Genomic DNA, 44,923 nt, shown 5'->3' with positions numbered 1-44,923 from the left:
ATTGGTATTGTTCGCGTTGTAGTCGAATATGATGTTGCCCTTCAGGGTGTCGGTGTTGCCCAGAATGGTGCCGCCGCTGTTGGTGATGCCGGCGTAGGTGCTGGTGCCGTTGAGGACGAGCGTGCCGGTGCCCAGAAGGCTGAGCATGGTGCCGCTGATCGCGCCCGTGAGGGTGAGAGTGGTGCCGCTGTCGAGCTGGAAACCGCCGCCCGGAACACCGCCAAGGGTGACGGCGCGTGCGGTGGTCATGCTCTGGGTCACCCAGAGGTGTCCGTTCTCGGAGAGCTCCAGCCGCGCACCCGCGGCACCCAGCTTGTCGTCGGATGCAATCTGCAGCGTGCCGGCGCGCACCGCCGTTCCGCCCGTGGCGGTGTTGGTCCCGGTGAGGTTCACGATCCCGCCGCCGGACTTGATGAAAGTGCCGTTGCCGCTGATGGTGCCGTTATACACCAGCGGATGAAGCGCGGCGGAGAGCCCGCCCGAGCCGACGATGTTGAGGTTCCGGGTCATCGTGAGATTGGGAGCGGCATCGGCCGTCGTGCCGACGATGCCGCCGTTCTGCAGCGTGATGGCCTGTCCGGCCGCTCCAAGATTGGCGTCGGTGGTGAAGAGCGCCTGTGCGTTGCTGCCGATGACGCGCAGACCGCCGGTGAAGGTGTTGTTCGCCGCCAGAATGACGGTGTTGCTGTTGATGTCCAACTGGCCGGAGCCGCTGATGACGCCGCTGACGGTCGCGATGCTGTTGTTCGGCGTGGTGCCGCCGGTCGAAGCGATGCCGCCGAAGCCGGTGACCGTGATCGCCTTGTTGAACGCGGTTGCTCCGGTTCCAAGCATCAGCGTGCCGCCGTTGAGACCGAGCGTCGACGACGCGCCGAAATTGTTGGCGGTGGTAACGACGAGGGTCCCCCCGCCCGTGACCGAGGTGGCGCCCGCAATCGTGCTGGTTGCGCTCAGAGCGAGCTTGCCTGTGCCGCTGACGGTCACCGAGCCGGCGCCGGTGATCGCACTGGCATAGGTGCCATCGAAATACTGATCGAAGATCAGCGCCGCATTATTCTGTATGTTCCCGGCGAGGCTCTTGCTGTTGCCCTGCAATGTCCCTGCCTGCACCTCGAATTCCGCGGCGCCCGCAACCTGTGACTTGAAGTTGCTTTCTCCCATCAGGGTCAGCTTGCCGGCGCCGGTTTTGACGACGTTACCAAGCCCCGGAGTTGTTCCGGTGCCCCCGATGTTGCCGGTGAACGTGCCGTCCGTGGCTTGAGCGAAGACCACCTTGCGGGAATTGGTATTGGAGGCGTCGCTGTCGAACCGGATGGCACGCCCGAGCGTGGCGGCATCGCCCTGAAGGGTGCCGCCATAGTTCGCGAAGCCCTGGTGCGCGTTCGAGCCGGTTACGACGAGCGTGCCCTGACCGGTCTGGTTGACCACACCGCCGGTGATCGCGCCGCTTAGGCCGAGGGTTGTTCCCGCCCCCAGTTCGAACCCGCCTCCGCCCGTCCCGACATTGATTGCCCGTCCGGTCGTGAAGGACTGGGCAGCCAGGAGGCGTCCGTTGTTGGAGAAGTCCAGCGTGCCACCGAGATCTCCGAGCCGTGCGTCGGAGTCGATCTTCAGTGCACCGCCCTGGATCAGGGTTCCGCCGGAATAGGTGTTGGTGCCGCTGAGTTCGACGACATTTGCACCGCTGACGATAAGCGCCCCGGTGCCACCGATGGCGCCCCTCCAGTCCACGGCGTGTTGCGCGCCGGTAATGCCGCCGGTTCCGGAGACGGTCAGGTTGCGATTTGTCACGAAATTCGCCGCAGCATTCGCCGCAGCGCCTACCAAGCCGCCGCTGGTCAGAGTGACCGCCCCACCGGCGGCTCCGAGATTGGCATCGGCGGTGAACAGCGCCGTGCCGCCGGTGACGTTCAGGCCGCCGGTGAAGGTGTTGTTGGCCGCCAGAGCGACGGTGCCGGTATTGATGTCCAGCGCCCCGGCGCCGCTGATGACGCCGCTCACGGTCGCAATGCCGCCGCTCGAGCCGAGGCTGCCCCGGTTCGTGAGCGAGATGGCGTTGTTGAGAGCTACCCCGCCGCCAATCAGCAGCGCGCCGTTGTCGAGAGCGACGGTGCTCGCCGCTGCGATCGTGTTGGCGGCGGTGACTTCGAGCGTTCCGTTGCCGGTCACCGACGTGAGGCCCGTATAGGTGTTGGCGCCGGTGAGGGAGAGCTTGCCCCCGGTGACCGTCAGCGCGCCGTTACCGGACATGATCCCCGCATAGGTCCCGGCAGCGGTCTGATCGAACACCACGCTGGCAGTGTTGACGATGCCCCCCTTGAGGCTGGTCGAATTGCCGCGCAGCACGCCGCCGCTCACCGTGGTGCCGCCGGTATAGCTGTTGGCGCCGGTGAGGGTGAGGGTGCCCGCGCCGGCCTTCACCAGCCCCCAGCTGCCGGCATTGGCGCCGGTGCCGCCGAGACCAGTCTGATCGGTGATGGCGTCGGAAATGGTCTGCGTTTCGCCCGCAGCGGAGGAGAGATTGAGCGTGCCGTTTCCGGCGAGGAACAGACCGGCGCCGGCGGCACCGCCATTCCCGCCAGCGGCACCGCTGATCCCGCCGGCTCCCGCCCTGCTGCTGCCGCCCGTTCCGCCCGCAACAGTATTGTCCGAAACTGTCAGCGTGCCGGTGACGGAGAGCGTGCCGCCATTCTGAACGAAGATGGCACCGCCCATTCCCGCGCCGCCGCCACCACCACCATTATACCATGTATAGCCGCTGGTAGGAGGCCTGCCCGCGCCGCCGTTACCCCCAAGAAATCCGCCGGTGCCAATGTTCGCATCCAGGGAGCCGCCGCCGCCGCCGCCGAACCCGCCATTGCCACCTTTTGCCCGACTTCCACTGCCCCCGCCGCCAGCGCCCCACTGGCCATTGCCGCCATTCCCGTCGCCGCCCCCGATGGGGCCGCCCTGCCCAACGCTGCCGCCTGTGGAGGCCTGCCCGTTGCCTGCATTGGGGCCGCTGCCGCCACCTCCACCGCCCTGGGAGGTGGTGTCTCTACCATCAATGACACCAACGCCGCCGTTGCCGCCGACGGCACTGTTGTTCTTCAGGATCACGTTGCTGAGGGTCACGTTTGCGGCCGCGCCGACAAACAGTCCGGCGCCCGTGCCAGCCCCGCCACCGCCGCCCCCGCCGCCGTTTCCGCCACTTGTTCCCTTGGTGGTCAGGTTGGACAGATCGAGATTCTGAATCGTCACCGTGCCGGACTGGACATAGAGGCCGTTGGCGTTCGTCCCCTCCTTGCCGAGGAGCTTGTGGCCGTTGCCGTTGATGGTGATGTTGGTGGTGATGGCGCCGGCCTTGCCCTTCGCGCTGAGCTCGATATCCGCCTTGAAGGTGATCGTGTCGCCGTTGGCCGCCTTTGCGACGGCGTCGGCAAGCTGGGCCTCGTTGGCGACATCGAAATTCGCCGCCCCCGCAGGCGTCGCGGCAACGCCGAGCCCCAGAGCCAGCAGCAGCGCGGGCAGCGTGCGGACAAGGCCGGAGGAGAGGCACGTCTGGCCGAGCCAAGCCTGCGTGCGCAGGCGGTGGCGATGGTCGGGAGCAACAGAAACGGACATCAGCATATTCCCATGAACCTGTGAAAGACGAGGCGCAGCCTTCCTCTGTCCGAAGCGGGCAGGGCGCGGGCCTGCGATCGCGGCGACGGCCTGCGCCCCGCGGTTGAATGAACGGAGAGGATGAGGGCCAGCGCCGCCGATCCGGCCTGGCGTCTCAGACTGATCTAGCGATCAGCGCCGGCTCGCGAGCGCGAGCGGTCGGCGACACCGGATGCGCCGCGTTCAGAGCAGGACATGCACGAGGCGTCTTCGCCCTGGCCCTTGCGTGATGCGGCCCGCTTGTGGCGGCCGCCACGGCCAAGCCCGGCCACATCCAAAGTTTATGATCATCCCCCACCTCATTCCCGCCAACAGTGGCCGCCTCAAGTTGAAAACCGACAATCCACATTCACAATCGCAAGCGGCAATGCACAGCCGACGTGCAATGGATTGACACAACTTGAGCCGCGCCGATCTCTCCGCATCCTCCAGAGCAGAGCCAGGCACAGGCCATGCCGGAATTCTCCGGTTGCTGAACGCTTATTCTGGCAAGCCGGTGCTAATTCCGTGAGGTCACCGATAGCAGGCGATTGTTTGCGGATTATTTGAAAACGGGCAATTGCTGTGTCCCGGATGGGAGCGCACGTGTGTAAAGGTATTATATGCCCATCGGGGCCATCCGGAGCCCGACACGTCCGGCCTCCCGCCCGAGAGCCGATTGGACAAGCAGGCTTCCTGCACGGCCAGATCGTTTGGTTGTTCCGATGCCTCATCGTAGCCTTTGGCTGGCACTGGGAATGACCGAGCAGACGACTGGAAGAGGCCACCGGACGCAGTTTATTTGCCGGCAATTTCCGGATGATCGCGGCTATGTGTCGGGCAATTGTTTGTCTGTTATTTGAAAGTGGCCATAATTACGTATGGTTACTTCGCGGTGTCACACGCGACCGTCGAGCGATGTGAGGAAGGCGCCCCGCACGTCTTCCTCCTGCTGGGGAGCGCCGCGTTGACCGGGCAGGTGGGGACGAGTTCAGATGGAACACGCAATGGCGCAACCAGAAGGCCTGGTGTTCGGCGATGTCATATTGGATCGCAGCTGCCTGTTTGCTCATCGCGACGGCAAGCAGGTACGGTTCACCCGGAGTGAGCGATCGCTCCTTCTGGCCTTGTCCCGGAACCCGCATCGCCTGATGCGGCGCAGCCAATTGCTCGACGTGGTCGCGTCTGCGGACTCCGATACCTCGGATCGCAACGTCGATTTTCTCATCAACCGGTTGCGGTCAAAGCTGGGCGACAGTGCGAGAGCCCCCAAATATATCGCCACGCAGTATGGCGAAGGCTATGTCTGGATCGCCACCCAATTGCCGCCAGCGACCCCGAAGCTTGGTCTCGCATCGGCGCTCAAGCTTCTGGCAATTGTCGCTGTCGTTCCGCGACGCGATCAGGGGCTGGCCAAGCACGCGGACGTCATCGCCGGACAGATGCGCGACGCGATCGCAGGCAAGGTTGGAGCGGGCCAGACGGTGATCGTCGCGGGGAGTGAAGAGGGCGCAGGAACGCGATACGTCCTGCAGGTCAGCCTTCAGGACAGCGGCGCGCGCCTGGATTGCACGGCCACCCTTCGGGAGATGTCGTCACGGCGCATCATCCGGGCTTCTCGTCTTGAATGCGCCGGCGCGGCCTTGCTCCCGCCGGAGATCGAACGCGCTTCGAAAGGCGTCATCGAGGCGTTGCAGGGAAGTCTGGCGGAGGCCTCGGAAGGGTTGGGTACGCCCACCGACCAGCCGCTCGAAATCCGCTTTCGCAAGGCAACGACACTGTTGTCGGCCTCCAATCCGAAATGGCTGGAGAAGGGCCTGCAACTGCGCGACGCGCGGGAGCAGAACCCGGCCAGTGCCGACATCGCCCTGCAGTGGGGCTTGCATCTGTTCGCGCGCCTCGTCCTCACCAATCCCTTCACCGGCATCAGCCGTGGCGAGCGCGACGAGCTGGAGAGCGAGATCGAGGCGACAGCCCTGGAGTGCCTGCCGCTCATCGAGAGCAATCCCCTGCTGATGCTGGCCGCCGCCAAGCTTCTCTATTTCGTGGATCGCGGCCATCTGGAACTGGCCGAGGATCTCGCCGATCGCGCTTTTGCCCGCACGGCGGACTTTGCCGCCGCCTTGCCGCTGCTCGGGCAACTCCGGCAGGCGCGCGGCGAGTATGCCGCTGCAGTGGCATTCTTCGATCGCGGCATCGAGATGGCCGATCCCGAATCCGAGTTCGAGCTGCACATGCGTGTGCTGAAGTGCATCGCATTGCTGGCAGCCGGCGACCGCGAGGCGCTCAAGGCGGCGGCGTTCGCCTATGACAGCCCGCATTCGCCGCCGGATCTCAGTGTGATGGTCGCCGCGCTGGTCACGCCAGCCAGCCAACACCTGCCGAAGGCCGTCACCGATGTGCTGATCGCGGCCGGTCGCGAAGGGGCCCGCAACGCGATCGAATACACCTACATGACTTCGGTGCGCCATCTCACCTCGCTGCAGGCGCGCGCCAACATCATGCGCGGGCTCGTCGGCCGTATGACCGGGCTGCACGGTGCGGATGTCATTCCACCGTTTGTCCTGATGGCAACGGGCCTGATCGCGGCGACCTGAGGCCGCCGTCGCCGCGACATTTTTCCGTGCGCGTTTCGGGGGAAGGGCGCAATTGTGCGGCTTTCAAATATTGCGCAAACAATTGCCCGCTAGTGGTGACTTGACCGTCCGGCTCGCCCCGGCGTGACAAGGAGCGCTCGGCCCGTGGCCGCGTGGTCCGTCGACCTTTTTCAGAATCGGGGGACCTCGATGCCTGAGCCTCCCGGCTCCGCAATTCCCATCTTCCGCGCGAGCTTTTGGCCGGCCGGCGGGGACAGGGAGCGGCGATCGCTACGCGATGCCGGTGAACCGCGGCTGGCCTGCTTTATCTTCCCGGCACCTCTCGTCAAAGCGCACCGCCCGAGCCCCTCACCCCCCGCAAGCGGGCGACCTCTCCCCGGCGGGGAGAGGGGGGACCGGCGGGGGCGGGAAATGGAACCTGAGAGAGGGACCGCCCTCACGGCGGCGAGAGCGCTCCCCCTCTCCCCACCGGGGAGAGGGCCGGGGTGAGGGGGCACCCGCCCCACACCGCCCGCCTCTCGTCACAGCGCGGCGCCAGACCTGCATGCGCCGGATAAAAGCCCGCCGCAATCTTGACCGGTGGTGACCGTACCTCGATTGTTTTCTGGCCTGACCGCCCGCCCCACCCCCTGACGTGACCGCCACGTGTGCAGGCGATCACATTCCCGGAGACCGATGTCATGGCCATGTTCACCTCGTTCGTCGGCCGGGGGGCCCTGAGGCTCGCCGCCGCCCTTTTGTTGAGCGCCGCGGTGCTGCCGCTGCAGGCGCAGACCGTTCCCCTGACGCTTGGGGCGTTCCCGCCGGAAGACGTCATCCCGCTCGCCCCGGGCGGGACGGAGCGGGCGCTGGAGGATCTGCCGGCGGCGATTGAAAGCGTCCTGAAGCGTAGCGGCGTCCCGGGGGCGGCCGTTGCCGTGGTGCACGGCGGCAAGACGGTGTTCGCGCGCGGCTTCGGCGTTCGTGAACTTGGCAAGCCGGCCTTGATCGACACGGACACCGTCTTCCAACTGGCCTCCCTGTCCAAGCCGATCGCCGCCACCGTCGTCGCCACGCAGGTGACGGCAGGTGTGGTGAAATGGGACGACAAGGTGGCACAGCTCATGCCAGGCTTCGCGCTCAAGGACGCCTATGTCAGCGCCAATGTAACGGTGGGTGACGTCTTTGCGCATCGCTCCGGCCTGCCGTACGCTGCCGGTGACACGCTCGAGGACATCGGCTTCGACCGCACCGCGATCCTGGAGCGGTTGCGCCTGCTGCCGCTGGCACCGTTCCGTATCTCCTATGCCTATTCCAACTTCGGTCTCACCACCGGCGCCGAGGCGGTGGCGCGGGCCTCGGGCCAGTCGTGGGAGGACTTATCCCAGAAGGCGCTCTACGGACCGCTGGGCATGACGTCCACGAGCTCGCGGTATCAGGACCTGCTCCAGCGCGAGAACCGGGCGGTGCTGCACGCACTGGAAGCCGGACGTTTCGTGCCACTCTACCAGCGAGATCCCGACGCGCAGTCGCCGGCCGGCGGCGTGTCTTCCAACGTGACCGACATGGCCGAATGGATGAAGCTGGTGCTCGCCAACGGCCGCTACAATGGGCGGGACCTGATCGCGCCCGCAGCCCTGCTGCCGGCCTTGCGGGCGCAGGCCTTTAGTGCGCCTGCCCCCACCATCGGCGCGCGATCCAGCTTCTACGGTTTCGGCTTCAACGTTTCGGTGGACGCCAACGGGCGGCCGAACATGTCCCATTCCGGCGCCTTCGGGACTGGTGCGGGTACGCATGTCCGCTTCCTGCCGTCCGCCGACATCGCCATCGTGGTGTTGACCAACGGCGGCCCCGTGGGGGCGGCGGAGGCGATCGCCAGCCACTTCATGGACATCGTCCAGTATGGCGCGCCCACCCGCGACTGGTATGCGCTCTTCCATCCGCGGCTGTTGGCCTATTATGACCCGGCCGGGGATCTCGCGGGCAAGACGGCGCCGGCCAATCCGGCCAAGGCCCACCCGGCGGCCGATTATGTGGGCACTTATGACAATGCCTATTTCGGCCCGGCGCGGATTACGCAGGGCGCGAGCGGCCTGGTGCTGGCGCTCGGCCCCGGCAAGCTGTCCATGCCGCTGACCCATTGGGACGGAGACACGTTTGCGGTCGCCCCGCGCAGCGAGAATGCGCCGTATGGCTCGCTGTCGTCCGTGCGCTTCGTGGTGAAGGCCGGCAAGGCCGTCGCGCTCAGGATTGACTATCTCGACACCGAGGGCCTCGCCACATGGACGCGTGAGCGCGCCATGAACCGATGACGGGATAACCACGCACTGTTTCAGTGCTTCTATCCCGCCTACCTTACGAGCAACCACAGAAACTGCCGGGCCGACGCTCTGAGCTTGGTGATGGCTGCAGACGCCGTGTCGCCTGCACATCTAGTGGTGCCGCTTGGTGCCGAAGGCGGCCGAACATTTCGCTTACAGGCTCTCGCGGCTGCAAATGGCGTCGCTCATTCGCGCGCTCACGATGCAATGTCGGATGCGCTGGCGACTCTGGAGCTCAGTCGACTCGTTTTCCAACGTTCCCCCGAGTTGTGGCAGCGCTTCGTGCGGTTCGCCAACAAGGCAACCGTTGCGGACTTTGTCGACGCAGAGGATGGGTTCGTGCTCACCGAGTTCTTCGGTGGTCAAGCTTATCACACGGCGGTTGTCTGTGTTGGCCGCGATCCAGATCAAGCCAATGGGCGGCTTTGCTTGAACTTGGGCGAGGATATCGAGCGACTCGCTGCGATGAGCGGCTTCGCGCGACTCCAGCCTTGCCAGATATTCCGCTGCTATCGCGCCGAACGTATTCTCCGCCGCTACGGATGCCGCGACCTTATCGAGCTTGCGAACGGTTGAGGGATCCTCTCCGTTATGCAGCTTTTTTTTTGCTTCATCGCGCTTGAGGCGCGCATCGGCCAGCGATGTGGTGGGACAGGGGCCGAAGGAAAGCTGCTTCGGCTTGCCGGAGAACCTGTAGACCAGGCGCCAGATGCGGCTGCCGTTCGGGCTGACGAGCACATGCAAGCCGCCGCCGTCGAATAATTTGTAAGACTTGTCCTTCGGCTTGGCGTTGCGAAGCGCGAGGTCGGTGAGCGACATGTGTAGGCATCTCTTTTGTAGGCACGAGGCAGATGCCTACGAACATGCCTACAAATCGATGAGATGCAACGGCACGGAGAGATACGTCATGACCCCTTGAAAGGGGCTCAAGCCGTTGAATTTAAATGAATTTGAAGCTTTGTCAGACGCTCTGAGAAGAGCGAATGGTGCCCAGGAGAGGACTCGAACCTCCACGACCGTTAAGCCACTGGCACCTGAAGCCAGCGCGTCTACCAATTCCGCCACCTGGGCTCGAAGGCCTTGGCCGTCGAGAGGAGGCGAGACATAAGGGGGGAGGTCCCGCCTTGTCAACGCCTGCCAAGCCACCTTTCCAAGAAAGATTGCCGGATCACGGTCCGCCCGGTGGATAACTTCCGCCGGGCGGAAACCTCCTCAGCTGTTGGTGAAGTTGGGCGGGCGCTTCTCGGAGAAAGCGGCCATGCCTTCCTTCTGGTCGGCCAGGGCGAACTGGGCGTGAAACACCCGCCGTTCGAAGCGCATGCCCTCGGAAAGCGTGGTCTCATACGAGCGGTTGACGCTCTCCTTGGTCATCATGGCCACCGGCAGCGACATGGCGGCGATGGTGGCTGCGACCTTCAGCGCCTCGTCCACCAGATCGGCTGCCGGCACGACGCGCGAGACCAGCCCCGCCCGCTCCGCTTCGGCGGCATCCATCATCCGGCCGGTAAGGCACATTTCCATGGCCTTGGACTTGCCCACGAAGCGGGTCAGGCGCTGGGTGCCGCCGGCGCCGGGCATGACGCCGAGCTTGATTTCAGGCTGGCCGAACTTGGCGGTGTCCGCCGCCAGGATGAAATCGCAGCTCATGGCGAGCTCGCATCCCCCGCCCAGCGCAAAGCCCGCCACCGCCGCGATCACCGGCTTGCGGGCGCGCGAGAGGCGCTCCCAGGAGGTGATGAAATCGTCGAGATAGGTCGTGGGATAGGTGAAGTCCTTCATCTCCTTGATGTCGGCGCCGGCGGCGAAGGCCCGCTCCGAGCCCGTCAGGACGATGCAGCCGATCTCACGATCGGCCTCGAACAGGTCCACCGCCGTATTCAGCTCGCGAATGATCTGGGCATTGAGCGCGTTCAGCGCCTGCGGCCGGTTCAGACGGATCAGGCCGACGCGGCCGTGGATCTCCACCAGGATGGTCTCATACGCCATTTTCATCCTCCCTCGCGCGGGGCTTGAAGCGCACGCGGCGCCACTGCTTAACATCCCCGCGCAGGAGCCCCAATGCCCGGATCGACCCCGAGGCGTGGCGCATTTGGCCAGCACCAGCGCCGTCAGCGCTGGCAGGACGCGCAGAAGAAGGTGGATCGCGCACCTTGCACCATGCGCTGGACAGTGCCCTTGCAATGGCGCGTGGGGCATGGCTGCCCTTCGCGGTCATAGACACGGAAGGCGTGCTGGAAATACCCAAGCTCGCCATTGACCCGGCGATGATCGCGCAGGCTCGATCCGCCGGCCTGGATCGCCTCGCGCAGCACATCGCGGATCGCCGTCACCAGCCGCGCTCCCCTTGCTGTGGGGCCGCCCGCCTTGGTCGCCAATGAGGCGGCGAGGCGGCGCGGCGAGAGATTGGCCCGGTGCAGAGCCTCGCAGACATAGATATTCCCCAGCCCGGCAACGACCTTCTGGTCGAGCAGCGTCGCCTTCAGGCTGGAGCGCCGGCCGGCGCATACCCGCGCCAAATGCTCGGCATGGAACAAATTTCCTAGCGGCTCGGGCCCGAGGCTGCGCAGCAGCGGGTGACTCTCCAGGCGGTCGTAAGGCACCAGGAGCATTGCACCGAACCGGCGGGGATCATTGAAGGTGACCGTCGCGCCGGTGGAGAGATGCAGCACCACATGGTCGTGCGGCCCATCCTGCCCACGCGGATAATGGAAGCCGCCGGGACGAGACACATTAGGGCCGCCCTCGATGCGGATCGAGCCGGACATGCCGAGATGAACCACCAGGACTTCGCCGCCATCGAGATCGGCAAGGAGATATTTCGCACGCCGGCCGACCGCCTCCACGCGGCGACCGGCAAGGCGCTCGGCGAAGCTCTCGGGCAGAGGCCAACGCAGATCCGGCCGGCGCGCTTCCGCCGATTCGATCACGGCCCCCTGCAACACCGGCATCAGACCGCGGCGGACGGTTTCCACCTCGGGCAATTCAGGCATTTTTTCCTTTTCACTCCGCAGTGCCGGTTCTTCCGACCATCCGCCTCGATTCGTGACGCCGAGGTAAAGCTACCGCCGCGGCACGACGACGCAAGGTGCAATATCGTCCGCACACAGCTGCGGGACGTACCTCACTCGGCGACGCCGTGCAGGTTAAGACGCAGGGACGCGGGGATCGGCGGGGAAGACGCCCGGGCGGATCGGGCGGACGCAGTGGACACGCTGTCCCCGCCTTTTTCGGCGTCGCTTGGCGGCAGGGCGGGCGCGTCGAACTCCAGCTGTTCCAACCGCGCGCCGCGCTTGGCGATCTTGTCGGCGGAGATCAGGACCTTGGACACGTCCTCCCCCACCAGGCCAAAGTGTTTGGAAAGTTCACCCACTCGCTCGCGCAGGCGTCCCACGTCCGACACCAGGGCACCCACTTCGGCGCGGATGTGGTCCGCCTGCTCGCGCATGCGGGCATCCTTCGAGATCGCCTGCACCAGTTGGATCGCCAGCATCAGCAAGGAGGGCGACACCAGCACGACGCGCACGCGAAAGGCGCGCTGGATGATATCGTCGAAATTCTCGTTGATCTCGGCATAGACGGATTCAGACGGCACGAAGATCAAGGCGATGTCCTGCGTCTCCCCGGGCAGGAGATAGCGCTCCGCGACATCGTTGACATGCTTCATCATGTCCTGGGTCAGCCGCGCCGCCGCGAGCTTCTTGCTCTCCGCAGTTGGCGCCTCGCGGAAGGCGGTGACAGCCTCTAGGGGAAATTTGGAATCCACCAGCAGCGGGCGCGCGTCCCCTGGCAGGAAGATCGCACAGTCCGGCCGTTTGCCGTTTGAGAGGGTGTGCTGGAAGGCAAAGCTGTTCCGCGGCAGGCCGTCGGCAACGATGGCCTCCATCCGCGCTTGCCCGAAGGCGCCACGCGCCTGTTTGTTCGAGAGGGTCTCGCGCAACGAAATCACCTGGGAAGACAGGTCGCTCAAGCTCTTTTCGGCCTTTTCAACCATCACCAGCCGTTCCGCGAGCTTGGTCAGGCTCTCATGGGTCGCGCGCGCGGAGGTGTTGAAGCTTTCGCCGAGGCGATGGGAGGTCGAATCGAGTCGCTCTGAGACCGCGCGCGCCAATTCGCTCTGCCTCTGGGCGAGCACCTCGGCCATGGTCTGCACCCGGCCAGAAGTTTCGGCCTGAATGCGGACGAGATCGCGCAGCCGCGCTTCCATCTCGGTCGCGTGGGCGGCGGCGTCTTCCGCCTCGTCGGCGCGCTGCCGGGCGGTGCGGTGGGAGGCGAGGAGCATCAGGACCAGGACGGCAAACACGCCGGCTCCCGCAGCCGCCAGCGCCTCGCCAACGGTCACCGCCTGCGACCCGAGAAGAAGCAAAACCTCGCTCATAAGTTTCCATACCCCGATTCTTGCGACGAACAAAGCGCGAACATGTTGACGATTTGCGGGCCTTCGCCTATCTGCGTTTTATGTCCATACGTCCGATCCTCATCATCCCCGAACCCAAGCTGCGGCTCATCTCGCAACCGATCGCCAAGATCGACCATGAGGTGAAGAAGCTGGTCGCGGACATGTTCGAAACCATGTACGACGCCCCGGGCATCGGGCTCGCGGCCGTACAGGTGGGCGTGATGCGGCGCGTCGTCACGATCGATGCGACACGCGAGGGGGAGGAGAAGAAGCCACTCGCCCTGATCAACCCGGAAATCATCGCCGCTTCGGACGAACTTTCGGTCTACAGCGAGGGCTGCCTGTCGATCCCAGAATATTACGAGGAGGTCGAGCGTCCAGCGCGGGTGACGGTGCGCTTTCAGACCCTCGAAGGCGCGACCGTCGAGACCGAGGCCGATGGCCTTTTCGCCACCTGCATCCAGCATGAGATCGACCATCTCAACGGCGTCCTGTTCATCGACCATCTGTCCAAGCTCAAGCGCGATCGGGTGACCAAGAAGTTCACCAAGGCCGCGCGTCGCGAGGCGGAGGGCTGATCGACCACGGGACAAAACAGCCTTGCGCGTTGCCGCACCCGGCCTGCTTGCCCTAAAAGGCACGTCTCCGCACGGCCCGCCGGCGCGGATCCCAAGCCGAGCCTGCCGCATGGTCCGCGTGCGAGGCGGCGGCCGAGAGACTTGACCGATGCGCATCGTATTCATGGGCACGCCGGACTTTGCGGTGCCGACCCTCACCGAGATCGTCGCGCGCGGCCATGAGGTGGTTGCGGTCTACAGCCGCGCCCCGGCGCCCGCCGGCCGGCGGGGCCTCGACCTCACGCCCTCCCCGGTCCATGCGTTGGCGGAAAAGTTCGGTCTGCCGGTGTTCACCCCAAAGACGCTGCGCACCGAAGAGGCGGCGCAGCAGATGCGCGAGCTTCGGGCCGACGTGGCAGTGGTGGTCGCCTATGGCCTGATCTTGCCGCAGCCCATCCTGGACGCTCCAGACCTCGGCTGCCTGAACCTGCACGCCTCCCTGCTGCCCCGCTGGCGCGGCGCCGCGCCGATCCAGCGCGCCGTCATGGCGGGCGATGCGGAAACCGGCATTGCCGTGATGAAGATGGAGGCCGGCCTCGATACCGGGCCGGTCGGCCTGCTGGAACGAGTCACCATTGCCCCCGACATGACCAGCGGCGAACTACACGACAAGCTGATGGTCCTGGGCGCCGATCTGATGGGCCGGGCGCTGGCGGCCCTGGAACGAGGCGGCCTGCACTTCACGCCCCAGAGCGATGACGGGATCAAATATGCCGCCAAGATCGCCAAGGGCGAGGCGCGCATCAACTGGAGCCACCCGGCGCGCGAGGTCCACAATCAGATTCGCGGCCTCTCCCCCTTCCCAGGTGCCTGGTTCCCGCTCGGCGAGGATGAGGCACGGGTGAAGGTGCTGCGGTCGACCCGTGCGGACGGGTCCGGCGCACCGGGAGAGGTTCTCGACGACCGGCTGACCATCGCCTGCGGCGAAGGGGCAGTGCGACTGACCAGCCTGCAGAAGGCCGGCAAGCAACCCATGCCGGCGGAGGTGTTCCTGCGCGGCAATGCCCTTGCGGCAGGCCACCGGCTCGCGTGAGCCCATGCCGCGCTACAAGCTCATCATCGAATATGACGGAACGGCCTTCGCCGGCTGGCAGATCCAGGCGGATTTGCCGACTGTTCAGGGTGTGCTGTCAGAGGCTGTGGAGCGGCTGACCGGGACCAAAACCCAGGTGGCTGGCGCGGGCCGCACCGATTCCGGCGTTCACGCCACCGGACAGGTGGCTCATGTCGACCTCGCCAAGGACTGGCGCCCCGATGTGGTGCGCGATGCGTTGACCGCACATCTGCGGCCCCATCCGGTCGCCGTCCTCTCCGCCGAGCGGGTGGCGGACGATTTCGACGCGCGCTTTTCGGCGACCAAGCGGCACTATCTCTATCGCATCGTGAACCGCCGTCCCGATCTTGCCTTGGAGCGCGATCGGGCGTGGCGCATTCCCCAGAAGCTGGACGCGCAGGCCATGCACGCCGCCGCCCAACGCCTGCTGGGAAAGCACGATTTCACCACCTTCCGCGCCGCCGAATGCCAAGCAGCCTCACCGCTGAAGACCTTAGACCAGCTCGACGTGGCGCGGATCGGCGAAGAGATCCGTGTCACGACGTCCGCGCGCTCTTTCCTGCACCATCAGGTGCGCTCGATGGTGGGCTCGCTGCTGCGGGTGGGCGAAGGGCGATGGAGCGCAGACGACCTCGCGGATGCGCTCGCGGCCGCCGATCGCACCCGTTGCGGGCCGATGGCGCCGGCCTGCGGGCTCTATCTCGCCGCTGTCAGCTATTGAAGATGCGGTCAAGCCACCGCTCTACGCGCGCCGCACCGTGCAGATCTGCAACCAAAACTGAGGGTTAGCGGAACCAGAAGGGCTGTGCGGCATTTAACCCTTCTAAGAGGCGGACATGCTTTCCGCCGTGCGTGCGTGAGACCAAAATGAATTTCAGCCTGCCCCTCTTCGAACGGTCCCTTTTGCGTCACATCAGCCTGCCCACGCGCGGTGCCGTTCGTGACACAGACTTTGTTGTCGCACGCATGGCGAACGCAGCGCCTTCAAACTGGCTGTTCTTCGACGGGCATGAAACGGTGGGTACGTCCGACGCCTCGCCCGTGATCGTTCCCGGCGCAGCTTTTTTCGTCGACGAAGCCTGGCCATTTCGCGACATCGCAGCCGCAGAGGCGCAAGCTAACCGGCTTAACGCGTTTGCCCCCGGCTGCGAGGCTCTATGGCGTGCGGTTTCCGTGCGCCTGCTTAGCGAGCATTGAAGCCACAGGAACCGATCCAGCGTTCAGGCAACAAAAAAGGCGGGCAATGCCCGCCTTTTTCATGGGACTTCTTAAACCAGACGACGCTCAGATGGCGCCGTTGATCCACTGCACCAGCTTCGCCTTGGGAGCCGCGCCGACCTGACGGGACGCGATCTTGCCGTCCTTGAACAGGAGCAGGGTGGGAATGGACATGATGCCATACTTGGACGCCGTCTCCGGATTTTCGTCCACGTTCAGCTTTACAATCTTCAGCTTGTCTCCGAGCTCGCCGGAAACTTCATCAAGGATCGGGCCCACCATGCGGCAGGGACCGCACCATTCGGCCCAGAAATCCACCACGACCGGCGCGCCAGACTTGAGCACGTCCTGTTCGAAACTCTGATCCGATACTTTTTCGACTGCCATGGCACACCTCGAAGGGGGCGAAGGGGGAATCCCGATGTGGACCCAACGTAGGTAGCCCCTCCCCCTCCCGTCAAGGCAAGTCGCGCCCTCGTGACGACTGCCCGAAGGTCACGAACGGCCTATGGGCGATCAATCGCCGCGAGCGCGAGGGCGAGTTGCTCGGGCGCGAGGGAATGGACCAACGGCCCGTGCGTATAGACCACCAGGGCCTCCAGCACACGGCCGGGGAAGGCGCGCCGCACCACCTCGCCATAGATGGCAAGCTGGGAAACATAAGCGCTGTCAATCTCCGCGGCGCTGCGCGGCAGCACGGAGTCGGTCTTGAAATCCGCCAGCAGGATGCGGCCCGGCATCACCGCCAGCCGATCGATACGGCCGGAAACCGAGACCGGCCTGCCGCTCGCCGCGGTCCACCGGCCGACGATGGGCACCTCGGCCACGCTGCTGGCGCCGAACAGTTCCGCCAACCGCGCATGGTCGAGCACGCCCAGCGCTTCCGCCGCGAGGGCGTCGTGGACCTCCGGTGCCAGGGTCGAGGCGACATGCCGCAGCATCTGGCCCGCCGCCGCCGCCGCCCGCTGCGTCGATGCAACGCCGGCAAGCCCCGCCAGCAGGCGATGGATCAGATCGCCGCGCAGAATGGGGTCGAGCGCTCCGTCCGCGGGTTTTGGCCTTGGCACCGTGCCTTCAGGATAGGGCCTTTTCGGTTCAGACTGCGAGGGCCGCACCAGTGCCGTCCGCGGCGGCGGCCGTAGGTCGGGCAGACGCGCCGCTTCGGCGGGCGGCGGAGCAGCGGGGACGGATGGCTCCAACGATGGCCCGAGCCCCTCGCCTTTGCGCCAACGCAGCACCGGGCCCTGGGCATAGGGTTCCTCCACCTCTATGGCCGCCTCGGCCAGGGCATCGCGCACGAGGTCGTACCAGCACCCCTCCGGCCGTGCGTGCGCCTTGTCCTTGCCGGGAACGCGGGTCTCGGCGCCGCAGACAATCACCGCATCCTCGGCGCGCGTGAGGGCGACATAAAGCAGGCGGCGATATTCCTCCCGTTCACGCTCCTGCGCCGCCGCGCGCGCGAGGCCGAGCACAGCGGGGCCATCTTCCTTGCGACCGGCGAGAACGGGAATGGTGCCGCCGCTTCCACCCGTAACGGCCAAAAATCCGCCGGCGCTGCGCGCCTTGGGCACGTCCACCGTGTCGGCCAGGATCACGATCGGCGCTTCCAGCCCCTTCGCGCCGTGCACGGTCATGACGCGCACCTCGTCGCGCCCGCTCTCCATGTCGCGCTTGGTCTCGGCCCCGCCGCGTCGCAGGAAGGCGAGGAATCCTGCCAAGGTCGCCGGTTCGGTGCTCTCATAGGTGCGCGCGAGTGCCATGAACTCGTCCAGCACATCCGCCGCCTCCGGCCCGAGCCGGGCCAACATGGACCGCCGCCCGCCGTCGCGCCCGAGCACACGCGCATAGAAATCGAACGGTCGCAGCAGCGGAGCTTCCTGCCGCCACAGCTCAAGCCGCGATGCCGCAAGGTCCCAATGGGGAAACCGCCCCGCCTCGCTGGCCAACGCATCGCTCAGCCGCCCCGCGCGCGGCGGGCACAGTTTGATCAGATCCTCATCGGTAAAGCCGAACAGCGGGCTCTTGAGAGCGCTCGCGAGGGCAAGATCGTCGTCGGGCGAAAGCAGCGCATCGCCCAACGCCATCAGATCGAGGGCGGCGATATGATCGGCGATGACGAGACGGTCGGCCCCAGCCACGTCCACGCCGGGGCCAGCGGCCTTGAGCGCCCGGATCACGGCCTCGAACAAGCGGCCGCGCCGACGCACCAGAACCAGCACGTCCCGGGCCTGCATGGCACGCCCTCCCCGCGAAGGAATGGCGAGGCGCGCGGCAATGCCTTGTCGCACGAAGGCCGCGATGCGCTGGGCGAGCATGTTGACGGGATCGTCGGCCGGTACCTCATCCAGGGGACGCCGCCAATCATCCACTTTTGGCTTGGGCGCGGGAACGGTCGTTGGCCAGATTTCCACCAGAGAGGGCGCATCGGCGCGAATGGCCGCATGCACCGGGGGTGAATTGTCGCCCGTCAGACCGGCGCGTGCAGCCGCGCCCGCGAAGATGGCGTCCACCGCCTCCAGCACCCCCGGCGCCGAACGGAAGGAATGGGGCAGGCTGACATTGTGGAAATCCTGCGGCCCCGCCGCGCCGGCAAAGCGCGCATGCATATCGCCGAAAGTGCGCGGATCGGCGCCCTGAAATGAAAAGATGGACTGCTTCTCATCGCCCACCACGAACAGGGTGCGCGTCAGGCCTTCGCGCGCACCCTCGCCGGAGAAGAAATCCGCGATCAGTCCTTCGACCACCTTCCATTGCTCGGGGCTGGTGTCCTGCGCCTCGTCCACCAACACATGGTCGATGCCGCGATCGAGCTTGAAATGGACCCATGAGGCGGGCACCCGGTTCAGCAGGTCGGCGGTGCGGGCAATCAGATCGTCGAAATCCAGCACGCCACGCATGGCCTTTTGCGCCGCATAGCGCCGGCAGGCTTCCGCACCAAGGGTCAACGCCGCATCGGTCCGCGCCAAGGTTTCGGCCGCCCGCAGGCGGTCCAGCAGACCGGCGATGCGCTCTTTTTCCGCGTCCAGGCGGGCGCATAGCTCGGGATAGGCGGCGCGTAGGCCCTTGGTGAGAAAGCGCGAGGTGGCGCGCGGCTCGTATTTGTCGGTGAGGAACACGCCGAGATAGGCCGCCACCGCCTCTGCGTCAGATCCCGCGAAAGCGGCAAGCGCGAGCTGATCGCCGAGCCCCCGGTCGCTGGTCGTCCCTTCGCGCAAACAGGCGGCGATGCTCGCCCATTCGCTGCGCGGCACATCGGGGCTGGAAAGCATCTCCTGCCGCACCCGCGCTGGGGTTTCGTCGGGCTGGATGCCGAGCACCCGCGCCACCGCCGCACGCCGTGCCAGGGGATCGCCGCCAAGTGGCTCGATCGACGCGCGCGCGTCCACCGCCGCCTCTAGCAGCGCCACGACGCCAGCATCGGACAGGCTTTCGATCAGCGCGGCGAGCGCCCGCCCGAGCGCGCTTTGCGGCGTCGAGGTCGCATCCACGATCAGATCCGAGCGGATGCGCGCCATCAAATCGAGCCGGCCCACATCGTCCAGCTCGGAGAAGCCCGCCGCGACGCCGGCCTCGAAGGGAAAGCGATGCAGCAGGCCGCCGCAGAAGGCGTGGATGGTCTGGATCTTCAGTCCGCCCGGCGTCTCCAGCGCCGCCGCGAACAGCCGCCGCGCGCGGGCGCGCAGGTCCCCATTGGCCGGGCGATCGTCGATCCGGACGAGTTCGCGGTCGAGTTCGGCATCGCTCAGGCCCACCCAGCGACCGAGAATATCGAGCACGCGATTGGCCATATTGGCCGCCGCCGCCTTGGTATAAGTGAGGCAGAGAATGCGTCCCGGCGGCGTGCCGGAAAGCAGCAGGCGCACCACGCGCTGCGCCAGAACATGAGTCTTGCCGGAGCCCGCATTGGCCGACACCCAGGCCGAGCTTTGCGGATGGGAGGCTTCGCTTTGGCGGCGGGTGGCATCGGCCTTGGCGGCATTGGCGCTCTGCGCTTGATCGCTCATGCCTCGCCCTCCTCCCCGCCGAGCGCCCATTCGCGCACCCGCGCCAGATGGTCATAGGCACCGAAACGCCCGCGCCATTGCGGGGCAGCGAGCGCGCGATAGCCCTGCGCGGGGTCCTCGAAAGCGAGCAGAAGCTCCTTCAGGCGGGCAAGCGCATCGTCCGCCATCTGGGTGGCGTTGGTATCCTTGTGGACCCCCGGTTTCTCACGCCCCGGTTCGGCGCCACCCTTCAGCTCCACATAGCGGAAGTCCTCCACCTCGGACCCCGGCACGTCGCGGAAGGCGCCGCGTGCGGCCATGGCGGCCTCCAGCGGAAGCTGGGGCGAAAAAGTGGAGCCCTGCCGCGTGCTCGGCGCGGTGCCGGTCTTGTAATCGAGGATCGAGAGGCGCCCATCCTTGCGCACGTCGATGCGGTCGGCCCGGCAGGTCAGGCGGAACGGTCCGTTCGGCAAAGGAATGTCCAGGCGGCCGGACACTTCCGGCACCACCCGGCGCAAGCTCTCACGTCGCTCGCGCTCATAGGCGACCAGCCAGCCGGCGACCCGCTCGAACCGCGTCCACCACACCGCATGCTCGGCGGGAAACACGGCCAGCGGCGCGAATGCCTTGCGGCCGTGGGCCAGAAGCTGATCCAACGCATCCGCCGGGAGAGCTTCGGGAAAAGCGGCGGTGAAGGTGCCGAGTGCCTCATGAAGCGCGCTGCCGCGCTCGGAGCCGCCCGGCGTCGCATCCAGCGGGTCGAGCGGCTGAAGGCGCAGCACATGGCGCGCGAAGATGGAATAAGGATCGCGCAGAAAGGTCTCGATCTCAGTGACGCTCAACTGGCGCGGCCGCAGTTCGACCGGCGGCGCCGGCGCGGGCTGCTCCGCACGCGGCACGCGCGCGCTTTGATCGAGGCTCGCGGCGGCGCGGCGCCAGCTCTCGCCGCGCGCCTGCACCGCCGCCCAGCGCGCCTTGCCCACCACGGTCGCGAGGCGCTGCAGGAAGCGGGAGGCGACCGTCTGCGTGCCCGCCACCTTGCCGGGAAAGGTCAGCACCACCTGCCGCGCGCCGAACCCCTGCACGAAATCATGGGCCGACAGGCCGATGCGCCGCTCCGGCAGATCGAGGCCAAGTTCCGCCCGCATGGGACGGCTCAGCCAAGGGTCGGTGCGGGTTTGAGGGGGCCACGCGCCCTCCACCAAGCCGCCGAGAATGATGCGATCCACATGGACGAGGCGGGCCTCCAGCGGGCCGAGGATGCGCACCTGTTCCAGCCCCTGCTGTGGCGGGCGCACCATCTGGTCGGCGAACAGGGCCGTAACGGTCTCGGCATAATCCTCAAGCCGCAGGTCCGGGCCGTCCGCGGCACCTGCCGCAATCTCCTCGAAGGCGTGCGCGAGTGCGGCGAATGCCGGATCGTCATGCGCGGGATTGAGCGGACCGGCGATGGCCTCGAAAGCGGCGCGGTGGGCGGCCACAAGATCCGGCAGGGGCGCCTTGCCGGTGCAGGCGAACAGCGGCGCCAGCGCATCGCCGAGACGCCCCACCAGATCGGAGGCCGCCACAATGTCCGCATCCGCAATGCGGCGACGCGGGTCGGTGCGGTGGAGCGCATCGCGATCAAAGGCCGTGACGGCTGCCCTCAGTCCCTCGATGCCGGCGCGCGGACGCGGGCCGCGCAGCGCGATCAGCTCCAACGCCGCGACCGCATCGCGCTTTGGCTGCGGACCGAGGTCGAAATGCGCCAGCGGATGGGTCAGCAGAGCGAACAAAGGCCCCGGCGCGCAGGCCTGCGCCGCCACGAAAGCCACAAGCCGCGCCAGCCGGCCGGGCGCGGTCTCCGCCAGCGGCTCGCCGGCGGAATCATCGATGGAAATGCCGAAGCGGTTCAGTTCGGCAGCCACCCTGCGGGCAAGGTCTCGGTCAGGCGTCACCAAGGCCGCCGTCTCGCCGGGCCGGTCCAGAGTGTCGCGCAGGACCAGGGCAATGGCGAGGGCCTCTTCGCGCGGATCGGACGCGGCGATGAGGGTGAGATCCTCCAGGGACGCGTCGAGGTCCGGCTCCGGCAGGCGCGCGGCGAGCAAGGTCCAGCGGTCGGTGGTTTCCGACTGCCGCATGGCCTCGCTGAGCAAGCGTTCGCGCCCATTATGTTTACGCGGGCCAAGCTCCACCACGTCGCGGCGTTCGACGCCGAGAATGGGAAGCAGATGGGCAAGGCCGTATTGGGGATGGTCCGGCGCCTGTGTCGCCTCGGCGGTCAGCAGTGCAAAAGCATCGTCCTCTGCGTCTCGATCAAGCCCCGGCAACACCACGGCGCCTTGTGGCAGATGGGCGATGGCCGCAAGCAGCCGCGCCGTGGCTGGCAGCGAACCCGTGGAGCCGGCGGCGATCACCGGCCCCGCCCCTAAGCCGAGCCGGGCCAGGCGGGCGGCTTCCGCGCCGACGAGTACGTCGCGCCGCACCGCCGGTTCAACCAGCTCCAGCGCGTCCAGATGGGCGAGCCACGCGCGCCGGGCAATGCGCAGGAAATCCAGACTTATCTCGAAATAGCGGTCATGTTCCTCGGGCGCGAGACCGTCGAGGCGCCCCCAATCGATGCCCGCCGTGCTCATCTGATCGAACAGGCGGCCAAGCTCGTCGGCAAGCGCCACGGTCGCCGCAGGGCCCGCCGCGACCGCCGCCTGCCCCGCTCCTTCGGCCAGAGCATCGCGCCAGCGCTCCACCAGCGCGGCGAGGGCCACGCGCCGATGCACCCCCGGCACTGCGCGCGGCGGGGCGAGCAGCGGCGCTTCCTCGGCGAATGCCAGGGCATCCTCATCCACGTCGCCGAGCGGTACGATGCGCGGCAGCAGCAGCGCTTCCCCGCCGCTTTCCGCAAGCAACGCCTCGGCGAACAGCCGCCCGGCGCGGCGCGTGGGCAGATAGAGCGTGGTGGACGCCAGCGCCAGCGGATCGCCGCGCGGCGCGAAGCCCGGCACCAGCTCCCCATCCAGCAAAGCGCGCGCCAACGTGGGCAGGAACGGCGCCGAAGTGGGGATGGAAAAAACCTGCGTCATGATCGCCCGAGCAAGACGTGCCAGCTCGCGGGCACGCCTTGCTCACCTTTCACGTTGGGGGAACGAGTCGCAAGCCGTTCGCGCAATACACCCGCGACCCCGTCGTGGCCTCAGTCCCTATGTCAGCCAGCGGATTTGCCTGCCACGTATCGGGGCCACACCGTACGTCCTGCGTGGAAGGCTGGACATGCGTGCATCATCCTTGGTTTGGCAAACCCCACCTTCGACGCCCGGACCATTCGGCGGCATTGCAACTGGCCGGCTTTCCCATGTCTGCCCCCGCTGCTCCCCGTCCTCCACCGAGGCGCGCGATCGTCGCCATCTCCTCGACCTGCTGCTGGCGTTGCTCGAACATCCGGACGCGCTCCCGCCCGTGCTGGCCTTGCGGCTCGGCCTCGAACTGAGCGCCCTGGCCGCCGATGGTCACCACGGCTTCGTGTGCGAGGCGATGGGAGACTCCTTCCAATGATATCCGCCCCTTCGGAAGGCCTCCTCGCCGAACTTGAAGCGGTCTACCGGGACCTGCACGCCAATCCCGAACTCTCCATGCATGAGCATCGCAGCGCCGGCATCGCCGCAGCCTGGCTTCAGCGCTTCGGCTATGAAGTGACGACGGGCGTCGGCGGCACTGGCGTCGTCGGGGTGCTGCGCAATGGCGCGGGTGCATGGGCGGCACGGATCCACAGCAATTCGCGGCGGCGGTGGCCGCAGGCAAGGGCGACACATTGCCCGGCAATCACGCGCCGAACTTCGCCCCCCTCATCCACCCGACCCACGGCGCCGGGATCGAAGCCCTGCTGATGGCGGCCGGCGTCTGGCTCGATGCGAAAACGGCCGAAAGCTGAGGGCCGTGGAATCGGCCGCCGCCAAACATCAGCGCCGGCTTACCGGCCACGCACCTAATCGCTCGAGCGGCGGATCGCCTCTTCTGCGGCGGGAATCGCGTCGGGGGTGCCGACATGCATCCACACGCCTTCCAGGCGCAGGCCGAATAGACGGCCCGTCTCAGCGGCGCGGTCGAAGATGAGGTTAAGTGAGAACGGCCCCTGCGGCGTGTCGGCGAACAAAGCGGGAGAAAGGATGCAGGCGCCGGCATAGACGAAGGGAGAAATCATGCGCTCGCTGCGTCGCGCGAGCCGGCCTTCGGCATCCATGGTGAAGTCCCCGGTGCCGTCATAGCCGATGGAGAGCGCGCTTGCCGCCACCAGCAGCAGCGCGTCCATGCGGGCGGGGTCGAACTGGTTCCGCAGGCGTACCAGGTTCGGCGTCACGCCCTCGATCCAGATGGTATCGGAATTGATCACCAGGAACGGCGCATCGCCGAGCAGGTGAAGCGCGTGCTTCACGCCGCCGCCGGTCTCCAGCAGCAGGCCGCGCTCATCGCTGATGTGCAGATGCGGCGGCGCGGTGCGGGTGGCCAGATGGGCCTCCAGCAGATCGGCATGATGATGCACATTCACCACCGCCTCGCCGATATCAGCGGCCTCCAGTCGATCAAGGACATGGTCGATCAGAGGACGCCCGGCGACCTCCACCAGCGGCTTGGGGCGGGTTTCGGTGAGCGGACGCATGCGCGTGCCCATCCCGGCGGCGAGCACCATGGCTTTTTGAACGGTCGTCACGTCTGAAGGTCCTTGGATGGCAACACCGCCTCGTACCACATGCGCAGCGAACCGAGGTCCTGGTGCCCGAGACAGCGCGACAGATAACGCCTAATCCGAGGGAGGTGACGAAGATATTGCGGCTTGCCGTCGCGCTGGTGGAGACGGGTAAAAATTCCGAGAATCTTGGTCGCCCGCTGCGCACCCATCAGCGCATAGAGGTGCGCGAAGGTGCGGGCATCGAACGTGGGATCTGCCTCGCGGCGCTGGGCGACATAATGGCCGATGAGCGCCAGCTCGAGATTTTCCGAGACGTCCACCCGTGCGTCCTGCGCCAGAGAAACCACGTCATAAGCCGCCGGCCCGAGCACCGCGTCCTGAAAATCAATCAGCCCCATGCGCTGGAGCCCTTCGCGCTCCGGCAGAAAAATCAGGTTGGGGGAATGATAGTCGCGCAGCACCCACGTGTGCGGCTCGTCCAGCACCGGACTCAGCGCATTGCGCCAGAGCAGCAGGAATTCGTCGCGCACCACCGCATCAATGCGGATGTTGCGGAACGGCAGGTACCAGTCGAGCATCAGCTCCAGTTCGATCAGGAACGCCTCGACCCCATAGGTCGGCAGCACGTATTCGCTCTGCGGGGCGATGTGGAGCACGCTCGGCAGGGACCGGCCATGCAGCGCGGCGAGCACGTCCATCGCCAGTTCGTAACGTGCCCTGATGGGCTCGGGCGGATTGCCCTCCAGCACGCCGCCGTCGCCGAGATCCTCGATCACCAGCAAGCCACGATCGAGATCGGCGGCATAGATCTGGGGCGCGGAAAAACCCTGCGCGCGCAGGCCTCGGGCCACGGCGACGAAGGCCCGCACGTCCTCGGCCAGATGCGCAAGGCGGCTATAGGGCAGGCCGCGGCGGATCGGCGGGCCGTCAGGCCGGCGCGGCGCATTCATCAGCACGGCCGATCGATCGGGCAGCACGAGGCGGGCATAGGAGCGGCTGGAGGCGTCGCCCTGCATATAGCGCCGCTCCGCCGCGCCGAAGCCGGAGGCATCGATCAACAGTTCGGAGACATGCAGCCGGTCGAGGCGCTCGATGAAGGCGCCGCTGCCGGACAGGATCGCCCGCCGGCCCTCGGGCCCGAGCTCGGGCGCAAGATCGAAGTCGATGATCAGCCGATCCACGGCCAGCCGCTCGGCCGCGTGGTCAGGCCATTCGACGATGACGATCGCATCCTCGGACAATTCCTCCCAGCCGAGCTCATCGAGTTCGTCCGGGTCCTCGACGCGGTAGAGATCCGCGTGCACCACCTTCACGCGCGCGAATTCATAGTTCACTAGCACCGAGAACGTGGGGCTCGGCACTTCCAGCTCAGGCTCGCCCGCCAGCACCCGCACCAAGGCGCGGGCAAACGCGGTCTTGCCCGCGCCGAGGTCGCCGCGTAACGCGACAAGATCGCCGGGAGCCAGCCAGGGAACGAGCAGAGCCGCCAACTGGTCGGTCGCAGCGAGATCCGGCAGATCGATGCGGAACGCGTTGGCTAGGCCTGGAACACGCGCGATCAGGGGGCTCATGGTGCAGCCTCGTCGTGGCCCGTGGCCGCAAGGGGAAACCGGCACACGGCCAGCGCGCCGCCGTCGGCCGTGCCGAGAGAGACCGAGCCGCCGTGCAATTCCATGAAAGAGCGCACAAGGGACAAGCCGAGCCCGACTCCGCCCCCCTGCGCGCCCGCGCCGTGGGTCTCGAAACGCTCGAACACCTTGCCGGCGATTTCGCCGGGAACTCCGGGACCCTGGTCGCGCACTTCCAGCGTCAGCGCGCCCTCTGCCCGACGCGCGGTGAGGGTCACTGCGCCTTGCGGCGGGGAGACCGCGATTGCGTTGGAGAGCAGGTTGAACAGGATCTGCCGCACTCTGCGGCCGTCGGCCGTGAAGGTGCCGATGTCCGCAGGCGCGTCGATGCGCAGCGACACCTGCCGCTCCGCCAGCAGATCGCGCACCGCCTCGCCGACCGCCTCCAGCGCGGAGCGCACGTCGACTTCGCCGAGATCCAGCGCCATGGCGCCGGCATCGATGCTGGCGAGGTCGAGGATATCATCGATCAGAGCCCGCAGCGCGTCCGAGGACTGGCGCACATGGTCGAGGAATTCGAGCTGTTTTCCGTTCAGCGGGCCGATGGTGGGCTCGCCAAGCATGTGGGCATAGCCGATCAACGTATTGAGCGGCGTGCGCAGATGGTAGGAGACGTGGCCGACGAACGCATTCTTCAGCGCATCCGCCGCTTCCAGCGCCTCGTTGCGCTCGATGAGCGCGCGCTCCACCTTCACGCTGTCGGTGACATTGCGGAAGGTCAGGAGGGCCCCGCCGTCCGGCAGCGGCTGGGCCGAGGCATCGAGCACCAGGCCGTCGGCGCGATCCATGCGCAATTGCGTGCCGCTGCGATGCTCCAGAGCGGTGACCACGGCGCGGATGCGCGACCAGCTTTCGAGATCCGCATGCAGCGGCCTGCACATGGCCGCAACGGCATCGATGTGCGGCTTGTCGGCCAGCGCCTGCGCACTCAGCGACCATAGCGAGAGGAAAGCGTGATTGTGCAGGCGCAGCTTGCCGTCGCTGCCGAACACCGCCACAGCCTCGGCCAACCCGTCCAGCGTCTCGCCCTGGATGCGGATCAAACTATTATAGCGACTCTCCAGCGCAATGTGCTCGGAGACATCCTCGAACAGATAGGTGATGCCGCCTTCCGCATTGGGCGTCACCACCACCCGCAGCATCTGCCCATCGGGAATGTGCCACCAGTCGTGGATCGGCTCGAGCGCCCGATAGGCCTCGCGCAATTGCTCCCGCCAGGCACGGAAATCGGCCTGCTCCGGCACCTTGCGCGCGGTCCGCAAATGCTCGAGCACCTCGCTCTCGGTCGGCCGCTCGTCCAGGAAGACGGCATCAAGGTCAAACAGGCGCTCATAGGCCGAATTGTGGAACATGAGTCGCTCGTCGGCGCCGAACATGACGACGGCTGTGGCCAGTTGGTCGAGCGTGCGGCGGTGCGCGATGATGGTGTGTTCCACCTCCGTGCGCGCCGCTTCCGCCTCGGTGATGTCGATGGCGAGACCGCCGACGCCGGCGGGATCGTCCACCTCCAGCACATCCAGGACGCGGCGACGACCGCCGGCCACGAGGCGCGCACGCGCCTGGTAGGGACGGCCCTCCCGCCGGATCGCGCCGGCTGCCTCTCGCGCCGAATGGTCCAGCAATTCCATGCCCCGCGCCACTGCCTCCTCCGGCGATGGCGCGCCGACCGCCTGGGCGAAGGCCGGGTTCACTCGCAGCAGCGCCCCAGTCACGTTGCGCAGCCATACTGGGAACGGCGCCGCAGCAAACAGCGTGGCGAAGATGCCGCGTGCAGCCGCCTCGTCCTGCTGGCGCGTCGTGTCACCCCCCGCGACGGGGGCTCCGCGGATGCTCAGCATGCGGCTGCCATCGTGGGCGCGACCTTCGGCTATCCACTGCGCTCCGTCAGTGCCGGCAATGGTCAGCGTAAAGGCCCTCCCCTGTCCACGCAGCGCCTCCAGGGGAACGACCAGCGCAGCGGCGGCCGGAGTACCGAGCCAGGGGGCAAGGTCGAGCATGTCCGCGTCGCCCGGCTTGGCTGTCCGATTGATCTGGACTTCCAGCACAGTTGCGTTGCCAAGGAGATGGGGATGCGGATCTCCAACCACCCAGAGGACCGTGCCGAGTGTATCGCCGGCCAGCAGGCTCTTGACCGCATAGGCGTCAGCCCGCGCATAGGCGGCACTGCGCAGCGCCGCCTTCTCGCGGCGGGACACACGCGCCCACCAAAGGCTGCAGGAAATTGCCATGAATACAGCAGCGGCGCAGCTGCCGAGGCCCACGGCGGCAAACAGGTAATCGCCGGGAGAAAGTCCGCTCAGGCTTGCGGCCGAGGCAGCGCCGGAACTGCCAGCGAGCGCAACCGAAGAGAGCAGCGCGCGCAGCAGCAGGCCGCGGCGGGCGGCAGTCGGCGCTCGCGAAGCAGATATCGCGCACCACGCACCGCCCCTCGGGACCTGGCCGGCCACTTCACTCGCCATGCGCTCCCGCGGCCTCCTTGAGCAAGCACCCGCATTTGGGCGCGCTTCGGCCCTGGCCGAATCACGCTCGACTGTAACGAAGGCCCGCAGTGGGGAGAAGGCGCCGCCGCGGCCGACGGCGCCGCGCGTCAGAGCCCTTCAAACAGGGCGGTGGAGAGATAGCGCTCGGCGAAGGAAGGCACGATGGCCACGATCACCTTGCCGGCATATTCCGGACGGGCGCCCAGCTCCAGCGCCGCGGCAACCGCCGCGCCAGAGGAGATGCCGCCGGGAATGCCCTCGTAGCGGGCGAGAGCGCGCGCGGTATCGAAGGCGGTCTGGTTGCCCACGGTGACCACTTCGTCGATCACGCTACGGTCCAATACTTCCGGCACGAAGCCGGCGCCGATGCCCTGGATCTTGTGCGGGCCGGGCTGGCCGCCCGACAACACCGGGCTGTCCTCCGGCTCCACCGCCACCATGCGCAGCGACGCCTTGCGCGGTTTCAGGACCTGGCCAATGCCGGTGATGGTGCCGCCGGTGCCGACGCCGGAGACCACAACGTCCACCGCACCCTTGGTGTCGTTCCAGATCTCCTCGGCGGTGGTCTTGCGATGGATGGCGGGGTTCGCCTTGTTCTTGAACTGCTGGGGCATGACAGCCTTGGGCAGCTCGCGCAGCAATTCCTCTGCCTTCGCGACAGCGCCCTTCATGCCGAGATTGGCCGGGGTCAGCACCAGTTCGGCGCCGAGCAGGGCCAACATCTTGCGACGCTCCACCGACATGGATTCCGGCATCACCAGGATCAGCCGGTAGCCCCGCGCTGCGGCGACGAAGGCGAGCGCGATGCCGGTGTTGCCGGAGGTGGGCTCCACCATCACCGTGTCGGCGTCGAGCGCGCCCGCAGCTTCCATGGCGTCCACCATGGCGACACCGATACGGTCCTTGACGCTGGCGATGGGGTTGAAGAACTCCAGCTTGGCGAGGATCTCAGCTTTTACTCCGCGGAGCTGCGGCAGACGCTGGAGGCGCACCAGAGGCGTGTCGCCGATGGTCTGGGTAATGGAATCATACACCCGCCCTCGGCCGGGGCTCGCCTCGCCTGCGGGCTTGTGTGCCGCTTCTGCCATCGGATGTCTCCCTCGATCAGTCTTCTTGCGCCGCGCCCGCGTGGAGAACGGCGCCCGGGTTCAAATGGTGAAATCGATACGGTCGTGCTCGGAGCCGTGCCCCTTGTCGTCGGCGGCGCGGCAGAGATCTTCCAGTGTCACGGTGTCGAGCGCCTTGTCGAAGGTGTCCTCGGCGGAGGCGACAGCGGGCTGAACGACTTCCAGCACCAGCGGAGGCAGGATGATCTCCTTTTCCTCCTCTGCGCCTTCCACGACGCGGACGATCTCGGCAACCGAGACCCGGCGCCTTTCCCGCGCCAGCTCATAGCCGCCACGCGGGCCGCGCACGCCCTTCAGCACGCCGGCATGCACCAATGCCTGTAGCACCGGCTCCAGCCGGCGGGGCGGCAGGCCGTGGCGGGCAGCCAGGGCTTTGGCGGCAACGGGAACGCCCCGCGCATGGACGGCGACGTCCACCACGGCGGCAATGGCGAGGAGGCTTTTGTCGGATAAACGCGGCATGGGGCTGTGGCTATCTCGATACGTGCGCCCCGTCGAGCCCTGTCGACCCAAAACCACCGGAGCCGCGTGCAGTTTCTTCTAATTTGCCGGATTCTTCCAGCAGAATATGCGTCACAGGCGCGACGACCAGTTGGGCAATGCGCATGCCACGGCTGATCTCCACCGGCTCATCCCCATGATTAATCAGAAGAACCCGCACTTCACCACGGTAGTCGGCATCGATCGTACCGGGGGCGTTGAGCACGGTGACGCCGAATTTCAGAGCGAGCCCCGAGCGTGGGCGGACTTGTCCTTCGAAACCCACGGGCAATGCGAGCGCGAGACCCGTGGGCACAGCGGCGCGCGCGCCAGGCGCCAGCACCAGGGGGGTGTCGGCAGGAACGGCCGCCATGAGGTCCAGGCCGGCGGCTGCGGCGGTGGCGTAAGCCGGCAGCGGCAGATCCGACCCGTGGGGCAGGCGCTGCGCCGAAACGCCGATTGTTTTGCTCATGAGTCTCCTCCCGCCAGAGCCCCGCCGATCCTGGCGATAAGGCGGCGCGCAACCTCGGTCTTCGTGGCGGACGGCCAGTCCTCCACCCCATCGGCGCTCACCAGATGCACGGTGTTGATATCGCCGCCCATGATGCCGGTCTGCGGCGAGACGTCATTAGCGACGATCCAGTCGCAGCCTTTGCGGGCAAGTTTCGCCTGAGCATGCGGCACCACATTCTGCGTCTCGGCGGCAAAACCCACCACGAGGCGCGGCCGCAGCGTGCCATGACGGGAGATGGAGGCGAGGATGTCGGGATTCTCCACCAGGGCAAGGTCAGGCGTGCCAGAATCCCCCTTCTTGATCTTCTGGCCGGAGGCGCCGGCGACCCGCCAATCGGCGACCGCAGCCGCGAAAACGGCGGCGTCGACGGGCAGGTTTTCCTCCACGGCCGCGAGCATCTCTCGCGCGCTCTCCACCTTCACGACGCGCACCCCACGCGGATCCGGCAACGCCACCGGACCGCTGATCAGAACCACTTCGGCGCCGGCGGCGGCCGCCGCTGTCGCGATAGCGTGGCCCTGCTTGCCGGACGAGCGGTTGGCGATATAGCGCACTGGATCAATGGGTTCGAAGGTTGGACCGGACGTGATGAGGAGTCGGCGGCCCTTCAACAGCGCACCCTGATCGGAGAAACGGGCCTCGATGGCGGCGAGCAGTTCCAGCGGCTCGGCCATGCGCCCCTCGCCGAATTCACCGCGCTCGGCCATGGCGCCCGAATTGGGGCCGACCAGATACACCCCGTCTTCTCGCAGCCGCGCCACGTTGCGACGGGTGGCGGCATGGGCCCACATGCGCGGGTTCATGGCGGGCGCCATCAACACCGGCTTGTCGGTGGCCAGCAAGGCTGTGGTGGCGAGATCGTCGGCAAAGCCGTTGGCCGCCTTGGCCATGAGGTCGGCCGTCGCGGGCGCGACCACGATCAGGTCCGCATCGCGCGACAATTGAATATGGCCGATATCATGCTCGGCGGTGAGATCGAAGAGGTCGCTGAATACCCGTTCGCCAGTGAGCGCTCCAACCGAGAGTGGAGTCACGAAGTTCTTGGCGGCGGGGGTGAGAATGGCTCGTACCGTCGCGCCACGCTCCTTGAGCCGTCGGATCAGATCCAGGCATTTATAGGCGGCGATGCCGCCGCCGATGATCAGTAGGATACGACGTTCATGCAGCATGGGACCCAATCTCCGCGCGCGGATAGTGGGTGGGATAGCAGGAAATCAACAGAAAAGGCACGGGGCATCGCCGATGCCGGTCCTCTTCACTCCTTGACCGCGCCGCCCCCGCACCCGGCAGAGGGACCCCGCCCCCGCCTATTTCAGCGCAATCACCAGCAAAGAAAGCGCAATCACCCAAAGCGCCGCATTGCCCCAGAAGGCCCGCTTCGCCTCTGCCTGGCCAATGCCTTCGAGCGTCTTGGGCGAGAGACTCAGGCCGTCCCGGGTGGCTTCGTCCAGTTGCGTCACGACCCGGCCGGCGCGGCCGAGCAGATCCGGCACATCGGCGAGGAAGCTGCCCACTTCGCCGATTGCCCCGCCGGCCTCCTGGATGCGGCCAACCGGACCGAGATTGCGGGCGATCCAGTCCTCCACGACCGGGGCCGCCGTGGTCCACATGTTGAGCTGCGGATCGAGCGAGCGCGCGACCCCCTCCACCACCACCATGGTCTTCTGCAGCAGCAGCAGTTCCGGGCGGGTCTTCATGTCGAACAGGCCGGTCACCTCCAGGAGCAAAGAGAGCAGCTTCGCCATGGAAATCTGCTCGGCTGCGCGGGAATGGATCGGCTCGCCGATGGCGCGGATGGCCTGGGCGAAGTCCTCCACTGAATGATGGCGCGGCACATATCCGGCATCGAAATGCACCTGCGCGGTGCGGCGCCAGTTGCGGGTGATGAAGCCGTAGAGAATTTCCGCCAGGAACCGCCGCTCGCGCGCCCCGAGCCGCCCCATGATGCCGCAGTCGACGATCACGAGGCGCCCCTGCACGTCCACGAACAGGTTTCCCGGATGCATGTCGGCATGGAAAAAGCCGTCGCGCATGGCCTGCCGCAAGAAAGATTGCATGACAATCCGCGCCAGCGCCTTCAGATCGTGGCCCGCCGCTTCCAGCGCCGCGCGGTCGGACAGCTTGATGCCGTCAATCCACTGGGTGGTCAGCACCTCGCGTCCGGAGCGGTCCCAGTCGACCGCGGGAACATGGATCTCGGCATCATCGCGCGTGTTCTCGGCCAGTTCCGCATAGGCGGCGGCTTCGAGGCGCAGGTCCATTTCCATGCTCACCGAGCGGGCGAGGGTCTCCACCACCGCTTCAAGGCGCAAGCGCCGCGCTTCCGGGGAAGCGCGCTCGGCGAAAGCGGCAACCCGGCGAAAGGTCGCCATATCGGAACCGAAGCGGCGGCCGATATCGGGCCGCAGGATCTTCACCGCCACATCGCGGCGCACGCCGTCCTCGTCCACCACCGCGCGATGGACTTCCGCGATCGAGGCTGCCGCAACCGCCGGGCCGAATTCGGCAAAGGCGACCAACACGGGCCGGTCCAGCGTTCCCGCCACCGTCGCCTCGGCCACCGCCTGGCCGAAGGCAGGCATGCGGTCCTGAAGCACCTCCAAATCGCGGGCGATAGAGGGGCCGACCACGTCCGGCCGGGTCGCCAGGAACTGGCCGAGCTTCACATAAGAGGGACCGAGCCGGCTCAGCGCCGCCGCAAGGCGCGCGGAACGCGGGCCGGCGTCGGGCCTTGCGATCAGGCGCGCGAGCTTCAGCAGCGGGCGGGCGGGCGGCGGCACCGCAAGCGGCGGCACGAAGCTCAGCACCCCTTCGCGGGCGAGCACATAGGCGGCCCGCAGCAGGCGGGTGGCATCGGCGAGGAGAAAGATCACACGCACATCCTTTTGTCCTTCCCGCTCCCCGAGGGACGCGGAAGAACGAACTGGCTTAAATCCGGAAACCGGAATGCAGCGCCACGACGCCGCCGGTCATGAGCGTGAATTCCACCCGGCCGAATCCCGCATCGCGCATCATCTGCGCGAAAGTTGCCGGCGGGGGAAAGCGGCGTATGGATTCGACGAGATATTGATAGGGCTCCGCCTCCCCCGCCACCCGGCGGCCAAGTTCTGGGATGACGCGGAACGAATAGAAATCATAGATCTTGTCGAGCAGGGGCACGTCGACGCGGGAAAATTCCAGCACCAGCGCCCGGCCGCCCGGCTTCAGCACGCGCTTCATCTCGGACAAGGCGAGCGGGATGCGCGGCACGTTGCGAATGCCGAAAGCGATGGTGACGGCGTCGAAGCTCGCATCCGCGAACGGCAGAATCTCGGCATTGGCGTCGACGAACTCGACCTTGTCGGCAAGGCCGCGCTTTTCCGCCCGCTCACGACCCACGGCCAGCATCTCACGATTGATGTCGGCCACCACCGCACGTGTCCCCTCCCCGCCCGCGCCCACGACGCGAAACGAAACGTCCCCAGTACCGCCGGCAAGATCCAGCAGGCGGAACGGCCGGTTGCCCTGGGGCGGGCGCACCTTGGAGACCATGGCATCCTTCCACGCCCGATGCAGACCACCGGACATGAAGTCGTTCATGATGTCATAACGGCGAGCGACCTTGTGGAACACCTCGTCCACCAGCGTCTGCTTCTCGTCCAACGGCACCGTGCGATAGCCGAAATGGGTGTCGGGCTGGTCTTGCGAAGAGGCTTGCATCAGGGCTTCCGGCAAACGGGGGGACGGTGTTTGCGCCGAACCTTACCGGATCGCCCCGCCGGACGCCACGCACCGCGCATGTGGCGCCCCGCCTCAAGGGGCACTGCGCGCAGGAATGAGATTGATCAGCTGCGGCGGCGGCGATGGGCGCTGCGCCCGAGAGAATCCAGTTCGTCCATAGGGAGCATCTCAAGCGCCAGAAAGCCGTCCTCGTCTCGCGAGCGTGTCCTTGGCGCGCTCGAAGACGTCGTCGCCGCCATCCCCTTGCTTTGCTTGCGCAGCATGATTTCCCGCCGCAAGGGAAAGATCGGGACATGAATCGTGAAGGTCATGGCGATCTCCAGGTACGTTAAGGGAACTGAAACGGTATCGATGCTGTCCCGGCAAATATTTCGGAATGTTTCACGCATTTGCGTAAACACCCGACTGCCGTGACGCACCAAGAACGCCTGCAGATCGGGGCGATTATTTGTCCGAGTTGGGGGCGAAGCAAGATCATCCAATGGCCCTGTCCACCATTGGGGATATTCATCAAATATTAATGATAAAATCTATTCAGCTGCGGCGCGGGACAAACGCCATTGCGCGAGGATTGCGCGCAACGCCGCCGGCTTCAACGGCTTGTGAAGCACCGCCATATCCACCGCCGCGGCGGCGTCACGCACCTTGCGGCTGCGATCGGCGGTGATGAGGATGGCCGGCATCTTGCCGAGCTTCCAGCGCAGGCTCATCACGGCATCGATGCCGTGGCCGCCGTCAAGATGATAATCGATCAGGAACACGTCCGGCCGCGCCTTGGCGGCGCGCACCTCGCGCAGGGCGGTCTGCACGTCTGCGGCCTTGATCACCTTGCAGCCCCAGCCGGTGAGCAGCAGTTCCATGCCGTCCAGAATCGCCGGCTCGTTGTCAATGGCGAGGATGCACAGACCGTCGAGCGGTGCGGTCGCCCGCGCCGGCCGCGACTGCTGGACATCCTCCTCCGGCAACGCCATTGCCATGGGCAGTTCCACCACGAAGCTGGATCCGCGCCCAGCCGCCGAGCGCACGGTGACGGGATGCGCCAGCACCCGAGCGATGCGCTCGACGATGGAAAGGCCGAGCCCGAGCCCGCGCGCCTCCCGTGCGCCCTGGTCGAGACGCTGGAACTCCTGGAAGATCAGCTTGTGCTTCGAGCGCGGAATGCCGAGGCCGGTGTCGATCACCTCGATGCGCACCTTCCCCCTGCGACGGCGGCAGCCCACCAGCACCTTGCCTCGCGGCGTATATTTGATGGCGTTGGAGATGAGGTTCTGCAGCAGACGCCGTAGCAACCGGCGATCCGATCGCACTGCCAGCGAAGACGGCACGAAGGCGAGCTGCAATTCCTTTTCGGCCGCGAGCGGCGCGAATTCCAACTCCAATTGCTTAAGCATGTCGCCGATGCGGAACGGAGCGATCTCTGGCCGCATGGCGCCGCTGTCGAGGCGCGAAATGTCCAGCAGCGCGACCAGGATTTCCTCGACCGCCTCCAGCGAGGAATCGATATTGGCGGCAAGCCGGCCTTCCTCGGGGCCGCGCGCACGCTCCACCAGGCTGGTCACATACAGGCGCGCGGCATTGAGGGGTTGGAGGATGTCGTGGCTTGCAGCGGCGAGGAACCGCGTCTTGGAGAGATTGGCGTCGTCCGCGCTGGCCTTGGCCTTCTCCAGCGCCTGGTTGAGGTCTTCCAGCGCTTCCGTGCGCTCGCGGACGCGCCGCTCCAGCGTCTCGTTGGCGCGCTCAAGGGCCATCTCGGCATTCACCGAGGCCGTGATGTCGGTGAAGGTCACGACGATGCCGCCATCCGGCAGCGGATCGGAGCGCGCCTCGATCATCATGCCGCCGTGGCGCAGGCGCTCCTGGCAAGGGCCGTTCTGGGCGGTATAGCGAATAAGCCGCTGGTCGAGGTCGCTCGGCGCCTCCTCGTCCTCCATTTGGGAATGGATCAGGATCTCGCGCAGCGCCACGCCGACAGCATAACACTCGGACGGCAGATCCAGCATCTCGCCAAACCTACGGTTCCAACATACCAGCCGCAATTCGCGGTCGAACACGGCGATACCCTGGCCGACATGGTCGATGGCGGTCTGCAACAGTTCGCGATTGTACTGGATGGCTGCGGAGGCATCGTCCAGCAACCGCAGCGCCGCCTTGGTCGAGACCGCGCGCTTGCGCAGCAGAAGCGACAACACCAGCCGCGAGGACGCCGCGCCGATGGCCGAGGCGAGCAGATGCTCGGTATGCCGGACCAGTTGCGCATCTGCCTCCCGTTTGGGGTCGAGCGAGATCCCCTGTTCGCGCGCGAAGCTGGCGAAAGCCGAACGCGCCCGCTCCTCACCGAGATAGCGGGCAACGGTGGCGATCAACTCCTCCACGGTCACCGACGAGCGCCAGCGGCGAAAGGCCGGGCGCACCAGGGTCTGGTCGCGCGCCATGAACAGCCCCGCCTGCACCTGCTCGATCGCCGAGGGCTTGGTCAGGAGCGACACCACGAACAGCAAGAGCGCGTTGAGCCCGAGGCTCCAGGCGACACCGTGCGCAAGCGGAGAGGCAGACAGTCCGAACAGGCTCGTGGGCCGCAGCAACCCGATATCGAACGGGCCATCCACGATGACCGTCTGTGAAAACAAGCCCGCATCCACAAGGCTCGGCAACAGCAGAGTATAGACCCACATCGCCATGCCCACCACGATGCCAGTGATCGCACCGACGGCGGTGGCGCGGCGCCAGAACAAGGCGGCGGCAAAGGCCGGACCGACCTGCGCGATGGCGGCGAAGGACAGGAGGCCGATCTGCGCCAGCTGCACTTCGCCGGTGGTACGATAGTAGAGATAGACAAGGAGCAGCAACACGAAGATCGCGGCCCGCCGCACCAGCAGCAGCACGCCAACCATGTCGTGCGGCGATTGCTGCGCCTCGCTGCCGGACGCGCGGCGGCGGAGCAGCAACGGCATCACAAGGTCGTTCGAAATCATGATGGACAGGGCCACCGTCTCGACGATCACCATGGCGGTGGCGGCGGAAAGGCCGCCGACGAAGGCCAGCATGGCAAGAAATTCGTGTCCGGCCGACAGCGGCACAGCCAGCACGAACACATCGCGATCAACCGTGCCGAGCGGAAACAGGGTCATGCCCGCGAGCGCGATCGGCACGACAAACAGGTTAATAAGCACGAGATAAAGCGGGAACAGCCAGCGCGCTCGCCGGATTTCCGCCGGCCCCTTGTTCTCCACCACCGCCACGTGGAACTGCCGCGGCAGCAGGATGAAGGCACCTGCGGAGAGCACGGTCATGGTGACCCAGTTCTCCAGCGAGATACCGCGTTCGAACGGGCCCGTCGCCCCCGACTCGCGGGCCGCGTACCACAGCGCGACGGGCCCGTCGAAAATGACGAAGGTCACCGCGAATCCGACCGTCAGAAAGGCCACCAGCTTGACGATCGATTCCGTCGCGACCGCGAGCATCAGACCGTCCTGGTGCTCGGTCGCATCGGTGTGTCGGGTGCCGAACAACACCGCGAAGGCGGCCATGGCGAAAGCGATGAACAAGGCAAGATCACCGCCCACCGGAAGCGCGACGGGGGTCGCGCCGAGGGGACCCATCACCGCCAGGAGCGAGGAGGAGACCGCTTTAAGTTGTAAAGAAATATAAGGAATCGAGCCAATGATGGCCACAACAGACACCAGGGCCGCGATGCCCTGGTTCTTACCGAATCGGGCCGCGAGAAAATCGGCGATCGAGGTGATGTTGTGGGCCTTCGCCAGCTCCACCACCCGCAGCAGCAGCGGGCTGCAGATGGCGATGACGATGATCGGACCGATATAGATGGTCAGGAAGTCGAACCCCTGGAGGGTCGCGAGGCCGACCGATCCGAAGAAGGTCCAGGACGTGCAATAGACCGCGAGCGAAAGGGAATAGATCAGCGGTCGCACGGCGCCGGGCTTGCGCCGCCAGAGACGCCCCATCAGCCAGCTGGATCGGCGCGGCCCCATGTCCGCGGCGCCGTCAGGATAGGCGCGGCTGCGCTGCCGGTCCCCGAAGCTCGCCACGGCGAACAGGAAACCGATATAGCCAAGCGCCACCATGACGACGACCCAGACCTGAAGCATTTCCCCCATCCAACCGCTCTGTTTTTCTGCTGCGGTGTTATTTTATCTTGTCGAATTAAGTAAACAGCTCCCGCCAGAGACCGAAGGCATGGCCTAGCTGTAAGAAGCCTCCGCCCGCTGGGCCTGCTTTTCGCGCCGACGCTGGACCGAAGAGGCGATGTTCATGCTCTCACGATACTTGGCGACCGTGCGTCGGGCGATGTCGATGCCGTCAGCTTTGAGCTTCTGCACCAAGGTATCGTCGGAGAGGACATCGCTGGAAACCTCCGCATCGATCAGGCTCTTGATGCGGTGGCGCACCGCCTCGGCGGAATGGGCCTCCCCGCCCCCCGAGGCATTGATGGATGAGGAGAAGAAGAATTTAAGCTCCAGCACGCCGCGCGGCGTCGAGATATATTTGTTCGATGTGACACGCGAGACGGTAGATTCGTGCATGCCGATGGCATCCGCCACCGTGCGCAGGTTCAGCGGCCGCAGATGGCGCACGCCATGGACCAAAAACGCATCCTGCTGACGCACGATTTCGCTCGACACCTTCAGAATGGTTCGGGCGCGCTGGTCGAGCGAGCGCGTCAGCCATCCCGCACTCTGCAGGCAGTCCGCCAGGAACGTCTTCTCCTCTGGCGACCGCGCCGCCTTGGCAACCGAGGCGTGATAGCTCTGGTTCACCAGCACGCGCGGCAAGGTGTCGGAATTGAGTTCCACCAGCCAGCAGCCGTCCGGCCCTTCCTTCACGAACACGTCGGGCACCAGGGGATGCAGCACGCCGCTGCCGAAGATCAGGCCGGGTTTGGGATCGAGCGCGCGGATCTCGCCAATCATCTCGGCAAGATCTTCCGAATCCACCCCACAGACACGGCGCAACGCATTGCGGTCGTGGCGCGCAAGCAATTCAAGATTGGCGAGCAGCGCCTCCATGGCGGGGTCGCAGCGGTTGCGCTCGCGCAATTGCAACGCCAAACATTCCGAAAGGGTACGCGCACCGACGCCGGTAGGCTCGAAGGTCTGGATGCGGCGCAGCACGCTCTCCACCTCGTCCAGCGGCACCCTCATCTGGTCGGCAAGTTCGGCGATGTCGCCGACAAGATAGCCGGTCTCATCGATCATCCCAATCAGATTGAGCCCGATGATACGCCGGACGGGATCAGTCTCGGCAAGCGAGAGCTGCGCTTCGAGATGATCGGCAAGCGTGCTCTCGCTGGCGAGAAAAGCCTCGGGGTTATAATCCTCGCTCCGCTCGCCGCCTCCGCTGCCGCCGCCCCATTCCACCGCGCTGGGTGTCCCCGAGCCCAGCGCCCGCTCGGCCGGCACATCGTCCGGAAAGACATTCCCAAGGTCGGTATCGAGCTGGCTCTCCATCTTGGCGCGGCTCGGCTCAGAATCGCCGTCGAGGAAATCGCCGGAGGACGGAATTTCGCGCTCCTCGGCGGCTGCGGCCGCAGGCGCCTCGGGTTCAGCTTCGGTGGCGCCGCCCTCGGGCTCCGCCACACGCTCAAGCAGCGGGTTGCGCTCAAGCTCCGCTTCGACATAGGCGGACAGCTCCATATTCGAGAGCTGCAGCAGCTTGATGGCCTGCATCAGCTGCGGCGTCATGACCAGAGACTGGCTCTGCCGGAATTCGAGCCGTGCCTGGAGCGCCATCAGACGCACTCCCTGCAAGATAGGACGCCGGACCCGGCACGGCCGCATATGAGCCGGTGCCGCCTCACAGCCGGAACTCCTCGCCGAGATAAAGCCGTCGCACCTCGGGGCTGTTGACGATGGAATCGGGATCGCCCTCCATCAACACCGAGCCGGTGTGGATGATGTAGGCACGATCGATCAGCCCCAGTGTCTCGCGCACGTTATGGTCGGTGATGAGCACGCCGATGCCGCGCGTGGTGAGGTGGCGCACCAGTGCCTGGATGTCGCCCACGGCGATCGGATCAATGCCGGCAAAGGGTTCGTCCAGCAGCATGAAAGCCGGACGGCTCGCAAGCGCCCGCGCGATCTCCAGGCGTCGCCGCTCACCGCCCGAAAGCGCAATGGAGGGCGACTTGCGCACATGGGTGATCTTGAACTCCTCGAGAAGCTTGTCGGTCTCCTCGCGCCACAGGCGACGGTTGGGCTCGGTCACCTCCAGTACGGCGCGGATATTGTCCTCGACCGAAAGGCCGCGGAAGATCGAAGCTTCCTGCGGTAGGTAGCCGATGCCGAGGCGCGCGCGGCGATACATGGGCATGGGCGTGACGTCATGGCCCTCCAGCTCGATGCGGCCGGCATCGGCCTTCACGAGACCGGTGATCATGTAGAACACGGTGGTCTTGCCCGCACCATTGGGACCGAGCAGGCCGACCGCCTCCCCACGCCGCACATGCACGCTGACGTCGCGCACCACCTTGCGGCCGCCATAGGATTTGGCGAGGCCGAAAGCGGCCAGGGAGTGCTGCACCAAGTCGGCGTGGGGCACGCCGTAGCCGAGATGGGCGCTCGCCTCATCCTCGGTTTCCTCGGCGGGATCAACTGAGGCGGCATACGCTTCGTCCAGGACGAGATCATCATCCCATGCGGCGTCCTCGTCTGCCTCTATAGAGCTGTACGGCGCGCCGGGCCCGCCATCGGCTGGGGCCTGCTTTGCAGGCTGCTGCCTGCTTTTGCCGAACATGGAAAAGACGTTCACCCGATACCTCCGAGACGGAGCCCCTCCGACCCGGCTAGTCTTCTCCCGTCAGCGCCGCAATGCAACATGCAAAATTCAGGCCGCGACGAAAACGTGCATAAAGATACCGGCGATCACCGCCGTTGAATTCCTAACGCTTTGGTGCCGCGGGACTTTCTTGTTTGACGCTACCGGGCAGGATCAAGCTCTCCACACGCCCCCCCTCGAAACGCGACACACCTGTCGTCAAATCGACGGTCAGCTTCTGGCCGCGGATGACGTTGGGGCCCTGGGTCAGGATTACCGGCTTGCCCAGCAGCGTTACGGTGTTGCTCTTGACATCGAAAACGCCGGTGTCCCCGGTCGCGGTCTGGTCCTTGGTCTGAACCACCACGCCGCCGGTGGCCTCCAGCCGGCGGATCTGGTTCGACTTGCTCGGCTGGCCATCGGAGGGGGCGGCGGAGCCGTCGTAGAACACCAGCAATTGGGGACTGCGCAGCGTCGTATCACCCTGGGTGACAATGACATTTCCCGCGAACACCGCGGTCTTTTCCTTGTCGCGCACTTCCAGCGTGTTGGAATTGATGCGCACCGGCTCGTCGCGGTTCTTGGCGAAGCCCTGGAGCGCATTGGGAACATTGCTGCCCTGGGCAATCGCGGCGTGCGATTGCAGGGACACGGCGGCGGCGCATGTCGCCACGGCGACCAGGAGACCGAAAAGACGGGTGCGGGTCATCGCTTCTGTGTCGCTGCAGGAGAGGCGGGAGCGGGGGCGGGCATATTAGCGGGAGCGGCCGAGGGTGCACCAGCCGCGCCGGCGGTGCCCTGGGTCCCGCCGTTCGAAAGATTGGACAGGCGGAAATCCAATTGCACGTTCCCCTCGAAAAAGGCGCGGGTGCCGCGATCAAACACCTTCATGCGATCCGCCACCAGGCGGCCGTCCATATAGGTCAGCAGAACCGGCTTATCGGTGCTGAGCGATCCGGCTTTCGCGTCCACATCCGCATCCTTGAGCAGACCGGCATAGCCGCCATTGGTGGCAAGGTCTACCCCGCCGCGCAGCGTGATGAATTGCCGCTTCATATCCACGGTCCCGGTGGCCGATTTCACCGTGGCCCAGCCCTTGTTGGCGAGCTCCATGCGGGCCGAGACCTCAGTGAGATCGAGCACGTCGGTGTTGGTCAGATCCTGCGAGGCGGTGGCCGCGTTTACCGCATAGGCCCGGTTGTCATCGGTGAAGCCGGAAAGCTTCGGCTTTTCCATGGTTAGGCGCGTACCGCTCAGATGCATGGCGCCGACCTCGAACGGCAAATCGATCTTCAAGCCCATCCGGGAAATCAGCGGCACCACGATCATCGCCGCCAAAGCAAGGATAAGGCTGACCGGCAAGGCACGCTTTACGAAGCGGACGAAGGCGCTGTGGCGCTGGGCGCGTCGAAATTCGGGGATCGCCCGCACGCCGAGGGCATCGATCTGCGGCCGTTCCGTGCGGCGGGGCGTTGGCTGCTCGCTCATGTCTCGCATTCTAACCGGTCGGGGGCCGCATCGCACACCCCGCCCCTTACGGCTGAGGCGAATTGCAGCCTGCCTGCGTCCGAACGCCCCCACCCGCACGCCTTATGGGGGCGCAAACAGGCGCGGGCAAGGCGGACGGACGGGGTCACGCAGGCTCAGGAATGAGCAAAGATGTCTTCTTCCGGCCAGCCCGCGAGATCAAGCGCGGCCCGGGTTGGCAGGAAGGCGAAGCAGGCCTGTGCCATCTGCGTGCGCCCGTCGCGCGCCAGCATGGCTTCCAGCTTCACTTTACATTCGTGCAGATAGAGCACATCCGAGGCGGCATAGGCCATCTGGGCGTCGCTCAACTCGCTCGCAGCCCAGTCCGAGCTCTGCTGCTGCTTGGAAAGGTCCACGCCCACCAGCTCCCGCACCAGATCCTTGAGACCGTGGCGATCAGTATAGGTGCGCACCAGGCGCGAGGCGATCTTGGTGCAGAAAACCGGGGCAGTCGTGACGCCGAATGTCTTGTTCAGTACGGCGATGTCGAATCGGCCGAAATGGAACAGCTTGACCACCGCTGGATCGCTGAGCAGGCGCACCAGGTTCGGCGCGCTCTGCGCGGTCGCTCCGGCAGAAATCTGCACCAGGTCCGCACTGCCGTCACCGTTGGAAAGCTGAACCAGGCAGAGCCGGTCGCGGTGCGGATTGAGACCGAGCGTCTCGGTGTCGATGGCGACGATGGCAGCGGGACGGAACGAGTCGGGCAGATCGCCGCGATGAAGGCGGATGGTCATTGACACTCTGGCTCAATAATGGGTCAGGCCGCTTCTATAGGAGCCCTGCCGGCGCGTCCATGCGGGCGCGACGCTTCACGAAGCGCAAGCCGCATTCTCCTCACTGCACCGGCCGGCCGCAACGCCGCAAGCGAACCCGACGTCCCATCACCAAGCCGGGTCGCAGATCATTCGTTGACCAGCTTCTTCAGCGCCTCGATCTCTTCCGCGAGCGCACGGTCGGTGGCGATCAGCCCATCGATCTTGCGCACCGCGTGCAAAACCGTCGTGTGGTCGCGCCCGCCGAAGCGACGGCCAATTTCCGGCAAGGAGCGCAGGGTCAGCGTCTTGGCCAGATACATGGCGATCTGACGCGGTTTCACAACATTGGCGGTGCGACGCTGGGACAGGAGGTCAGCGCGGGAAACGTTATAATGTTTGGCCACCACGCGCAGGATTTCGTCGACCCGCACACGCTTGGGATCGCACGGGCGCACCAAGTCGCGCACCGCATTCTCGGCCATTTCCATGGTCACCGGCTCACCGGTGAGCTTATTGAAAGCGAGCAGCTTGTTGAGCGCGCCATCAAGGTCGCGCCCGCTCTGCCCGACGGTGTGGGCCAGCAGTTCCAGCACATTTGCCGGAACGGTGAAGCCGCGATGCTGCTCGGCAAGGGCAGAGGAGCGGGTCTTGAGGATCTGCAAGCGCAGGTCCTCCTCAAGCTGGCCGAGTTCCACCACGAGACCGCCCGCGAGGCGCGAGCGTACTCGGTCATCGAGCGCGTCAAGTTCGGACGGCGGACGATCGGCAGCCACCACCACCTGCCGCCCGGCATCCATCAGAGCGTTGAGCGTATGGCAGAATTCCTGCTGCATGTTCTTGCCGGTCAAGAACTGAAGGTCGTCGATCACCAAAGTGTCGATCGAGCGCAGAGCGTCCTTGAAGGCGATGGCGGCATGGGTCTTCAGCGCGGCGACGAAGCCGTACATGAAGCGCTCCGCGGTCAGATAGACCACGCGCCGTCCACGGCTCGCGCCGGCCCAGGCCACGGCTTGCAGAAGGTGCGTCTTGCCGAGCCCGACGGCAGCATGGAGATAGAGCGGGTTGAAGATCGGCCCCGCACCGGGCACAGCCTCCGCAACCTGACGCGCGGCGGCATGGGCGAGCGTGTTGGACTTGCCCAGCACGAAGGTCTCGAACGTGAGGCGGGCATCGAGGGGCGAGCCGGCGCCGACGTCGGCGGGCATCGCGGCGGAAGCAGATGTTGCCGCCTGGGCGCGCGGCTCGACGGCGCGCTCGACCACGACTTCGCGATGCTCATTGGCGGCCTTTAGCGGAATGGCGCGGGCCACGGCAGAGCGCACGGACAGGTCTACCTTGCGCGCGGTGCCGCTCTCCTCGCGCCACAGCTCGGCGAGACGCTCGACATAATGGTCCTGGATCCACGCCTTCAGAAAGCGCGTGGGCACCGAGAGATGCACACGCTCGGCGATCCGGTCGAGCTCGATGCGGGC

At 66.2% G+C, this 44,923-nt stretch carries 33 protein-coding genes and 1 tRNA gene (1 of these 34 cut by a window edge); 8 read left to right on the top strand and 26 right to left on the bottom strand.

Annotated elements, in window-relative coordinates; genetic code table 11:
• Window positions 1-3,603, bottom strand: a 3,603-nt coding sequence (locus V5F77_RS16555; RefSeq protein WP_429006461.1) for a beta strand repeat-containing protein, incomplete at its 3' end; no start/stop codon positions are given.
• A gap of 1,046 nt (window positions 3,604-4,649) precedes the next feature.
• Between V5F77_RS16555 and V5F77_RS16550 the strand changes: the two genes are divergently transcribed.
• A complete protein-coding gene (locus V5F77_RS16550; RefSeq protein ID WP_429006460.1) occupies window positions 4,650-6,218 on the top strand; it encodes a winged helix-turn-helix domain-containing protein in 1,569 nt (522 codons plus the stop codon).
• A gap of 680 nt (window positions 6,219-6,898) precedes the next feature.
• Window positions 6,899-8,509, top strand: a complete 1,611-nt coding sequence (locus tag V5F77_RS16545) for a serine hydrolase (protein WP_429006459.1) — start codon at window positions 6,899-6,901, stop codon at window positions 8,507-8,509.
• A gap of 162 nt (window positions 8,510-8,671) precedes the next feature.
• On the opposite strand, the gene V5F77_RS16540 is transcribed toward V5F77_RS16545, so the two are convergent.
• From V5F77_RS16540 to V5F77_RS16520, 5 genes are all read right to left on the bottom strand, one after another.
• Entirely contained in the window at window positions 8,672-9,337 is a 666-nt protein-coding gene (locus V5F77_RS16540; RefSeq protein ID WP_429006458.1) for an Arm DNA-binding domain-containing protein, read from the bottom strand.
• 165 nt (window positions 9,338-9,502) lie between these two features.
• A tRNA-Leu gene (locus V5F77_RS16535) sits at window positions 9,503-9,589 on the bottom strand.
• Window positions 9,590-9,730: 141 nt separating this feature from the next.
• Entirely contained in the window at window positions 9,731-10,504 is a 774-nt protein-coding gene (locus V5F77_RS16530) for an enoyl-CoA hydratase (protein WP_429006457.1), read from the bottom strand.
• A gap of 122 nt (window positions 10,505-10,626) precedes the next feature.
• Complete coding sequence (gene mutM, locus V5F77_RS16525) at window positions 10,627-11,508, bottom strand: bifunctional DNA-formamidopyrimidine glycosylase/DNA-(apurinic or apyrimidinic site) lyase (RefSeq protein WP_429006456.1); 882 nt, start codon at window positions 11,506-11,508, stop codon at window positions 10,627-10,629.
• A gap of 131 nt (window positions 11,509-11,639) precedes the next feature.
• Window positions 11,640-12,893, bottom strand: coding sequence for a DNA recombination protein RmuC (locus V5F77_RS16520; protein WP_429006455.1), 1,254 nt, complete (start codon window positions 12,891-12,893; stop codon window positions 11,640-11,642).
• An 80-nt stretch (window positions 12,894-12,973) separates the two neighbouring features.
• Between V5F77_RS16520 and def the strand changes: the two genes are divergently transcribed.
• The 4 genes from def (at window position 12,974) to V5F77_RS16500 (ending at window position 15,782) form a co-directional block, all read left to right on the top strand.
• Complete coding sequence (gene def, locus V5F77_RS16515) at window positions 12,974-13,492, top strand: peptide deformylase (RefSeq protein WP_429006454.1); 519 nt, start codon at window positions 12,974-12,976, stop codon at window positions 13,490-13,492.
• A 148-nt stretch (window positions 13,493-13,640) separates the two neighbouring features.
• Window positions 13,641-14,564: a methionyl-tRNA formyltransferase gene (fmt, locus tag V5F77_RS16510; RefSeq protein WP_429006453.1), complete on the top strand. Its 924-nt coding sequence runs from the start codon at window positions 13,641-13,643 to the stop codon at window positions 14,562-14,564.
• A 4-nt stretch (window positions 14,565-14,568) separates the two neighbouring features.
• On the top strand, window positions 14,569-15,306 hold the full coding sequence (gene truA / locus V5F77_RS16505) for a tRNA pseudouridine(38-40) synthase TruA (RefSeq protein ID WP_429006452.1): 738 nt from the start codon (window positions 14,569-14,571) through the stop codon (window positions 15,304-15,306).
• 146 nt (window positions 15,307-15,452) lie between these two features.
• Entirely contained in the window at window positions 15,453-15,782 is a 330-nt protein-coding gene (locus V5F77_RS16500) for a hypothetical protein (protein WP_429006451.1), read from the top strand.
• An 87-nt stretch (window positions 15,783-15,869) separates the two neighbouring features.
• Here V5F77_RS16500 and trxA read toward each other — a convergent pair whose 3' ends face one another.
• The 3 genes from trxA to addB form a co-directional block, all read right to left on the bottom strand.
• Window positions 15,870-16,190: a thioredoxin gene (gene trxA / locus V5F77_RS16495; protein WP_429006450.1), complete on the bottom strand. Its 321-nt coding sequence runs from the start codon at window positions 16,188-16,190 to the stop codon at window positions 15,870-15,872.
• 119 nt (window positions 16,191-16,309) lie between these two features.
• Window positions 16,310-19,807, bottom strand: a complete 3,498-nt coding sequence (gene addA / locus V5F77_RS16490) for a double-strand break repair helicase AddA (protein ID WP_429006449.1) — start codon at window positions 19,805-19,807, stop codon at window positions 16,310-16,312.
• Window positions 19,804-22,845: a double-strand break repair protein AddB gene (gene addB / locus V5F77_RS16485; protein ID WP_429006448.1), complete on the bottom strand. Its 3,042-nt coding sequence runs from the start codon at window positions 22,843-22,845 to the stop codon at window positions 19,804-19,806. Before addB ends, addA begins: the two co-directional genes overlap by 4 nt.
• A 187-nt stretch (window positions 22,846-23,032) precedes the next feature.
• Between addB and V5F77_RS16480 the strand changes: the two genes are divergently transcribed.
• Both V5F77_RS16480 and V5F77_RS16475 read left to right on the top strand, forming a co-directional pair.
• Window positions 23,033-23,314, top strand: coding sequence for a hypothetical protein (locus tag V5F77_RS16480; protein ID WP_429006447.1), 282 nt, complete (start codon window positions 23,033-23,035; stop codon window positions 23,312-23,314).
• Window positions 23,315-23,510: 196 nt separating this feature from the next.
• The gene (locus V5F77_RS16475; protein ID WP_429006446.1) at window positions 23,511-23,690 is read left to right on the top strand and encodes a hypothetical protein; all 180 of its coding nucleotides are present in this window, start codon (window positions 23,511-23,513) and stop codon (window positions 23,688-23,690) included.
• 54 nt (window positions 23,691-23,744) lie between these two features.
• Here V5F77_RS16475 and V5F77_RS16470 read toward each other — a convergent pair whose 3' ends face one another.
• The 17 genes from V5F77_RS16470 to dnaA all read right to left on the bottom strand — a co-directional run.
• On the bottom strand, window positions 23,745-24,446 hold the full coding sequence (locus tag V5F77_RS16470) for a nucleotidyltransferase family protein (protein WP_429006466.1): 702 nt from the start codon (window positions 24,444-24,446) through the stop codon (window positions 23,745-23,747).
• Between the two features lie 17 nt (window positions 24,447-24,463).
• Window positions 24,464-26,017, bottom strand: a complete 1,554-nt coding sequence (gene tsaE, locus V5F77_RS16465; RefSeq protein ID WP_429006445.1) for a tRNA (adenosine(37)-N6)-threonylcarbamoyltransferase complex ATPase subunit type 1 TsaE — start codon at window positions 26,015-26,017, stop codon at window positions 24,464-24,466.
• Window positions 26,014-28,533 (bottom strand): PAS domain-containing sensor histidine kinase, encoded by a 2,520-nt coding sequence (locus V5F77_RS16460; protein WP_429006444.1) that lies wholly within the window; start codon window positions 28,531-28,533, stop codon window positions 26,014-26,016. The genes tsaE and V5F77_RS16460 overlap by 4 nt, the downstream gene beginning before the upstream one ends.
• A gap of 128 nt (window positions 28,534-28,661) precedes the next feature.
• Window positions 28,662-29,642, bottom strand: coding sequence for a cysteine synthase A (gene cysK / locus V5F77_RS16455; protein WP_429006443.1), 981 nt, complete (start codon window positions 29,640-29,642; stop codon window positions 28,662-28,664).
• Between the two features lie 60 nt (window positions 29,643-29,702).
• Window positions 29,703-30,143, bottom strand: a complete 441-nt coding sequence (locus tag V5F77_RS16450; RefSeq protein WP_394041348.1) for an RrF2 family transcriptional regulator — start codon at window positions 30,141-30,143, stop codon at window positions 29,703-29,705.
• A 10-nt stretch (window positions 30,144-30,153) separates the two neighbouring features.
• Window positions 30,154-30,633, bottom strand: coding sequence for a dUTP diphosphatase (dut, locus tag V5F77_RS16445; RefSeq protein WP_429006442.1), 480 nt, complete (start codon window positions 30,631-30,633; stop codon window positions 30,154-30,156).
• Complete coding sequence (gene coaBC, locus V5F77_RS16440) at window positions 30,630-31,844, bottom strand: bifunctional phosphopantothenoylcysteine decarboxylase/phosphopantothenate--cysteine ligase CoaBC (protein ID WP_429006441.1); 1,215 nt, start codon at window positions 31,842-31,844, stop codon at window positions 30,630-30,632. The genes dut and coaBC overlap by 4 nt, the downstream gene beginning before the upstream one ends.
• Before the next feature lie 138 nt (window positions 31,845-31,982).
• Entirely contained in the window at window positions 31,983-33,548 is a 1,566-nt protein-coding gene (ubiB, locus tag V5F77_RS16435; protein ID WP_429006440.1) for a 2-polyprenylphenol 6-hydroxylase, read from the bottom strand.
• Window positions 33,549-33,603: 55 nt separating this feature from the next.
• Window positions 33,604-34,374, bottom strand: a complete 771-nt coding sequence (ubiE, locus tag V5F77_RS16430; protein WP_429006439.1) for a bifunctional demethylmenaquinone methyltransferase/2-methoxy-6-polyprenyl-1,4-benzoquinol methylase UbiE — start codon at window positions 34,372-34,374, stop codon at window positions 33,604-33,606.
• 125 nt (window positions 34,375-34,499) lie between these two features.
• Entirely contained in the window at window positions 34,500-34,877 is a 378-nt protein-coding gene (locus V5F77_RS16425) for a hypothetical protein (protein WP_429006438.1), read from the bottom strand.
• Window positions 34,878-34,925: 48 nt separating this feature from the next.
• Window positions 34,926-38,501 carry a PAS domain-containing hybrid sensor histidine kinase/response regulator gene (locus V5F77_RS16420; RefSeq protein ID WP_429006437.1) on the bottom strand — a complete coding sequence of 1,192 codons (3,576 nt, stop codon included), beginning with the start codon at window positions 38,499-38,501 and terminating at the stop codon, window positions 34,926-34,928.
• Between the two features lie 93 nt (window positions 38,502-38,594).
• Entirely contained in the window at window positions 38,595-40,142 is a 1,548-nt protein-coding gene (rpoN, locus tag V5F77_RS16415; RefSeq protein WP_429006436.1) for an RNA polymerase factor sigma-54, read from the bottom strand.
• 64 nt (window positions 40,143-40,206) lie between these two features.
• A complete protein-coding gene (lptB, locus tag V5F77_RS16410) occupies window positions 40,207-41,160 on the bottom strand; it encodes an LPS export ABC transporter ATP-binding protein (protein ID WP_429006435.1) in 954 nt (317 codons plus the stop codon).
• 130 nt (window positions 41,161-41,290) lie between these two features.
• Window positions 41,291-41,875 carry an LptA/OstA family protein gene (locus V5F77_RS16405; RefSeq protein ID WP_429006434.1) on the bottom strand — a complete coding sequence of 195 codons (585 nt, stop codon included), beginning with the start codon at window positions 41,873-41,875 and terminating at the stop codon, window positions 41,291-41,293.
• A complete protein-coding gene (locus tag V5F77_RS16400) occupies window positions 41,872-42,654 on the bottom strand; it encodes a hypothetical protein (RefSeq protein WP_429006433.1) in 783 nt (260 codons plus the stop codon). The genes V5F77_RS16405 and V5F77_RS16400 overlap by 4 nt, the downstream gene beginning before the upstream one ends.
• A gap of 155 nt (window positions 42,655-42,809) precedes the next feature.
• Complete coding sequence (locus V5F77_RS16395; protein WP_429006432.1) at window positions 42,810-43,430, bottom strand: ribonuclease D; 621 nt, start codon at window positions 43,428-43,430, stop codon at window positions 42,810-42,812.
• Window positions 43,431-43,597: 167 nt separating this feature from the next.
• Window positions 43,598-44,923 carry the 3' portion of a chromosomal replication initiator protein DnaA gene (gene dnaA / locus V5F77_RS16390; protein ID WP_429006465.1) on the bottom strand. It continues 102 nt past the right edge of the window, so only the last 1,326 of its 1,428 coding nucleotides appear in the window; the start codon falls outside the window, past its right edge; its stop codon occupies window positions 43,598-43,600.

The sequence above is a fragment of the Roseixanthobacter psychrophilus genome (assembly GCF_043195195.1).
GTDB lineage: Bacteria > Pseudomonadota > Alphaproteobacteria > Rhizobiales > Xanthobacteraceae > NCEH01.
This window is presented reverse-complemented; position numbering and strand designations above follow the sequence as displayed.

What these genes read in the sequence shown, in the direction of transcription:
- V5F77_RS16395 (WP_429006432.1), bottom strand. Translation starts at nt 43,430, where the DNA reads ATGACCATCCGCCTTCATCGCGGCGATCTGCCCGACTCGTTCCGTCCC.
- addB (WP_429006448.1), bottom strand. Translation starts at nt 22,845, where the DNA reads ATGACGCAGGTTTTTTCCATCCCCACTTCGGCGCCGTTCCTGCCCACG.
- V5F77_RS16520 (WP_429006455.1), bottom strand. Translation starts at nt 12,893, where the DNA reads ATGAGCGAGGTTTTGCTTCTTCTCGGGTCGCAGGCGGTGACCGTTGGC.
- V5F77_RS16475 (WP_429006446.1), top strand. Translation starts at nt 23,511, where the DNA reads ATGGGCGGCACGGATCCACAGCAATTCGCGGCGGCGGTGGCCGCAGGC.
- ubiE (WP_429006439.1), bottom strand. Translation starts at nt 34,374, where the DNA reads ATGCAAGCCTCTTCGCAAGACCAGCCCGACACCCATTTCGGCTATCGC.
- trxA (WP_429006450.1), bottom strand. Translation starts at nt 16,190, where the DNA reads ATGGCAGTCGAAAAAGTATCGGATCAGAGTTTCGAACAGGACGTGCTC.
- fmt (WP_429006453.1), top strand. Translation starts at nt 13,641, where the DNA reads ATGCGCATCGTATTCATGGGCACGCCGGACTTTGCGGTGCCGACCCTC.
- rpoN (WP_429006436.1), bottom strand. Translation starts at nt 40,142, where the DNA reads ATGGCGCTCCAGGCACGGCTCGAATTCCGGCAGAGCCAGTCTCTGGTC.
- V5F77_RS16500 (WP_429006451.1), top strand. Translation starts at nt 15,453, where the DNA reads ATGAATTTCAGCCTGCCCCTCTTCGAACGGTCCCTTTTGCGTCACATC.
- addA (WP_429006449.1), bottom strand. Translation starts at nt 19,807, where the DNA reads ATGAGCGATCAAGCGCAGAGCGCCAATGCCGCCAAGGCCGATGCCACC.
- V5F77_RS16420 (WP_429006437.1), bottom strand. Translation starts at nt 38,501, where the DNA reads ATGCTTCAGGTCTGGGTCGTCGTCATGGTGGCGCTTGGCTATATCGGT.
- dut (WP_429006442.1), bottom strand. Translation starts at nt 30,633, where the DNA reads ATGAGCAAAACAATCGGCGTTTCGGCGCAGCGCCTGCCCCACGGGTCG.
- V5F77_RS16470 (WP_429006466.1), bottom strand. Translation starts at nt 24,446, where the DNA reads ATGGTGCTCGCCGCCGGGATGGGCACGCGCATGCGTCCGCTCACCGAA.
- def (WP_429006454.1), top strand. Translation starts at nt 12,974, where the DNA reads ATGTCCATACGTCCGATCCTCATCATCCCCGAACCCAAGCTGCGGCTC.
- mutM (WP_429006456.1), bottom strand. Translation starts at nt 11,508, where the DNA reads ATGCCTGAATTGCCCGAGGTGGAAACCGTCCGCCGCGGTCTGATGCCG.
- V5F77_RS16400 (WP_429006433.1), bottom strand. Translation starts at nt 42,654, where the DNA reads ATGAGCGAGCAGCCAACGCCCCGCCGCACGGAACGGCCGCAGATCGAT.
- coaBC (WP_429006441.1), bottom strand. Translation starts at nt 31,844, where the DNA reads ATGCTGCATGAACGTCGTATCCTACTGATCATCGGCGGCGGCATCGCC.
- V5F77_RS16545 (WP_429006459.1), top strand. Translation starts at nt 6,899, where the DNA reads ATGGCCATGTTCACCTCGTTCGTCGGCCGGGGGGCCCTGAGGCTCGCC.
- V5F77_RS16460 (WP_429006444.1), bottom strand. Translation starts at nt 28,533, where the DNA reads ATGGCGAGTGAAGTGGCCGGCCAGGTCCCGAGGGGCGGTGCGTGGTGC.
- tsaE (WP_429006445.1), bottom strand. Translation starts at nt 26,017, where the DNA reads ATGAGCCCCCTGATCGCGCGTGTTCCAGGCCTAGCCAACGCGTTCCGC.
- V5F77_RS16450 (WP_394041348.1), bottom strand. Translation starts at nt 30,143, where the DNA reads ATGCCGCGTTTATCCGACAAAAGCCTCCTCGCCATTGCCGCCGTGGTG.
- cysK (WP_429006443.1), bottom strand. Translation starts at nt 29,642, where the DNA reads ATGGCAGAAGCGGCACACAAGCCCGCAGGCGAGGCGAGCCCCGGCCGA.
- V5F77_RS16480 (WP_429006447.1), top strand. Translation starts at nt 23,033, where the DNA reads ATGCGTGCATCATCCTTGGTTTGGCAAACCCCACCTTCGACGCCCGGA.
- truA (WP_429006452.1), top strand. Translation starts at nt 14,569, where the DNA reads ATGCCGCGCTACAAGCTCATCATCGAATATGACGGAACGGCCTTCGCC.
- V5F77_RS16530 (WP_429006457.1), bottom strand. Translation starts at nt 10,504, where the DNA reads ATGGCGTATGAGACCATCCTGGTGGAGATCCACGGCCGCGTCGGCCTG.
- V5F77_RS16540 (WP_429006458.1), bottom strand. Translation starts at nt 9,337, where the DNA reads ATGTCGCTCACCGACCTCGCGCTTCGCAACGCCAAGCCGAAGGACAAG.
- V5F77_RS16405 (WP_429006434.1), bottom strand. Translation starts at nt 41,875, where the DNA reads ATGACCCGCACCCGTCTTTTCGGTCTCCTGGTCGCCGTGGCGACATGC.